At 65.7% G+C, this 55,329-nt stretch carries 54 protein-coding genes and 1 tRNA gene (1 of these 55 only partly in view); 32 read left to right on the top strand and 23 right to left on the bottom strand.

From position 1 onward, the window contains the following. Positions 1–302, bottom strand: the beginning of a protein-coding gene (locus tag AC24YW_RS10435; protein WP_487482652.1) for an enoyl-CoA hydratase. Its footprint begins 553 nt before the window's first position; 302 of the gene's 855 nt are visible here — the first part of the coding sequence; it begins with the start codon at positions 300–302; its stop codon lies beyond the left edge, outside the window. 143 nt (positions 303–445) lie between these two features. On the opposite strand from AC24YW_RS10435, the gene AC24YW_RS10430 reads away from it, so the two are divergent. The 6 genes from AC24YW_RS10430 to AC24YW_RS10405 all read left to right on the top strand — a co-directional run bounded on the left by AC24YW_RS10430 (position 446) and on the right by AC24YW_RS10405 (position 5,735). Next, positions 446–1,054, top strand: a complete 609-nt coding sequence (locus AC24YW_RS10430; protein ID WP_487482651.1) for a LemA family protein — start codon at positions 446–448, stop codon at positions 1,052–1,054. A 132-nt stretch (positions 1,055–1,186) separates the two neighbouring features. Then, positions 1,187–2,080 carry a TPM domain-containing protein gene (locus AC24YW_RS10425; RefSeq protein ID WP_487482650.1) on the top strand — a complete coding sequence of 298 codons (894 nt, stop codon included), beginning with the start codon at positions 1,187–1,189 and terminating at the stop codon, positions 2,078–2,080. Positions 2,081–2,085: 5 nt separating this feature from the next. Next, entirely contained in the window at positions 2,086–2,583 is a 498-nt protein-coding gene (locus tag AC24YW_RS10420) for a TPM domain-containing protein (RefSeq protein WP_487482649.1), read from the top strand. A gap of 328 nt (positions 2,584–2,911) precedes the next feature. Next, a complete protein-coding gene (locus AC24YW_RS10415) occupies positions 2,912–3,907 on the top strand; it encodes a hypothetical protein (RefSeq protein WP_487483291.1) in 996 nt (331 codons plus the stop codon). A gap of 93 nt (positions 3,908–4,000) precedes the next feature. After that, entirely contained in the window at positions 4,001–5,539 is a 1,539-nt protein-coding gene (locus AC24YW_RS10410; protein WP_487482648.1) for a hypothetical protein, read from the top strand. Positions 5,540–5,576: 37 nt separating this feature from the next. Next, positions 5,577–5,735, top strand: a complete 159-nt coding sequence (locus tag AC24YW_RS10405) for a hypothetical protein (protein WP_487482647.1) — start codon at positions 5,577–5,579, stop codon at positions 5,733–5,735. Positions 5,736–5,744: 9 nt separating this feature from the next. Here the strand turns inward: AC24YW_RS10405 and AC24YW_RS10400 are convergent, their stop codons facing one another. From AC24YW_RS10400 to putA, 3 genes are all read right to left on the bottom strand, one after another. After that, a complete protein-coding gene (locus AC24YW_RS10400) occupies positions 5,745–6,392 on the bottom strand; it encodes a glutathione S-transferase family protein (protein WP_487482646.1) in 648 nt (215 codons plus the stop codon). A 58-nt stretch (positions 6,393–6,450) separates the two neighbouring features. After that, positions 6,451–7,656, bottom strand: a complete 1,206-nt coding sequence (locus tag AC24YW_RS10395) for a CaiB/BaiF CoA transferase family protein (RefSeq protein WP_487482645.1) — start codon at positions 7,654–7,656, stop codon at positions 6,451–6,453. 115 nt (positions 7,657–7,771) lie between these two features. Then, positions 7,772–10,780, bottom strand: coding sequence for a bifunctional proline dehydrogenase/L-glutamate gamma-semialdehyde dehydrogenase PutA (putA, locus tag AC24YW_RS10390; protein ID WP_487482644.1), 3,009 nt, complete (start codon positions 10,778–10,780; stop codon positions 7,772–7,774). Positions 10,781–10,894: 114 nt separating this feature from the next. Between putA and AC24YW_RS10385 the strand changes: the two genes are divergently transcribed. Continuing rightward, entirely contained in the window at positions 10,895–11,356 is a 462-nt protein-coding gene (locus AC24YW_RS10385) for an Lrp/AsnC ligand binding domain-containing protein (RefSeq protein WP_036009699.1), read from the top strand. 171 nt (positions 11,357–11,527) lie between these two features. Here AC24YW_RS10385 and AC24YW_RS10380 read toward each other — a convergent pair whose 3' ends face one another. The 4 genes from AC24YW_RS10380 to AC24YW_RS10365 form a co-directional block, all read right to left on the bottom strand. After that, positions 11,528–11,728 (bottom strand): cold-shock protein, encoded by a 201-nt coding sequence (locus tag AC24YW_RS10380; RefSeq protein WP_008563500.1) that lies wholly within the window; start codon positions 11,726–11,728, stop codon positions 11,528–11,530. Positions 11,729–11,937: 209 nt separating this feature from the next. After that, positions 11,938–12,246: a SorB family sulfite dehydrogenase c-type cytochrome subunit gene (gene sorB / locus AC24YW_RS10375; RefSeq protein WP_487482643.1), complete on the bottom strand. Its 309-nt coding sequence runs from the start codon at positions 12,244–12,246 to the stop codon at positions 11,938–11,940. 12 nt (positions 12,247–12,258) lie between these two features. Continuing rightward, positions 12,259–13,458 (bottom strand): SorA family sulfite dehydrogenase catalytic subunit, encoded by a 1,200-nt coding sequence (sorA, locus tag AC24YW_RS10370; RefSeq protein WP_487482642.1) that lies wholly within the window; start codon positions 13,456–13,458, stop codon positions 12,259–12,261. A 208-nt stretch (positions 13,459–13,666) separates the two neighbouring features. Continuing rightward, the gene (locus AC24YW_RS10365; RefSeq protein WP_487482641.1) at positions 13,667–15,394 is read right to left on the bottom strand and encodes an adenylate/guanylate cyclase domain-containing protein; all 1,728 of its coding nucleotides are present in this window, start codon (positions 15,392–15,394) and stop codon (positions 13,667–13,669) included. A 332-nt stretch (positions 15,395–15,726) separates the two neighbouring features. On the opposite strand from AC24YW_RS10365, the gene AC24YW_RS10360 reads away from it, so the two are divergent. Continuing rightward, positions 15,727–17,289 carry a glycosyltransferase family 39 protein gene (locus AC24YW_RS10360; RefSeq protein WP_487483290.1) on the top strand — a complete coding sequence of 521 codons (1,563 nt, stop codon included), beginning with the start codon at positions 15,727–15,729 and terminating at the stop codon, positions 17,287–17,289. A gap of 8 nt (positions 17,290–17,297) precedes the next feature. Here the strand turns inward: AC24YW_RS10360 and AC24YW_RS10355 are convergent, their stop codons facing one another. Beyond that, positions 17,298–18,425, bottom strand: a complete 1,128-nt coding sequence (locus AC24YW_RS10355) for a threonine synthase (protein ID WP_487482640.1) — start codon at positions 18,423–18,425, stop codon at positions 17,298–17,300. Positions 18,426–18,776: 351 nt separating this feature from the next. Between AC24YW_RS10355 and AC24YW_RS10350 the strand changes: the two genes are divergently transcribed. The 4 genes from AC24YW_RS10350 to AC24YW_RS10335 all read left to right on the top strand — a co-directional run bounded on the left by AC24YW_RS10350 (position 18,777) and on the right by AC24YW_RS10335 (position 22,355). Further along, positions 18,777–20,033, top strand: a complete 1,257-nt coding sequence (locus AC24YW_RS10350; RefSeq protein ID WP_487482639.1) for a GTP cyclohydrolase II — start codon at positions 18,777–18,779, stop codon at positions 20,031–20,033. A 5-nt stretch (positions 20,034–20,038) separates the two neighbouring features. Beyond that, a complete protein-coding gene (locus tag AC24YW_RS10345) occupies positions 20,039–21,277 on the top strand; it encodes a URC4/urg3 family protein (protein ID WP_487482638.1) in 1,239 nt (412 codons plus the stop codon). Between the two features lie 167 nt (positions 21,278–21,444). Continuing rightward, the gene (gene upp, locus AC24YW_RS10340) at positions 21,445–22,074 is read left to right on the top strand and encodes a uracil phosphoribosyltransferase (RefSeq protein ID WP_166474048.1); all 630 of its coding nucleotides are present in this window, start codon (positions 21,445–21,447) and stop codon (positions 22,072–22,074) included. Between the two features lie 68 nt (positions 22,075–22,142). Further along, positions 22,143–22,355, top strand: a complete 213-nt coding sequence (locus AC24YW_RS10335; protein ID WP_487482637.1) for a hypothetical protein — start codon at positions 22,143–22,145, stop codon at positions 22,353–22,355. A gap of 18 nt (positions 22,356–22,373) precedes the next feature. On the opposite strand, the gene AC24YW_RS10330 is transcribed toward AC24YW_RS10335, so the two are convergent. Together AC24YW_RS10330 and AC24YW_RS10325 are read right to left on the bottom strand one after the other, a co-directional pair. Further along, positions 22,374–23,483, bottom strand: a complete 1,110-nt coding sequence (locus AC24YW_RS10330) for a M48 family metallopeptidase (RefSeq protein ID WP_487482636.1) — start codon at positions 23,481–23,483, stop codon at positions 22,374–22,376. A 3-nt stretch (positions 23,484–23,486) separates the two neighbouring features. Further along, entirely contained in the window at positions 23,487–24,632 is a 1,146-nt protein-coding gene (locus AC24YW_RS10325; RefSeq protein ID WP_487483289.1) for a DUF898 family protein, read from the bottom strand. Between the two features lie 309 nt (positions 24,633–24,941). Between AC24YW_RS10325 and AC24YW_RS10320 the strand changes: the two genes are divergently transcribed. Both AC24YW_RS10320 and AC24YW_RS10315 read left to right on the top strand, forming a co-directional pair. Continuing rightward, entirely contained in the window at positions 24,942–26,207 is a 1,266-nt protein-coding gene (locus AC24YW_RS10320; RefSeq protein WP_487482635.1) for a cytochrome P450, read from the top strand. 24 nt (positions 26,208–26,231) lie between these two features. Beyond that, on the top strand, positions 26,232–27,506 hold the full coding sequence (locus tag AC24YW_RS10315; RefSeq protein WP_487482634.1) for a cytochrome P450: 1,275 nt from the start codon (positions 26,232–26,234) through the stop codon (positions 27,504–27,506). A gap of 255 nt (positions 27,507–27,761) precedes the next feature. On the opposite strand, the gene AC24YW_RS10310 is transcribed toward AC24YW_RS10315, so the two are convergent. Further along, positions 27,762–28,682 (bottom strand): LysR substrate-binding domain-containing protein, encoded by a 921-nt coding sequence (locus AC24YW_RS10310; protein ID WP_197962909.1) that lies wholly within the window; start codon positions 28,680–28,682, stop codon positions 27,762–27,764. A gap of 125 nt (positions 28,683–28,807) precedes the next feature. On the opposite strand from AC24YW_RS10310, the gene AC24YW_RS10305 reads away from it, so the two are divergent. The 4 genes from AC24YW_RS10305 to mdlC all read left to right on the top strand — a co-directional run bounded on the left by AC24YW_RS10305 (position 28,808) and on the right by mdlC (position 33,726). Then, positions 28,808–29,977 (top strand): acyl-CoA dehydrogenase family protein, encoded by a 1,170-nt coding sequence (locus tag AC24YW_RS10305; RefSeq protein WP_487482633.1) that lies wholly within the window; start codon positions 28,808–28,810, stop codon positions 29,975–29,977. A gap of 10 nt (positions 29,978–29,987) precedes the next feature. Continuing rightward, complete coding sequence (locus AC24YW_RS10300; protein ID WP_487482632.1) at positions 29,988–31,088, top strand: CaiB/BaiF CoA transferase family protein; 1,101 nt, start codon at positions 29,988–29,990, stop codon at positions 31,086–31,088. 15 nt (positions 31,089–31,103) lie between these two features. Further along, on the top strand, positions 31,104–31,955 hold the full coding sequence (locus AC24YW_RS10295; RefSeq protein WP_487482631.1) for an HTD2 family dehydratase: 852 nt from the start codon (positions 31,104–31,106) through the stop codon (positions 31,953–31,955). Between the two features lie 148 nt (positions 31,956–32,103). Beyond that, complete coding sequence (gene mdlC / locus AC24YW_RS10290) at positions 32,104–33,726, top strand: benzoylformate decarboxylase (protein WP_487482630.1); 1,623 nt, start codon at positions 32,104–32,106, stop codon at positions 33,724–33,726. Positions 33,727–33,734: 8 nt separating this feature from the next. On the opposite strand, the gene AC24YW_RS10285 is transcribed toward mdlC, so the two are convergent. Continuing rightward, positions 33,735–34,511 carry an SDR family NAD(P)-dependent oxidoreductase gene (locus tag AC24YW_RS10285; RefSeq protein ID WP_487482629.1) on the bottom strand — a complete coding sequence of 259 codons (777 nt, stop codon included), beginning with the start codon at positions 34,509–34,511 and terminating at the stop codon, positions 33,735–33,737. A 75-nt stretch (positions 34,512–34,586) separates the two neighbouring features. Here AC24YW_RS10285 and AC24YW_RS10280 point away from each other — a divergent pair, with 75 nt between their 5' ends. After that, a complete protein-coding gene (locus AC24YW_RS10280) occupies positions 34,587–35,042 on the top strand; it encodes a MarR family winged helix-turn-helix transcriptional regulator (protein ID WP_487482628.1) in 456 nt (151 codons plus the stop codon). Between the two features lie 133 nt (positions 35,043–35,175). Here AC24YW_RS10280 and AC24YW_RS10275 read toward each other — a convergent pair whose 3' ends face one another. Further along, the gene (locus AC24YW_RS10275; RefSeq protein ID WP_128266575.1) at positions 35,176–35,970 is read right to left on the bottom strand and encodes an SDR family oxidoreductase; all 795 of its coding nucleotides are present in this window, start codon (positions 35,968–35,970) and stop codon (positions 35,176–35,178) included. 44 nt (positions 35,971–36,014) lie between these two features. Then, on the bottom strand, positions 36,015–36,710 hold the full coding sequence (gene trhA / locus AC24YW_RS10270; RefSeq protein WP_487482627.1) for a PAQR family membrane homeostasis protein TrhA: 696 nt from the start codon (positions 36,708–36,710) through the stop codon (positions 36,015–36,017). A gap of 183 nt (positions 36,711–36,893) precedes the next feature. On the opposite strand from trhA, the gene AC24YW_RS10265 reads away from it, so the two are divergent. Then, positions 36,894–38,363 carry a YcjX family GTP-binding protein gene (locus AC24YW_RS10265; RefSeq protein WP_487482626.1) on the top strand — a complete coding sequence of 490 codons (1,470 nt, stop codon included), beginning with the start codon at positions 36,894–36,896 and terminating at the stop codon, positions 38,361–38,363. Beyond that, positions 38,360–39,388 carry a YcjF family protein gene (locus tag AC24YW_RS10260; RefSeq protein WP_487482625.1) on the top strand — a complete coding sequence of 343 codons (1,029 nt, stop codon included), beginning with the start codon at positions 38,360–38,362 and terminating at the stop codon, positions 39,386–39,388. The genes AC24YW_RS10265 and AC24YW_RS10260 overlap by 4 nt, the downstream gene beginning before the upstream one ends. A gap of 236 nt (positions 39,389–39,624) precedes the next feature. On the opposite strand, the gene AC24YW_RS10255 is transcribed toward AC24YW_RS10260, so the two are convergent. Together AC24YW_RS10255 and AC24YW_RS10250 are read right to left on the bottom strand one after the other, a co-directional pair. Then, positions 39,625–40,440, bottom strand: coding sequence for a DUF2927 domain-containing protein (locus AC24YW_RS10255; RefSeq protein WP_487482624.1), 816 nt, complete (start codon positions 40,438–40,440; stop codon positions 39,625–39,627). 72 nt (positions 40,441–40,512) lie between these two features. Continuing rightward, positions 40,513–41,091 carry a L,D-transpeptidase gene (locus AC24YW_RS10250; protein WP_487482623.1) on the bottom strand — a complete coding sequence of 193 codons (579 nt, stop codon included), beginning with the start codon at positions 41,089–41,091 and terminating at the stop codon, positions 40,513–40,515. Between the two features lie 259 nt (positions 41,092–41,350). Here AC24YW_RS10250 and AC24YW_RS10245 point away from each other — a divergent pair, with 259 nt between their 5' ends. From AC24YW_RS10245 to AC24YW_RS10220, 6 genes are all read left to right on the top strand, one after another. Beyond that, entirely contained in the window at positions 41,351–42,898 is a 1,548-nt protein-coding gene (locus AC24YW_RS10245; protein WP_487482622.1) for an acetolactate synthase large subunit, read from the top strand. Positions 42,899–42,936: 38 nt separating this feature from the next. Next, positions 42,937–43,455 carry a hypothetical protein gene (locus AC24YW_RS10240; RefSeq protein WP_036009755.1) on the top strand — a complete coding sequence of 173 codons (519 nt, stop codon included), beginning with the start codon at positions 42,937–42,939 and terminating at the stop codon, positions 43,453–43,455. A 167-nt stretch (positions 43,456–43,622) separates the two neighbouring features. Next, positions 43,623–43,961, top strand: a complete 339-nt coding sequence (locus AC24YW_RS10235; protein WP_487482621.1) for a hypothetical protein — start codon at positions 43,623–43,625, stop codon at positions 43,959–43,961. A 193-nt stretch (positions 43,962–44,154) separates the two neighbouring features. Then, the gene (locus tag AC24YW_RS10230; RefSeq protein WP_487482620.1) at positions 44,155–44,664 is read left to right on the top strand and encodes a hypothetical protein; all 510 of its coding nucleotides are present in this window, start codon (positions 44,155–44,157) and stop codon (positions 44,662–44,664) included. A 57-nt stretch (positions 44,665–44,721) separates the two neighbouring features. Beyond that, the gene (greA, locus tag AC24YW_RS10225) at positions 44,722–45,204 is read left to right on the top strand and encodes a transcription elongation factor GreA (RefSeq protein ID WP_487482619.1); all 483 of its coding nucleotides are present in this window, start codon (positions 44,722–44,724) and stop codon (positions 45,202–45,204) included. Between the two features lie 122 nt (positions 45,205–45,326). After that, on the top strand, positions 45,327–46,004 hold the full coding sequence (locus tag AC24YW_RS10220; RefSeq protein WP_487482618.1) for a hypothetical protein: 678 nt from the start codon (positions 45,327–45,329) through the stop codon (positions 46,002–46,004). 117 nt (positions 46,005–46,121) lie between these two features. On the opposite strand, the gene AC24YW_RS10215 is transcribed toward AC24YW_RS10220, so the two are convergent. Continuing rightward, positions 46,122–46,895: an SDR family NAD(P)-dependent oxidoreductase gene (locus tag AC24YW_RS10215; RefSeq protein ID WP_487482617.1), complete on the bottom strand. Its 774-nt coding sequence runs from the start codon at positions 46,893–46,895 to the stop codon at positions 46,122–46,124. Between the two features lie 329 nt (positions 46,896–47,224). On the opposite strand from AC24YW_RS10215, the gene AC24YW_RS10210 reads away from it, so the two are divergent. Together AC24YW_RS10210 and AC24YW_RS10205 are read left to right on the top strand one after the other, a co-directional pair. Next, a complete protein-coding gene (locus AC24YW_RS10210; protein ID WP_487482616.1) occupies positions 47,225–47,998 on the top strand; it encodes an outer membrane protein in 774 nt (257 codons plus the stop codon). Positions 47,999–48,057: 59 nt separating this feature from the next. Next, positions 48,058–48,711, top strand: a complete 654-nt coding sequence (locus AC24YW_RS10205) for a 2'-5' RNA ligase family protein (protein WP_487482615.1) — start codon at positions 48,058–48,060, stop codon at positions 48,709–48,711. A gap of 29 nt (positions 48,712–48,740) precedes the next feature. On the opposite strand, the gene AC24YW_RS10200 is transcribed toward AC24YW_RS10205, so the two are convergent. The 4 genes from AC24YW_RS10200 to AC24YW_RS10185 form a co-directional block, all read right to left on the bottom strand. Further along, complete coding sequence (locus AC24YW_RS10200) at positions 48,741–49,163, bottom strand: hypothetical protein (protein WP_487482614.1); 423 nt, start codon at positions 49,161–49,163, stop codon at positions 48,741–48,743. 305 nt (positions 49,164–49,468) lie between these two features. Beyond that, positions 49,469–49,543 (bottom strand) — tRNA-Val (locus AC24YW_RS10195). A gap of 148 nt (positions 49,544–49,691) precedes the next feature. Beyond that, entirely contained in the window at positions 49,692–51,005 is a 1,314-nt protein-coding gene (locus AC24YW_RS10190; protein WP_487482613.1) for a hypothetical protein, read from the bottom strand. Positions 51,006–51,125: 120 nt separating this feature from the next. Continuing rightward, positions 51,126–51,731, bottom strand: a complete 606-nt coding sequence (locus tag AC24YW_RS10185; protein WP_157284949.1) for a DUF1134 domain-containing protein — start codon at positions 51,729–51,731, stop codon at positions 51,126–51,128. A 139-nt stretch (positions 51,732–51,870) separates the two neighbouring features. Here AC24YW_RS10185 and AC24YW_RS10180 point away from each other — a divergent pair, with 139 nt between their 5' ends. Beyond that, positions 51,871–52,356, top strand: coding sequence for a YHS domain-containing (seleno)protein (locus tag AC24YW_RS10180; RefSeq protein WP_487482612.1), 486 nt, complete (start codon positions 51,871–51,873; stop codon positions 52,354–52,356). 9 nt (positions 52,357–52,365) lie between these two features. Here the strand turns inward: AC24YW_RS10180 and AC24YW_RS10175 are convergent, their stop codons facing one another. After that, the gene (locus AC24YW_RS10175; protein ID WP_487482611.1) at positions 52,366–53,196 is read right to left on the bottom strand and encodes a 3'(2'),5'-bisphosphate nucleotidase CysQ family protein; all 831 of its coding nucleotides are present in this window, start codon (positions 53,194–53,196) and stop codon (positions 52,366–52,368) included. 198 nt (positions 53,197–53,394) lie between these two features. Between AC24YW_RS10175 and chpT the strand changes: the two genes are divergently transcribed. Together chpT and AC24YW_RS10165 are read left to right on the top strand one after the other, a co-directional pair. After that, entirely contained in the window at positions 53,395–54,048 is a 654-nt protein-coding gene (gene chpT, locus AC24YW_RS10170) for a histidine phosphotransferase ChpT (protein WP_487482610.1), read from the top strand. Between the two features lie 198 nt (positions 54,049–54,246). Then, positions 54,247–55,329 (top strand): chemotaxis protein CheA (locus AC24YW_RS10165; protein ID WP_487482609.1); only part of this gene is annotated, 1,083 nt, incomplete at its 3' end.

Genomic DNA, 55,329 nt, shown 5'->3' with positions numbered 1-55,329 from the left:
CGCGCGAAGCGTCCGTGAGCATTCGGCTCGGCAAAGCCGCCCCAATTTCCGATCGGCGGGAAATCGACCCCTGCGGTATTTTTGTCTCCGGGGCGCAGGTCATGGCCGGAGGAGAAGTGCGGGCCGTTGCCGGCGAGAATGATCACCTTGACCGCATCGTCCTGCACCGCGGCATCGAAAGCGGCGTTGAGGTCGTAGGTCATTTGCAGGTTCTGCGCGTTGCGCGCCTCGGGCCGGTTCATCACGACACGGACGATCGCCGGCTCCGGCCGTTCCACGAGGATGGTCTCGAACGAGGACATCGCGTTCCCCCTGGCGTTTCCGCTTTTGTTTCGCCGGAGTTGACTATGTCGGCCGGTGCGAGGCAAGAGGCTTGCGTCAGCCTGCTGCTTTTCTCAGGCGCGCAATCTGATAGTTTGCGCCGGATTCCACCGGGAGAAATTTGATGCGCAAGATCCTGACCGTGCTGGCGGCGCTGGCCTCGCTGAGCCTGACCAATTGCGGCTACAACGCGATCCAGAGCGAGGACGAGCAGATCAAGGCCAACTGGTCCGAGGTCGTGAACCAGTATCAGCGCCGCGCCGATCTCGTGCCCAATCTCGTCAACTCGGTGAAGGGCTTCGCGCAGCAGGAAAAGGACGTGCTGCTCGGCGTCACCAATGCACGCGCCAAGGTCGGCAGCATCCAGGCGACGCCGGAGGTGCTGAACGATCCCGCCGCGTTCCAGAAGTTCCAGGCCGCGCAGGGCGAGCTTTCCAGCGCGCTGTCGCGTCTGCTGGTCGTCACCGAGAACTATCCGCAGCTGAAGTCGGACGCCCTGTTCAAGGATCTGATGTCGCAGCTCGAGGGCACCGAGAACCGCATCACGGTGGCGCGCAACCGCTACATCAAGGCGGTGCAGGACTATAACGTCACCGTCCGCTCGTTCCCGACCAATCTCACAGCGATGATGTTCGGTTACAAGGAGAAGCCGAATTTCTCGGTCGAGAACGAGAAGGCGATCTCGACCGCGCCGAAGGTGGACTTCAATCCGGCACCGTCGCCGTCGAAGTAGTCGCGTTCGGCCCCGATGCGCGTCCCACCCACCACTGTCATTCCCCGCGAAGGCGGGGAATCCAGTACGCCGCGGCTTCACGGCGCGAGCACCGCGGCCTCTGGAATACTGGATCGCCCGCCTGCGCGAGCGATGACAGCGATGGTCGCCGCATTGGTCCTCGCCGTCGCACTCCTCCTCGCCTTTGCCTTCCCCGCCCACGCCGACGTCGCCGTCCCGGAGCTCACCGGCCGCGTCGTCGATCAGACCGGCACGCTCTCCAGCAGCGACATCGCCACGCTCACGCAAAAGCTGCGCGACTTCGAGAACCGCAAGGGCAGCCAGATCGCCGTCCTGATCGTCCCGACCACGCAGCCGGAGACGATCGAGCAATTCTCGATCCGGGTCGCGGAGGCCTGGAAGATCGGGCGCAAGAAGGTCGACGACGGCGCGATCCTGGTCGTCGCCAAGAACGACCGGCATTTGCGCATCGAGGTCGGCTACGGCCTCGAAGGCGCGCTCACCGACGTCACCTCCCGGCGCATCATCGACGAGGCTATCACTCCCAAGTTCAGGAGCGGCGATTTCGCCGCGGGCATTAGCGCAGGCGTCGACCGCATGATGCGGGTGATCGACGGCGAGCCGCTGCCGTCACCCTCGCGCACCGTCAACTTCGCCCATACCAATCTGGATGATCTGGCGCCGGTGTTTGCGGTGGCGCTGTTCGCCTCGATCGGCGTCGGCGGGTTTTTTCGCGCGATCCTGGGGCGGCTGCTCGGATCATTGGTGACCGGCGGCATCATCGCAGCCGTGACCTGGCTCATTCTCGGCTCTGCGGCGCTCGCGGCAGCTGTCGGCATCCTCGGCTTCATCGTCGGATTCATCGCCGATCTGTTTTCGGCGATCACGCCGGGCACGGGCCGTTCGCGCGGCGGCTCATGGTCGAGCGGCTCCTCCGGCGGCTGGAGCAGCGGATCGTCGAGTAGCGGCGGCTTCAGCGGCGGCGGGGGCAGTTTCGGCGGCGGCGGCGCCTCGGGGAGCTGGTAGCGATCATGAGCATCAAGCGCATCGCCCGACATCTCGTGCAGCATCATTGGCGGGCGAAGCAGATTTTCCCGCAAACCGTGCTCGACCGCATCGAGCAGGCGATCAAGCGCGCCGAAGCCACCCATTCCGGCCAGATCCGCTTCGTCGTTGAAGGGGCGCTCGACGGCGGTCCGCTGTTCCGCAACCAGCCGGCCCGCGCGCGCGCGCTCGATGTGTTCTCGCACTTGCGTATCTGGGACACCGCCCACGACAATGGCGTTCTGATCTATCTCCTGCTCGCCGACCGCGACGTCGAGATTATCGCCGATCGCGGCATCGACGCGAAGGTCGGCGCCGAGGGTTGGGAGACGATCTGCCGCGCGATGGAGGCCGAGTTCAGATCGGGCCGGTTCGAACGCGGCGTGATCCATGGCATCGAGGCCGTCTCGCGCGAGCTGGCAAAGCATTTTCCGAAGCAGGGGCCGCATGCGAACGAGCTGCCGGATGCTCCGGTCGTGATGTGAACGGAGCGCGCGCTGCGCGCTCCGTCATTGCGAGGAGCTCTTGCGACGAAGCAATCATACTATCCCCGCGGAGGGATCCTGGATTGCTTCGCTCCGCTCGCAATATCGGGGAGGGGAGTGCGTTGTGCCCCCATTCCGCCCCTGTTCATCTTCCCCCGGTTACAAACTGTTTCACGCCCGCCACACCGGTTCCATTTTCCCGGCCCAATTCGGCCCCGGATGAATTCCTAAAATTTCGGTAAGCGGGTCCCGAGGTAAGGATTTCGCAAGCAATGAAAGTTACCAAAAGGTCAACCGAGACTGGAGTATTTGAACCGTGAGCGAACCAATGCCCGAGCAGGCTGCCCAGGACGCCGCTGCCATCGACGCCGCGGCGCCGCAGGCCGTCGAGGCTGCCGCCGGTATCGAGGCCCCCTCGATCGCCCCCGACCACGAAGCGCCGCCCAAACCGGATCCGGTCAAGGCGGAAGCCCCGAAGATTGAGCCGCCGCGGATCGAAGCACCGAAGTTTGGGGCCAAGACTGAGACCAAGACTGACGCCAAGACCGAGGCGAAGCCCGAGCCGAAGCACGGCAAGCTGATCGTCATGCCGCCCGTCGACCGTGCCTGGGAGCGCGAGGAGTTCGCTCCGCATGGGAAGGCGGACGAGCCGCGCGAGGCCGGCAGCAAGCGCCGCCTGTCGGCGATGGCCGCGGTGGTGGCGATTGCCGCCAGCGTCGGCGCGATCAGCGGCGCGCTCGCGACCGCCGGCATGATGCGTTTCGCCGCACCCGCCCCGGCTCCGGTCCAGGTCGCCGACACCAGCGCGCTGGATGCGTCCGTCGCGCGGATCGATGCCGACCTTGTCGCACTGAAGGCCAATGTCGAGCAGAGCTCGAAGACCGGCCTCACCCAGTTCAACCGGGCCAACGACCGGCTGGACAAGCTCGAGAAGGCGCAGGCCGAGCCGCTGGCCAGGATCGCAAAGCTGTCCGAGACCGTCGACAAGCTCCGCGCCACGCCGCCCGCCGCGCCCGCGCAGGCCGCAGCAGCGGCGCCCAAGGAGACCACCGGCTCGATCGCTCCGACACAGGTCGCGACCGCGGCGGCCGCACCGGTCCCGGCGCCCGCAGCTCCCAAGACCGAGGTCGGGCGCCTGCCGACGATCGAAGGCTGGCGGCTGCGCAGCGCCGGCAATGGCGGCGCGCTGATCGAGGGCCGCGACGGCCTCTACGAGGTCTATCCCGGCGACCCCATCCCCGGCGTCGGCCGTGTCGATGCGATCCGCCGCCAGGATGGCCGCTGGGTGGTCGTCACCTCGAGGGGGCTGATCACCGGACGCTGAGCGTCCGATGTCCGACTTTCGAAGAGGCGCTTCACCGCGATGTGAGGCGCCTTTTTGCTTGAATAGGCGTCCCCTCGCGGTGTTACCTCAGGCATGGGCCGCGCCTTGCGAATTCTCGTTGCTGCCGCCGCGTTGCTGGGCGGTGTGGTTTCGCTCGTCGCAGCGGAGAATGCCGCGCTGACGCGCGGCACCGCGGTCACCGATCCCGCTCTCCTGCGCAAGCTCGACCAGAACAACACGCTGACGATCTCGCGTCTTGTGTCGCCGGAGCAGAATTCGGACGTTCCGCTCACCACCGAGCCGATGTTCGCCTCGCTGCCGCAGTTGAAACGGATACTGCCCGCGATCGATGCGGAATTCGACCGCTATATCGCCTGGTACAACGCGACCTATCCGGGCGAGACCATCGGCGTCGGCGAGGGTTTCGATGCGCAATTGTTCGATCGGGCCAATCTGAAATCGCGCCAGGCGCGGTTCGTGCTGGCCGGCATCGTCAATCGCATGGACCGAGCCTATGTCTCGGAAGAATCCTGCGGCGAGATCCGGCTGATCTTTCGGCTCGCGCGGTTCGACAACGGGCCGGATGGCGGCAAGACCGCAACGCGCCTGCCGATGACGTTCAACCTCGTGATGAAGGCGCGCGATGCGCGCCAGACGGATGCGAACGGCAAGTCAATCAGCTGCGCCGAGATCGCGCGGCGCTGGCTCGACAATGGCGACTGGCAGGGCTTGATCGGCAGTCGCGCCCCGCCCGACGACGCCATGCTCGACAGCATCGAGACCAATATCCAGGTCTCGGTCGCGCCGAAATCGGCGCTGCACGATTTCCGCTCCGACTATCTTCTCAAGGTGTTCAAGTACGATGCCGCCACCAGCACGTTCGAGGAATCCACGCTGGAGAACCAGATCGACCGCGACCGCATTGTTGCCGACGAAGCGCTGCGGCGCGACTTCAAGGCCTGGCTGCTCGCGCCCGAGAACTTGCGCGCGTTCGACCGCGGCACCTTGCTGATCCCGGAGAAATTCCTGGCCAGGGCCGCAATTGTGCCGACGCCCGCCGGCCTCGACGCCTCGGCGTTGCAGCCGGAGTTCGGCTTGATGCAGGGGGAGGGCAAAGGCGATCCCGTCTTCACCGACAATGACGTGGTCGGCGCGCTGAAGCAGGCGGCGGCCCGCGGCCTCGACATGCAGAATGTCCGTTCGGTCGCAGGCTTCCAACGTCGCCTCAACGACATCACCTGCGCCGGCTGTCACCAGACCCGCGGCATCGGCGGCTTCCATTTCCCGGGCGTCGATTGGCTCGCGGACAGGCCGTCGAATGCCGCCATCGTGGCGGCCTCGCCGCATTTCTTCGGCGACCAGCTCCGCCGCCGCGACATCCTGACCGCGTTCGCGGCCGGAAAAACCCCTGATTTCTCACGCGGATTTGCCAGCCGGCCACAGACCCGCGGCAGTCGCGAGCTGGCCGGCAGCGAATATCAGGACGGCTGGGGGGCGCATTGTTCCCTGCAAGATCCGGGATCGGGAACGCCGGACAGGAGTTTTACGTCATGGAGCTGTGCCAGCGGTCTGACCTGCCAGGCCGCCGCGACCTCGCGCCGCATCGGCATGTGCTTCATCAAAACGCGTTAGCGCGTGAGATAGAGCCAACAAGCGATTTGGATGATTCATGACGGATACGGGCAACAAGGCGCGCAATCGCGAGATCGCGCGCAACGAGGAAGCCAAGCAGGTGACCGGCAGCACCCGCGTCAGCATCTGGGCGGTTGCGGTGGCCGTCATCATCGGTGGCATTCTGTTCACGCTCGGCTGGCTGGGGCTGAGGTGATCGGAGTCCTCACGTCGCGTAGTTCGTCATCCGTTTGCCGGGCAGCAGCTCGTAGGCCGGCTTCCAGCCCGGCAGCGCGGCCATGCGGCCGAGCCAGGCATGGATGGCGGGATGGCTCGACGCGAAATCGAAGCCGTGCTCGTCGCTCGGATAATGCAGATAGGCCATCATCGAGATGTCCGCGACTGTCGGCCTGGCGCCGATCGCGAAATCATTGTGCTGGAGATGACCGTCGAGGATACCGAGAAAGTCCTCGAGCCGCCGGCGGAAATGCTTCAGCACCTGCGGGTCGTTCTTCTCGGTGAAAGCGCGCATGAAGCGGTAGGTCGCCATGTAGCCTGTGAGCTTGTGGTTGTCCCAGAACAGCCAGCGCAGCAGCTCGAACTTCTCGTCCTCCGTCTCGGCGCCGAAGCGGCCGTATTGCTCGGCCAGTTTCAGCAGCAGCGGCGCGGTCTGCGTCATTTTCACGCCGTCGATTTCGAGCACGGGAATCTCGCCCATCTCGTTGACGGCGTTGCGCCACTCCGCCGTGCGCGTGACGCCGCCGGCAAAATCGGTCCAGACCGGCTCGAACGTCTCGCCGCAAAGCGTCAGCATCAGCGCCAGCTTGTAGCTGTTGCCGGATTCAGGGAAGTAGTGCAGGCGGTAGCTGGGCATGGGACCTCGCGAAGCGTGATGTTGCGATGAGTATGGTTTGATCGGTTAGAGCGCGCTTCTAACCGACCGCTCCCGACCCCCGCAGCTGCTTGATCGTCGCCTCGTCGTATCCCGCCCCGCGCAAAATCTCGTCACTGTGCTCGCCGACGGCCGGCGGCTTGCGCGGCTGCACCTTCTTGGCGCCGTCGATCCAGATCGGGCTGTTGATCGTCAGCATGGTGTCGTTCTCGAACGGCACCAGCACCTCGTTGTCGAGCATCTGCTTGTCGTTTGGGATGTCGTCCAGGATGGCGACGACGCCGAACACGAGGCCGTTGCCGTCGAGGATCTTGCGCCATTCGGCGAGATCCCTGGTGGCAAAGGTCTCGTCCAAAATCCTGATCAGCTCGACCGAGCGGGCGTGACGGTCGGCCTTGGTGACGAAGCGGGGATCGTTGATCAGATCCTCACGGCCCAGGCATTTGGCCAGCGTCGGAAACTGCTTCTCTTCGTTGAGCAGCGACAGGATCAGCCAGCGGCCGTCCTTGCATTGATAGTGATTGGCGACCGCGTTCAGCGCGCGCTCGCGCGGACGCCGCTCGCCGAACTTGGCGCCGCAGAGTTTTGCCTGCGCCAGCACGCTCGCCGCCCACACCCCGTTCGCCATCAGATTGGATGCGACATGCGAGCCCTTGCCGGTCTTCTCGCGCTGATACAGCGCGGTGACGATCGCGCCGTAGAACGCCATGGCGCAGGGATGGTCACCCATGCCCGCGACCGAGCGGGCCGGCGTGGTGTCGGTGTCGGCGCGGACGAGGTCCATCAGGCCGGAGCGTGCCCAATAGGCGTTGCTGTCGAAGCCGGGTTTGTTGGCCTCCTCGCCTTTCTCGCCATAGCCGGTGAAGGAGGCGTAGATCAGCCGGTCGTTGAGATGAGCGAGATGGTCATAGGTGATGCCGAGCTTGGCGCGCACCGGCGGCGGCATGTTGGTGATGAAGACGTCGGCCTCCGCCACCAGCTTGTAGAGCACGGCTTGCGCTTCCGGCTTGGACAGGTCGAGCGCGATGCTCTTCTTGTTGCGCGCCTCCAGCAGCCAGGCGAAATTGTGCTCGCCTGAGGGATAGCCCGGCAGGTTCGGCAGGTTGCGATAGGGGTCGCCAGTGCCGGGCGGCTCGATCTTGATGACGTCGGCGCCGAAATCCGACAGCACGGTCGCGGCCGCAGGCGCTGCGATGAAGCTCGCGCAGTCCAGCACCTTCAGGCCTGCAAAAATGCCCTTCTCCATCGCGGCGTCGCTCCCTCGCTTCAGTCGTTTCCCGCGCGCTGGAATTGGCGCGGGCAGGTAGTGAGAGCATTAGACCGATGTTTTGCCGGGATGCAACGGCGCCTGGCGCAGGGCCTCACTCCTCCCCCGCAAGCAACGCGGCATTGCCGCCGGCCGCAGCCGTGTTGATCGTCACCGTCTGCTCGGTGGCAAAGCGCGCGAGGTAGTGCGGGCCGCCAGCCTTGGGCCCGGTTCCGGACAAGCCGCTGCCGCCGAACGGCTGCACGCCGACCACGGCGCCGATCATGTTGCGGTTGACGTAGATGTTGCCGACCTGGACGCGGTCGACGATGGCCTCGATGGTGTCGTCGATGCGCGAATGGATGCCGAGGGTGAGCCCGTAGCCGGTGCGCGCGATCGATTCCAACACACGTTCGAGGTTCTCCGCGCGATAGCGCACGACATGCAGGATCGGGCCGAACACCTCCTCGGTGAGCTGACCGGCCTCCTTGAGCTCGAAAATATGCGGCGCGACGAAACAGCCATCCGGCGCGGCGCCTGCAAAATGCAGCCGCGCCTCGCGCTTCATCCGCGCGATATGCGCATCGAGGCGCTGCTTGGCCTCCTCATCGATCACCGGACCGACATGGGTCGCGACATCCGCGGGATCGCCAATTTTCAGTTCGCGCGCGGCGCCCGCGATCATCTCGATCATGCGGTCGGCGACATCCTCCTGCACGAACAGGAGCCGCAAGGCCGAGCAGCGCTGGCCTGCGGAGCGGAACGCGGAGGTCACGACGTCGTCGGCGACCTGCTCGGGCAGTGCGGTGGCATCCGCGATCATGGCATTGATGCCGCCGGTTTCCGCGATCAGGGGCACGATCGGCCCGTCCTTGGCCGCCAGCGTCCGGTTGATCGCTCGTGCCACCTCGGTCGAGCCGGTGAAGACGATTCCGGCGACATCAGGGTGCGCGGTCAGTGCAGCGCCGATGCGGCCGTCGCCGGTGACGAGATGCACCGCGCTTGTGGGGATGCCAGCCTCGTGCAGCAGGGCGACCGCCTCGCGCGCGATGCGCGGCGTCTGCTCGGCGGGTTTCGCCACCACGCTGTTGCCGGCCATCAGCGCCGCCGACACCTGGCCAAGGAAGATTGCGAGCGGAAAATTCCACGGCGAGATCGCGACGAACACGCCGCGGCCGCGCATGGCGAGTGCGTTGCTCTCGCCGGTCGGGCCCGGCATGGTCGCATCATTTCCGAACAGCTTGCGGCCCTGCGCGGCATAGTAGCGGCAGAAGTCGGCGGCTTCGCGCAGCTCGGACAAAGCGTCGTCGAGCGTCTTGCCGCCCTCGGCTTGCAGCAGCGCGATCAAGCGGGCGCCGCGGCTTTCCAGGAGATGCGCGGCCTGCTCCAGCGCCGCTGCGCGCGTGCCTGCAGGCGTCCGGCTCCAGCCGGCAAAGCCGGCGCGCGCGGCCGTCACCGCCGCGTTGGCCTGATCCGGTGTGGCATCGGCGACAGGCTTGAGATCGGCCGCCACGGCCTTCACGTCCGTCAGAAGCCGGTCGAGTGCGGCACGCTCGCCGAATTCGACGCCGCGCGAATTGCGCCGCTCCGGCGCGAACAGATCTGCCGGCAACGGAATCTTGGCATGAGGTGCCTGTTGCGCGCGGCCGATGGCATCGGCAGGGCGTTGCAGCAGCGCCGAAACCGGCACGCGATAATCGGCGGCCTGCGCCACGAAGGACGAGTTGGCGCCGTTCTCCAACAGCCGCCGCACCAGATAGGCGAGCAGGTCGCGATGGCTGCCGACCGGCGCATAGGTGCGGTAGGCGATGTCAGGATGATCCTTTGCGAGTTGCTCGTAGAGCGCTTCGCCCATGCCGTGCAGACGCTGGAACTCGAAGCTGCCGCCATCTGCGAGCTCGAGCACGGTCGCGACCGTCAGCGCGTTGTGGGTGGCGAATTGCGGGAAGATGCGCGGCCGCAGGGCGAGAAGCTTCGTCGCGCAGGCGACGAAGTTCAGGTCCGTCATCGCCTTGCGCGTGAACACGGGATAGCCAATGAGCCCGCGCTCCTGGGCACGCTTGATCTCGGTGTCCCAATAAGCGCCCTTGACGAGGCGCACCATCAGCTTGCGGTCATGCGCACGGGCGAGTTCATCGACATAATCGATCACCGCGCTGGCACGCTTCTGATAGGCCTGAATTGCGAGGCCAAATCCATCCCAGCCGGAAAGCGAGGGATCGGCGAGCGTCGCCGCGATCACGTCGAGCGACAGTTCCAGCCGGTCGGCTTCCTCGGCATCGACGGTGAAGTTCAGGTCGTAGGTCTTGGCGCGCTGCGCGAGATCCAGCAGTTGTGGCACCAGCTCGGCCATCACGCGGTTGCGGCTGATCGCCTCGAAACGCGGGTGTAGCGCCGAGAGCTTGACGGAGATGCCGGGCCGGTCGGGCAGGGGATGGTTGCCCGCCGCCTTGCCGATCGTCTCGATCGCACTGGCATAGGCATCGAAATAGCGCTTGGCGTCGGCGGCCGTTCGCGCGCCTTCGCCGAGCATGTCGAAGGAATAGCGCGGCTTCTGGCCGGAGCGCGGCCGAGCCCGCTCCAGCGCCTGCTCGATGGTCTCGCCCAGCACGAAATGATTGCCCATCAGCCGCATCGCCTGGCGCGTGGCCGTGCGCACCGCCGGTGCGCCGAGCCGCTTCACCAGGCGGCCGATGGTGCCGTCGGGCGTCTCGCCCGGCTGGATCACCCGGGCCGACAGGCCGAGTGCCCAGGCCGAAGCGTTGACCAGGAACGCAGTGGACTTGGTCTCGTGATGGATGAAATCGCCCTCGCCGAGCTTGTCCTCGATGAACTGGTCGGCCGTGCGTGCATCGGGCACGCGCAGCAGCGCCTCCGCCAGCACCATCAGCGCCAGCCCCTCCTTGGTGGAGAGCGCGAACTCCCGCAGCATGTCCTCGACGCCGCCAAGATTCCCTGCAAGCCGGTCGTCGCGCTTGCGGATCGCCTCGATCAGCCGCGTCGCGGTGCGGTCGATCCGGGCCTCCTGTGCCGGGGCGAGATGCGAGGCCGGCAGAAGCTTTCCGGCGATCTCGGAATCATCGGGAGCGTAAGGCGCGGAGAAGGGGGGCGGGATGTTCGGCATGGCGTGTCCTGTGGCTGACATCCAGGATAAGGCCCGCGTGACCGTAGTTCGATAGACAATCTAGCCGATTTGCCTTAGAAAATGAAGAGGATCAGCCATTGGGCCACATAAGCTATGGAATTGGATCGAACAGACCGGAAAATCCTCTCGATCCTGCAGGAGGATGGGCGCATCGCCAATGTCGAGCTCGCCGAGCGCATCGGGCTGTCGCCGACCTCGATCGGCGAACGACTGAAGCGCCTGCAGCGCGAGGGCTTCGTCGAAGGCTATGGTGCGCGGCTCAACCCGCACCGGCTGGGCCTTGGGCTCCTGGTGTTCGTCGAGGTGCTGCTCGACAAGACCACGCCCGACAATTTCGAGCGGTTCGCCCGGGCCGTGAGGCTCGCCCCTGAAGTGCTGGAGTGTCACATGGTTGCCGGCGGCTTCGACTATCTTGTGAAGGCGCGGCTTGCAGACATGACCGCCTATCGACGCTTTCTCGGCGAGACCCTGCTGTCGATGCCGGGCGTGCGCGAGACGCGAACTTATGCGGTGATGGAGGAGATCAAGCGCGACGCACCGCTGCCGGTGGGTTAGCGAAGTGCAGTCGCGATTGTCATTGCTGTGGTTCGATGAGCGGACTTCGCAAGGAAAAAATAGCTATCCTTGTGCAATCGCAACGCCTGTCGTCGAATGCACCGGCCGTCTTCTTGAATTTTCTTGGCCCGCTCCCGGACAAATCCGGGAGGCAGCAAAGGATGCGCGGGCTTATACTTTGAGGTTCTCCGCGGAGGTCTTGCCCCGGTTTGCGATCTCTTCGTATTCCACCGTCTGTCCCTCGTTGAGGGTCGACAGACCAGCCTTCTGCACTGCCGAGATATGCACGAACACATCCTTGCCACCCGACGCAGGCTGGATAAATCCATAACCCTTCGTCGGGTTGAACCACTTGACCGTACCTTTAGCCATCACGACTTCTCCGCGGGTCTTCCTCCGAGATCTCCGAGCCGCCAGTCCCCGCCAACCGGCCGGTTCGGTCCTAACAGGATACGCGGAATGTGGCAGGCTTGGTAGCTCAAACCACATCGCCATTTCGCCGAATTCCGCTCAACTTCGCGGCGTTTTTGCCGGTTTTGCCCGTTTCGCGGTCAAATGTCCGGCACGCGTGACGGCGTCCGTCAATAAGTCGCGACCAGATAATCGACGATCTTGCCGACATCGGCATCGTCGATCGGTGCGCCATAGACCTTGATCATCTTGGTCACCTCTGCCTGCCAGAACGCCCGCTTGTCCTTCATCGGCGGCTGCGTGGCGACGTAGTCGGACGAATGGCAGGCGCTGCAATTGCCCTGCACGACCTCGAGATTGGGACCGGGCTTGAAGGCGGCGACCTCGTCGGGGGTCTTGTAATTGACGGGCGCTGCAAGCGACGAACCCGTCAATGCGGCGACGGCGAGCGTGATGGCGAGGAGAGCAATGCGCTGCATGATCGGTCTCCTTCAGGCCACGCTGACGCGGACGGTTTCGACGACGTTGCGCAAATAGCCCGCCGGGTTCCAGCGCGGCGTGTCCGGCTGGGTCTCGCCGCCATTGCCGGTGGCGCGGACCTTGAGCTCAACGCTGCCGGCCGCGAGCTTCACCGGCAGCTTCCACTCGCGGAAGGCGTATTTGCCGAGATCCTTGCCGAGCTTGGCGCCGACCCAGGTCTTGCCGCCGTCGGTGGAGACGTCGACCGCCTTGATGCCTTTGCCGCCATCGAACGCGATGCCGCGCAGGGTCACGGCTCCCCCCTTCAGCTTGGCGCCGTCGGGAATGCTGGTGATGAAGGAGCGGATGGTGAAGCGGTTGATCGGGATCGTCGCCTTCGGCGCGGTGCCCGGCTCGACCGCATTGTTTGGCGTGTCGGGGATGCGGTAGGCCGACTTCATCCAGAAGCCGTCATAGACGTCGTCGATGACGGTGATCTCGTTGAGGTGCTTGACCCAGTAGGTGCCGAAATAGCCGGGCACGATCAGGCGCAGCGGAAAGCCGTTGAGGAACGGCAGGTCCTCGCCGTTCATGCCATAGGCCAGCATCACCTCGCCGTCGCTGGCGTGATCGATGTCGAGCGCCTTGATGAAATCCGGCGTCTTGTCGTTGACCGGTCCGTCCATGCCGTTGAAGGTGACCTGCCTGGCGCCGCTCTGCACGCCGGCCATTTCGAGCACGCTCTTCAGCGGGACGCCGCGCCAGCGTGCGCAGCCCATCGCACCGTTGGCGAGCTGCCCGCCGGCGACGCGCGGCTCGAAGAAGCCGCGGCTGTTGCCGGAGCATTGTGCCACGGCGACGATCTCCGTCGCCTTCATCTTGCGGATGTCCTTCAGCGACAATTTCAGCGGCTTGTCGACCTTGCCCTTGACCTCCAGCGTGAACTTGTCGGGGTCGAGATCGTAGGGCAGGTCGGAGAGGTGATAGCGCACGAAGAACGCGTTGTTCGGCGTGATCGGGCCGTCGTTGAACACCGCAAACGGCGTCTCGAGCTGCGGCGGCCGGCTGGTCAGGCCGATCATCGGCCGCTTCTGCGGATACTTCACCAGCGGCCGTTCGCCGTTGGCGAAGGGCAAGGTCACGGTGTCGAGGGCCAGCGTCTTGGTGGAATTCAGTGTGGCCGCCATGGCGGCAAGGCCTGCTCCCTTGAGCAGGTCGCGTCGATCGAGCATTTTTTCTCCTCCCGGAGCTTCTCGTTGGATCTGTGGTCATCACCACGATCCTGCGCTCATCTGTCGCAACGATTTGGGTGAAGTCAATTCGCGCTTTCGCAGCAAGCCCATGCCGCTGCGTTGCAGCAGGCCGGTGTTACGTGGCGACGATTCTTTCTTCACCTCTCCCACTTGCGGGAGAGGGAGCGCACCGCCTCCGTCACTTGCATTACGCAGCCACCCGCTCGCTGCGATCGACCAGCGCCGCCAGCTCCCTCGCATTCGCCACCACGCGCACGGCGAGCGGCTCGTCGCGGCCGCGGATGGCGACCTCCTGCTGCGGCAAGGCGTCGTCGGCAAGGCCGGCACTGCGGTGCACCTCATCCGAGACGATCGCCTCGCAGGCCAGCGTCTTGGTCATGTCCTGCAGACGGGCGGCGACGTTGACGGCATCGCCGAGCGCGGTGAAGACGATGTGGTCGCGATAGCCGATGTCGCCGATGATGACCTCGCCGCCGTGGATGCCGATGCCGAAGCGGATCGGCTGGCGCAGATCGTGGCTCAGGAGATCGTTGAGGTCGTCGATATGCGCAGCGATTCCCGCGGCGGCCTTCATCGCCTGCCGGCAAGCCGTTTGCGGGTCGGCCGCGAGGCCGAACAGCGCCAGCATGCCGTCGCCGACGAACTGGTTCGGCTGGCCGCCGTTCTCGATCACCGCCTGCGACACCGCGCCGAGGAAGCGGTTGACGATGAAGACGGTGTCGAACGGCAGGCGCTTCTCCGCCAGCTGCGTCGAGCCGCGCATGTCCACGAACAGGCTGACGAGATAGCGCTCCTGGCCGATGCTGGCCGACGTCGAGGCTCCGTCCGTTGCATGGGTGTGAGCTGCGAAGAGCTGGAAGAAGGAGAGGTCGGAGGTCGGGCGCAGCTGACAGGCCAGTCTGATCGAGGGATCGGCGGTGCCGACACGGGTGAGCACGAAGGCCTCGCGCTGTGACGGGGTGGGCAGGGCATCGTGATCGCCGATGATGCGGATGCGGCAGGTCGAGCAGCGGGCGCGGCCGCCGCAGACGCTGGCATGCGGCACGTTGTGGCGCAGGCTCGCCTCCAGCACGGACAGGCCCTTGGGGACCCGCACCGTCTTGCCGTTGCCGTAGGACAGCGCGATCATGCCGCCGCGCCGTTCGCGCAAGGCGCGCACGCCGCGCGCCGCCAGCACCAGTCCCAGCAGACCGAAATAGCCGATGGTGAGACCGCTCGCGATACGCTCGAGCGTGTCGCCTTCCGCAACCGTGCCAACCTTGCCGCGCGTGAGATGTTGCTTGCGCCATTCGCCATCGTCACTGTCGGCGGCGACGCTGCGGCCGCCCTGGTAGATGCCGAGCAGCGAGAGGGTCGGGATCAATACGGCGGCCGCGAGCAGATAGGGCGCCGCGCGCGGGAAGAACGGCTTCAGCCGAAGCCAGAAATAGACGCCGATGCAGCCGTGCACCCAGGCAATGAGAAGCAGGATCGTCATCTGCCACAGCACGCCCGGCGCCGCGACGAAGAACAAATAGAGCTCCTGCGGATAGAGCTTCTGGTGTCCGTACAGCGTCTGCGCGAGCCGCACGCCGATGACGTGGCCCATGACGAGGACGGGGATGCTCAAGCCGAGCACGAGCTGGAGCGGCTCGATCGCTCGCCAGCGAAACTGCCGGCGCTGATACAACGCGTAGAGGCCGAGGCCCATATGGGTGAGGGCGGCCGTGTAGAACACGATCGCGACCGGGAGGAACTGCCAGAACAGCGTGTGGTAGTAGACCCCGGCCTCCATGGCATCGACCGAGATGTTGCCGAGCGCATGGTTGAGGAAATGGCTGATGACGAAGCAGAACAGGATGATGCCGCAGACGAGCCGCACCTGCCGCACCCCGGCGGCGCCGACGATGGACATCTGTCTGGGAGCGGTGGCCATGATTCGGTGTATCAGCTCATGAAGGAGATCAGCCAGCGTAACCTTTAATTCCCGATGTGGACAGTCAGGGGAACACATGCGCGGCAAGGTTACCCAACTGTAGGGGGCAAAGGCGCGCACTTGCGCGCCCTGCCCACGATTTATTCCGATATGCTCACGGTGGCACGCTTCGCCTTGGCGACCCTACGGCCTCTGTGCTTCTCCGGGACGACCCCCGTGAGAGAGCTTGCCCCACATTGACTCCCCATCTCAAGTCGGGGAAAAGCGCCGCCGTGACGATCGCTCCCGACATCTCTGCAAAGCCTGCCGGCGCCGAACGGCGTCTGATCCTCATGGCCGGAGTGATCATCGCCGCGATGACGCTGCTCCGCATCGTCTATGCCTCCGCCATCGAGCTGCGCACCGACGAAGCCTATTACTGGACCTGGTCCAAGGAGGCTGCGCTCAGCTTCCTCGATCATCCGCCCGGCATCGCCTGGCTGATCCGCTTCGGAACCGCGATCTTCGGCGACACCCATCTCGGCGTCCGCTTCGGTGGCATCGTCGCGATGCTGGTGACGCAGCTGCTGCTCGCCGACATCGTCCGCCGCCTCACCCATGATGCGCGCGCGATCGCGTTCGCGGTGCTGATGCCGGAGGCCGCGCTTTATTACGGCCTGTTGATGGCCAAGGTCGCGCCCGATGTCGCCATGATCCCGTTCGCGGTGGCGATGATGTGGTCGCTGGTGCGGCTGGCGCAAAGCGGTGACGGCCGCTGGTGGCTGGCGGCCGGCCTGTTTGCGGGCCTCGCGATGCTGTCGAAATTCACCGTGGTCATGTTCGCGCCGGCGGTCGCCGCCTTTCTGCTGGTGCCGAATTGGCGCTGGCGCTGGCTGCGCAGTCCCTACCCCTATCTCGCCGTCCTGGTCGCGCTGGCGGTGTTCTCGCCGGTTCTGATCTGGAACGCGCAGCACGACTGGGCCTCGTTCCGTTTCCAGGGGGTGCGCGCGACCGCCAATTACGGCATCTCGCTGCGCACGATCGGCGATTACATCGGCCTGCAATTCGGCCTGGTCGGTTTCGTCTTGCTACCCGTGGTGCTGATGGGCCTGGTGCTGACGGCGTGGCGCGGCTATCGCACGCGCGAGCCGGTCGCGATCCTTTTGTCGACCGCGGTGCTGGTGCCGTTCATCTACTTCTTCTTCAAGTCGCTGACGCTTCGCGTCGGCGACACCTGGCCGATGTTCATGTGGCCGGTCGGTTTTGCCGCCGCCGCGGTCAACCTCGTCGCGATGAGGAAAGAGGGATGGTCCGCCCGAATGCTGAGGTCTTCGCTGTTCTGGGCGAGGACAGCGATCGTCTCGGGCATCCCCTTCGTCATCATCGTGTTCCTCTACTACGTTGCCGCGCCCTGGAATCTGCTCGGCAAGATCGACCCGATCGGCGCCGAGGCCGGCTACGAGCAGGTCGCCGCGCGGGCGCAGGCCGCCCTCGACGCAACAGGGGCGACCTGGATCGCAACCACCGACTACCGCACCTACGCCATGATGCGCTGGCTGTTCCGGGGCCGCGTGCCCGTGATCGAGATCAACGAGCGCGGCCGCTTCCAGGACTTTCGCGATCCCGGCATGGACCGGATCAAGGGCCATGCCGGCATCTATGTCGGGCGCGAGCCTGATAACCGCGCATCGCTGTGGGAGCACATTCCGGCGCAGCGCGAGCAACTCGCCACGGTCGAACGCCGCTGGCGCGGCGTCGTGACGGACACCTATGTGATCGAAAAGCTCACCGGCTGGACCCCGCAGCTCTCGCCGCCAAAGGACTCGCCGCTGTTCCAGTGGAAGGTGCTGGCGGACGCCGGCGGGCGCTCGCGTTCTCTCTCCAGGCCCCTCCAGGAGCCTGGAGCAGAAGGGTAAGCGCGAGCCTATTGCACGAGATCGGCGACGGTGGTTGCGGCCTTGAGGCCGGTGCCGGTGAGAACCGCGACCGTGGTCTCGTTCGCATTGATGGCGCCGGTTGCGGCGAGCTTGTCGAGCGCCGCAGCTGCGCTGGCGCTGGTCGGCTCGGCGAACAGGCCCTGGCGCGCGAGGCGGCGCAGGGCGGCGACGATCTCGTCCTCGGTGAGCGCGATGGTGCCGCCGCCGCTCTCGCGCAAGGCGGCGATGATCTCACGCAGGCGCAGCGGAGTCTTGATGGCGGTGCCCTCAGCAACGGTCTTGCTCACCTCCCGCGCGACGGGCGTATCGACGCCGGCCTTGAAGCTTGCATCGATCGGCGAGCAATTGAGCGGCTGCGCCGCGAACAGGCGCGGCAGCTTCGCGATCTGCCCGGCCTTCAACAGCTCGCGGAAGCCGAAGGCGCAACCCAGCAGGCTGCTGCCGGCGCCGACGGGAACGATGACGTTGTCGGGCGCGCGGAATCCGAGATCTTCCCAGATCTCGTAGGCCAGCGACTTGGTGCCTTCGAGGAAGAACGGCTGCCAATTGTGGCTGGCGTAGAAGGTCTGGCCCGACTGGCGGATGGCCTCGGCTTCGGATTCCTCGCGCGGGCCCTCGACGAGCTGCACGCTCGCGCCGTAGGAACGCACCTGCGCGATCTTGGCCGGCGAGGTCGAGGCGGGCGCGAGAATCTTGACGCGCATGCCGCCGGCCGCACCCAGCCCCGCCATCGATGAGCCGCCGTTGCCGGAGGAATCCTCCAGAATGGCAGTGATCCCGATCTGCCGCAGGAACGACAGCATCACCGCCGAGCCGCGGTCCTTGAAGCTGCCGGTCGGGTTGAACCATTCGAGCTTGAACAGCGGGCGCAACGCGCCCCAGTCCTGCTGGACCAGCGGCGTGCAGCCCTCGCCGAGCGTGATCGGGTTCTCGATCTCGACCGGCAGCGCCCCCCGGTAGCGCCACAGCGAGCGCGTCCGGCCATCGATGTCCGCGCGGGAGATGCCCGCCCCCGGCGTCACCAGCAGCGGCGTGCGCTCGTCCGAGCACCAGCGCGGCTGGTCCAGGGGATAGAGCTTTCCGTTGCGGGGATCGATGTAGCTGGCAGCGGGCATGGCAGTCTCCAAGGGCAGGGCAGCGCGGCGGGTCGAACTCGAAGCCCGTCGCACGAAACGAAGCAACACCTTGAAAACACGAAAAATTAAACTATTTCAATCCCTTAAACTTGGCCTCGCAGGCAAGGCGGCGAGCTCGAGGAGCCGCCGGCATCGGATGCCGGCAGGCCCGAGGCCGTCTCGATGACGGGAATTTGGCCCCGAACGGCCCCTCGCGCCCTGCCACGATTAACTTGTCTGTCGTCGCCGGCCGCTACAATATGTTGGATTGAACTTGCGCCGCCGGTTCGGCGCCGCAAGTGAGCCAGGCCCGTCCGAGCGGCGGGCCGTTGGCTTTTTGGGAGCCTGGACATGAGCCGTGCCAACCGTACCGACCACATCCGCCTGACCTCCCATCCGGAGCCGGGCAGGAAGGCCGCCTTTCCCATCCATTGGGGCGCCGCTGATGCGCGCGCGCGCGGGCCGATCATCGGAACGGTGTCGCGCGCCGGGGATCGCAACGTGATCGGCAGCCATGGCGGGTCCTACGCCATGTACCGCGCGCTCGCGGTCTCCGCCGGCGCGCTCGACCCGATCAGGCGACCTGACCTCACCAACACCTTTCCAGCCGCGACCATCGGTCCGTTCGAGCAATGGACCGATCCCAGCAAGATCGTCGCGCTCGATCCCTGGGGGCATCTGGTCGCCGAGAATTTTCGCCAGGAGATCGCCGAGGGTGCGGACATCCGCCCAAGCATCGCGGTGACGCGGGCGCGGCTCGACCTGCCGGAGATCCGCGAAGCGCTCGCCGCAAAGCGGCTGCGCGCCGACGGCGAGGTCGTGCACGCCAATGGCAGCGTCTCGGTGGTGAAGATCGCGATCGATCCGGTGTGGTATCTGCCGGGCCTTGCGGCGCGCTTCGGCACCGGCGAGACCGAGCTCCGGCGCACGCTGTTCGAGCAGACCGCCGGCATGTTCCCGGAGCTGGTGACGCGGCCGGACATGAAGGTGTTCCTGCCGCCGATCGGCGGCACCACGGTCTACCTGTTCGGCGACGTGACAAAACTGCCGGACCATCGCACCAGGATCACCTGCCGCGTGCATGACGAGTGCAACGGGTCCGACGTGTTCGGCTCCGACATCTGCACCTGCCGGCCCTATCTGATCCACGGCATCGAGGAATCCGCGCGCGGCGCCCAGGAGGGCGGGCTCGGGCTCGTCGTCTACAATCGTAAGGAAGGCCGGGCGCTCGGCGAAGTGACAAAGTTCCTGGTCTACAATGCGCGCAAGCGGCAGGAGGATGGCGATGCGGCCGCCGCCTATTTCGAGCGCACCGAGTGCGTGGCCGGCGTTCAGGACGCGCGCTTTCAGCAATTGATGCCGGATACGATCCATTGGCTCGGTCTCAAGCGCATCGACCGCTTCCTGTCGATGAGCGACATGAAATACGACGCGCTGACCTCGCAAGGCATCGACATCGTCGAGCGCGTGCCGATCCCGCTGGACCTGATTCCGGCCGATGCCCATGTCGAGATCGCCGCAAAGAAGGCCGCCGGCTATTACTCCACCGACATCGCGCCGGAGCAGTCCGTGGACGGCGTGGTCGGGCGTTCGCTGGAAAAATACTGATCGCGATGGCGGACGCTTTGGAATCGCAGGCCCGCGCGCTGCTCACCGCAAACGCGGTGCGCGCGCGCGCCGGGCAGATGCTCCAGCTCGGTCTTGCCGGCCGGCTCACCCATTTCACTGTCGATCTCGATCGCATGGATGGCGTTGCCGATGCCGTGCTCGCGGTGACGCGTAAAGCCTATCCGATGCTCGACATCCCCTTTCATGCGCGCTGGCGGCACTTCGTGCTCGGCGGCGTCGACCGCTGGGCCGGGCTTGCCGATGCTGCATCCTGGCCGGATCGCGCCGCGCGGGCGCGCGCCGAGTTCGACCTGGCCATCGTCAGCGTGCTGCTCGATGCCGGCGCCGGCGCAGCGTGGCGCTATCGCGACGCCGTGACGGGAGCAGACGTAGGGCGATCGGAAGGGCTTGCGATCGCGAGCCTCGACATGTTCGCGAGCGGGCTGTTTTCGCGCGATGCGCGTGCGCCCTTTAGGGCCGATGCGGAGCTGCTCGAAAGACTGCCTCTTGCCGCACTCACCTCCGCCTTTCAGGTGACGGAGGCCAATCCGCTGCTCGGCCTGGAGGGACGGGCCGAGCTGCTGCGGCGTCTGGGCAGGCAGGTCTCGGAGCGTGGGGACGTGTTCGGCCTGCACGATACGCCGCGGCCAGGCGGGCTGTTCGATCATATCGCGGCGCAGGCGATCGGCGGCGCCGTCGCAGCGCCCGCGATCCTGTCTGCGGTGCTGAACCAGCTCGGACCGATCTGGCCGTCGCGGCTCGCGCTCGCGGGTATCCCGCTCGGCGATTGCTGGCGCTATCCTGCGATCAAGGCGGACGACGGCACGGCAGGCCTCGTGCCGCTGCACAAGCTGTCGCAATGGCTGAGCTATTCGCTGATCGAGCCGCTGCAGCGCGCCGGCTTTGAGGTGACCGATATCGACGGCCTCACCGGGCTTGCCGAATATCGCAATGGCGGCCTGTTCGTCGACCACGAGGTGCTGCGCCTGCGCGATGCCGCGGACGCCGCGCGCGCGCATGAAGTGGATTCGCTGCTCGTCGTGGAGTGGCGCGCGCTGACAGTTGCATTGCTCGACAGCTTGGCGGAGCGCATTCGCGCCAAGCTCGGCCGCACCCCCGAGACCTTGCCGCTTGCGAGCATCCTCGAAGGCGGCACCTGGGCGGCCGGCCGCGCCATCGCATTTGCACGCCGTCCCGATGGATCGCCTCCGCTCAAGGTGATCAGCGACGGCACGGTTTTCTGACCCTCTCCCCTTGTGGGAGAGGGTGGCTTCGCGACAGCGAAGCCGGGTGAGGGGTATGTCTCCGCGGGCACATCTCTCAGTTGGAGTTCGCGGAAACGACCCCTCATCCGGCGCTTCGCGCCACCTTCTCCCACAAGGGGAGAAGGCAAAAGCAAGAGCATCTCATCATGGAAGGCGTCACGATCGTCGATCATCCGCTGGTGCAGCACAAGCTGACGCTGGTGCGGGACAAGTCCATCTCGACCAAGTCGTTCCGCGAGCTGATCAAGGAGATCGGCATGCTGCTCTGCTACGAGGTGACGCGCGACCTGCCGCTCGCCGACACCGTGATCGAGACGCCGCTGGCGACGATGCACTCGGCCAAGATCGCCGGCAAGAAGCTGGTGTTCGTGCCGATGCTGCGCGCCGGGACCACCTTCGTCGACGGCATGATGGACCTGGTGCCGACCGCGCGCGTCGCCCATATCGGGCTCTACCGCGAGCCGCACAGCTTTGCCGCCGTGGAGTACTTCTTCAAATCACCGTCCGATCTCAGCGAGCGCCTCGCCATCGTGGTGACGCCGGTGGTCGCCACCGCCAACACCACTGTTGCCGCCATCGACCGGCTGAAGGAGCGCGGCGCCAGGGACATCCGCCTGGCCTGCCTGATCGCTGCTCCCGAAGGGCTCGAGCGGCTGCGCGGATTGCATCCGGACGTGCCGATCTGGACCGCGGCGGTGGATGAAGGGCTCGACGACAACGGCTTCATCCTGCCCGGTCTCGGCGACGCCGGCGACCGCGCCTACGGAACGCGGTAAGTGCCGGGCGCGTTTTAGGAACAGCTTCCGCCGTGCGAGGTTCTCCTGCACCAACAGGGAGAGCAACGATGACCTATCAGGATGATGACCGCAGGAGTGACAGTGCGCGCCGCAACAGCCCGGTCGGCTGGGCGGTCGGCGCGATCTTCGTGATCGCCGTGGTCGCGGCCGTCTTCTTCTACAATGGACGCGAGGTGGGCCCGCAGGCGACGTCGACCAATCCGAACAACGCGCCGAGCGTCACCACCGGATCGAATCCACCTGCTGCACCGGCGAAATAACGGGCCGAGAGCGGGCCGTCACACCTTCCCGCTGCCGCAAATGCCCTTCAGCGCCTGCCACTCCTTGTCGGTCAGCAGCGGCGGGCCGCTGGCGGGCCGATCCTCCTTCGTCATGCGCGCGAGACGGTCCTCGGTCAGCGGATGGCTGGCGAGGATATTTGTCAGGCCGGAGCCGCCCTCCTTGCCGGTGATGCGGTACATCAGCTCAAAAGCGGGTTTTGGCGAGCGGCCAAGCGCATGCATGATCTCGATCGCGAAAGTGTCGGCGCCGGTCTCGGCTTCGCGCGAGTGGGACGCTTCGACCAGGCTGCGCGAGGCGAAGATCACGGCGGAGGAGCCGGTGATGTCGCCGAACAAGAGGCCGATCAGGAACGAGGTGCCGCCGTTGTAGATCAGGCCGCGCATGTTGTCGTAATGCTTGAGATGGCCGAGCTCGTGGGCGAGGATGCCGGCAAGCTCATCGGGACTCTCGGCCTTGTCGAGCAGGCCCTTCAGCACGAACACCTTGCCGCCGGGCAGCGCGAAGGCATTCGGTATCGAGGTCGGCAGCACGCCGGCCGTCATGGTGTCGTCGAGGCCGGCCGCATCGCGCAGGCGGTTGACGAGCTTCGTGAACGCGGCCTTGCCCGCGGGGTCTTCGCACACGCTGCGGCCGAAGATGGTCTTCATCTGGACCTCGGCCGCGTCGCCGATGCGCCGTTCCAAGGGTTTGGGCACCAGCGGCGCAAGCCGGTCGGCGGCGAGCGGCACGCCGAACAGGACCACGCAGACGATCGAGACGGCGGCGGCCACCGACCAGCCCACGATCTTCGCGACGCCGCTGCGCGTCGTCTGGTGCTCGTCGAGATGCGTGCAGCGGGCCGCCACGTCCGCGGCGAGCGCGGCATCGCGGATCTCCAGCCGAGCCAGAGGCGGTGCGGACGTCGCAGCCAGGCGCAGGATTCCGGGGGGACTGTCGGCGCGGCGAAGGTCGGCATAGGCCCAGCGAACGGGCGCTGCGCCGTCCTCGGCGATCTCGAGCGCATCACTGAGCGTCAGCGTCACCTTGCGTCTGCGGCTCGACACGCCGTCGAAGAAGATGGTCGGCCTCTCCGACTGCGCCGGGGTCTCGGCAAACACGTCACTCACAGCTCAGAATCCCGCGACATCTAGTCCGTCGGCAAAGCCTTCGCCGAGCGCGCCGGCAAGCTGACCGCTGCCGCGCACGTCCGCCGCGGCCCCGATGTCGTGCACCTCGACGGTCTCCAGCACCTTGGCCCAGAGATCGCGTTGAAGATAGACCCGCATGACGATGTTGATGGCGAGGGCGAGCGCGAAATAGCCGATGACCATGATCACCAGCATCGGGATGCTCTTGGCGGGATCACCGGCCCCGAACAGCTGCTCGGCCGAGAGACCGCTCAGCTGGACGACAAGCGCGGTGGCGACGCCGAGATAGGCGCCGAAAATAAACGTGAGCAGCATCCACCAGCCGATCACTTTCCAGTACAGGCCGTAGAAGGCATCATGAGGCAATTCCGAGGACAGGCTGACGCCGCCGATGCGGATGCCGTCCAGCCACCAGCGCCATTCGCGCGCCTTGAACTCGGCGTAGAAGAACGGTGCGAGCGGGAAGACGAAGAGCGCGATCGGGCTGAGCAGCCACAGCCACCAGCCGCGCTTGAAGAAGGTCCAGCCGTCGGCTTCGAAATCGCCGCGGAGATCGCCGTACTGGGTGTGCCGCATCTTGTAGCGTTCGAGCGCAGCCGTGCGCCAGGGCAGCGCGAGACCGAGCGTCAGGAGCACCAGCAGGCCCCACAGCATGGCGCGCAAGGAATAGGCCCAGCCCGAGCCGTCCATCCAGAAGCGGACGCCGCGCCAGACCGTGCGCGTCAGGCGGTAGCGACGCGCGCGAAAAATCGCGAACTGGCCGAAGGCGTAGAAGGCGATGAACAGCGGCGTCGAGGCAAAGGCCTGCCAGCGCTCGAACTCGATGCCAACGAGAAAATAAGCGAGATAGATCGGCACCAGAATCGCGAGCGCGAACAGGAAACCGACCAGGAGCTCCCTGGCCCGCCCGGTGTATTCGGCCGCATCGCCGTCGATCGCGGTGTGCGTCCACAGATGACGCCGGATGTCGGTGACGAGCCAGAACCGGTAGAAGCCGAAGGTGACGAGCTCCAGCATGGCACCCTTGGTGACCATTTTGCGGAACTCGGAGCGGTTACCGGAGAAATCGACCCCCGTCGCCGGCAGCGGCGGGGGCAGGGGTTCGGACCCGATGGGGGTCCATTGCATGTCGTTCACGGCGGCAACCTCGGGCTGCGGATCTGTTCCGGCCAAACTATAGATCAGAGGTTAGTCGAATCCCAAGATGAGCGGGTTCGATTTAGCTCGATTCCAGCCGGTTTCTCGCACGATTCTCCGTCGTCCGGCGTGCGGGAGGTCACGTTCTCGTAGCGTCGTGACGGTCGTGCAACGCGCTCGTGAAGGCCGGATGTGGCAAAACTCTCCCTTGCCCCGGCGCTGACAACCGGCTGTAATTGCAAATCAAATACCGCAGCGCAGAATTCAACGACGCGCGGTTCATGTCCAGGGAGAACGTTCATGCATGGGACCATCGAAAGCGCGGCCAAGCTCGACGCCTTGCGCGAGCGCGCCATGTCGCTGCCGCTGGAGCAGTTCGATCCCGGCGACCCCGAATTGTTCAGGACCGATACGTTCTGGCCCTATTTCGACCGGCTGCGCCGCGAGGATCCCGTGCATTACTGCAAGGACTCGATGTTCGGGCCGTACTGGTCGGTGACGCGCTACAACGACATCATGGAGATCGAGACCAATCACGCGGTGTTCTCCTCGGCCTCCGCGCTCGGCGGCATCACCATCCGCGACATCGATCCGGATCTGCGCCGCGAAAGCTTCATCTCGATGGACCCGCCGCGCCATGCCGCCCAGCGCAAGACCGTGGCGCCGATGTTCACGCCGACGCACCTGGACAATCTCGCCATCAACATCCGCGAGCGCTCGGCCGAGTGCCTGGACAACCTTCCCCGCGGCGAGGTGTTCGACTGGGTCGACCGCGTCTCGATCGAGCTGACGACGCAGATGCTGGCGGTGCTGTTCGACTTTCCCTGGGAGGATCGCCGCAAGCTGACGCGCTGGTCCGACGTCGCCACCACGATCCCCGGCCCGGACGGTCTCGTCGCCACCGAGGACGAGCGGATGGCCGAACTCGCCGAATGCGCGGCCTATTTCTCGAAGCTGTGGAAGCAGCGCATCGAACAGCCGCCCAAGAGCGACCTGTTGTCGATGATGGCGCATGGCACTGCGACGCGCGACATGGATGCGAAGAACTTCCTCGGCAATCTCATCCTCCTGATCGTCGGCGGCAACGATACCACGCGCAACACCATGTCGGGCTCGCTTCTCGCGCTGAGCCAGCATCCGGAGCAATACCGCAAGCTGCGCGAGAACCCCGATCTGCTCGACAGTTTCGTGCCGGAGGTGATCCGCTGGCAGACGCCGCTGGCGCATATGCGCCGCACGGCGCTCTCCGATTTCGAGTTCCGCGGCAAGCAGATCAAGAAGGGTGACAAGGTCGTGATGTGGTACGTCTCGGGCAACCGCGACGAGGAGGCGATCGACAGGCCCTACGAGTTCATCATCGATCGCGCCCGCCCGCGCACGCATCTATCCTTCGGCTTCGGCATCCACCGTTGCGTGGGGCTGCGGCTGGCCGAGCTTCAGCTCAAGATTATTTGGGAGGAAATCCTCAAGCGATTCGACCATATTGACGTGGTCGGCGAACCCACCCGGGTCTATTCGAGTTTCGTAAAGGGTATCGAAACGCTGCCGGTGAAGATTGCTGCGTGAGTCGAACGCAACGGAGCCACGATCATGAACATCCAAGCGCCGGTTAAAGTGGACAAGGCCGAACGCATGCGGAAGGCCCGCGAGGAGGCCTATGCGACGCCGCTGTCGCAATTCCACCCCGGCGCGCCGCGGCTGTTCCAGGACGACACGCTGTGGCCCTGGTTCGAGCGGCTGCGCAACGAAGAGCCGGTGCATTACTGCACCAATGCGCCGATCGAGCCGTACTGGTCGGTGGTGAAATACAACGACATCATGCATGTCGACACCAATCACGGCATCTTCTCATCGGACTCCAAGCTCGGCGGCATCTCGATCCGCGACGTGCCGGAAGGCTACGACTATCCGAGCTTCATCGCGATGGACCAGCCCCGGCATTCGGCGCAGCGCAAGACGGTGTCGCCGATGTTCACGCCGACACACCTGGACGAGCTGGCAAAGCTGATCCGCCAGCGCTCGCAGACCGTGCTGGATAACCTGCCGCGCAACGAGACCTTCAATTTCGTCGAGCGCGTCTCCATCGAGCTGACCACGCAGATGCTGGCGACCCTGTTCGACTTCCCGTGGGAAGAGCGGCGCAAGCTGACGCGCTGGTCCGACGTCTCCACCGCGCTGCCCAAGAGCGGCATCGTCGCCAGCGCCGAAGAACGCCGCCGCGAGATGGATGAGTGCTACGCCTACATGTCGAAGCTCTGGAACGAGCGTGTCAACTCGGCGCCGCGCAACGACCTGCTGTCGCTGATGGCCCACAACGAGGCCACGCGTCACATGGACCCCGACAACCTCATGGGCAACATCATCCTGCTCATCGTCGGCGGCAACGACACCACGCGAAACACCATGACCGGGTCGGTGCTGGCGCTGAACGAGAACCCGGAGCAGTACGACAAGCTGCGCGCCAATCCGGAGCTGATCGATTCCATGGTGCCGGAGGTGATCCGCTGGCAGACGCCGCTGGCGCATATGCGTCGCACCGCATTGCAGGACACCGAGATCGGCGGCAAGCACATCAGGAAGGGCGACCGCGTCGTGATGTGGTACGTCTCGGGCAACCGCGACGAGGAGATGTTCGACAAGCCGAACGAGTTCATCATCGACCGCCCGCGGCCGCGCACGCATCTCTCCTTCGGCTTCGGCATCCACCGCTGCGTCGGCATGCGCCTCGCCGAGCTGCAGCTCAAGATCGTCTGGGAGGAGATGCTGAAGCGCTTCGACCGAATCGAGGTGGTCGGCGAGCCCAAGCGGATCTATTCCAGCTTCATCAAGGGGTACGAGACGCTGCCGGTGCGGATACCGGGGTAAGCTCTCTCCTCGTCATTGCGAGGAGCTCTTGCGACGAAGCAATCCAGACTGTCACCGCGGAGGGACTCTGGATTGCTTCGCGGAGCCTGTCATCGGGTCGCGCCTTGCGCGGACCCGTTGGCTCGCAATGACGACTTCCGGGATTCACATGCCCGTCTCATTCGCAGCGCCCCAGCCCAGCTATAAAATTCCGGCATGACAGCTCGCGCCAGATGCGAAGGCACGACCGCGCGCGACTGTTCTACCACAAGCCATCTAACTCAGCTTGATGTCCCACACGCCGTCTTTGCGGCAGGCGGCGACCTCCTCGCGCAGCAGCGCGGTGATGGCCAGCGAGGCGGTCGAGGCCGGGCGGTCGATTGGAGAGGCAAAGATGAGCTCGCGCGTCATCGGCTTGGATACCGGTGCGGTTTCCAGCCGCCCGTCCGCGACCTCGCCGTGGACCGAGGACGGCGGCAGCAGCGCGAAACCGAGGCCCTCCTCGACCAGGCTCGTCAGCACGCGGAAGGAATCCGCCTCGAGCTGGACGTCGAGCTTGATCTTGCGTTGGGCCGCCGCGTGCTCGATCAGCGCGCGGAGGCCGTGGGAATGAGAGGGCAGCACCAGGCGTTGCCGCAGCAGCCAGCCGATGTCGACGCTCTTCTTGCGCGCCAGCCCGCAGCCGCGCGGGCCGACCGCGACGATATTGTCGCGCCCCAGGCTCTGCACATTGAGATGCAGGTCGGCCGAGCGGCCGTAGAGGATGGCGAGGTCCATCTCGCCGCGATGCAGCCATTCGACCAGATGGCCGCTGTAGCTCTCGACGATGCGCAGCGAGATGCCGGGAAATCTTTCGACGCAGCGCCGGGCAAAGCGCGCCGACAGCACGCAGCTCACGGTCGGAACGAGGCCAAGCACGACCTGGCCCGACGGCGGCCCCTTGGCCGACTGGATGTCGTCGCGGATCTGGTCGATCTGCCGAACGATGCCGGAGGTGCGCGCGAGCAGCAGCCGGCCGGCCTCGGTCAGCACCATGCCGCGGCCATTGCGGGTGAAGAGTTCGGTGCGCAGCTCGTGTTCCAGGAGCTTGATCTGCCTGGAGAGCGCCGGCTGCGCCACGCGCAAGGTGTCGGAGGCCTTGGACAGGCTGCCGAGCTCCGCCACGCAACTGAAGGTCCTGAGCTGCCGGAAATCCATGCTTGCCAATCCTGGAAGGCTACTCCATACGCTATAACAAATGAGCATAGGGGGCGGGCATTGTTTTCACAACGCCCGTGGGTTGGCCGGCGTTATCTTAACTGCCGCTGAGAATTGGAAACGCCATGAGTCACGAGCACCACACCGAAGATTACGCCGACATCCGCGAGGCCGTTGCCAAGCTCTGCGCCCAGTTCCCCGGCGAATATTGGCGCAAGCTCGATCGCGAGATGGCCTACCCCAAGGCCTTCGTCGATGCGCTGACCGAGGCCGGCTACCTCTCGGTGCTGATCCCCGAGGAATATGGCGGCGCGGGCCTCAAGCTGTCGGCGGCCGCGGCGATCCTGGAAGAGATCCAGCGCGCCGGCTGCAACGGAGGTGGCTGCCATGCTCAGATGTACACGATGGGCACGGTGCTCAGGCACGGCAATGCCGAGCAGAAGGCGAAATACCTGCCGAAGATCGCGAGCGGCGAGTTGCGCCTGCAGGCGTTCGGCGTCACCGAGCCCACCAGCGGCACCGACACCTCCTCGCTGAAGACGTTCGCGCGCAAGGACGGCAACGACAGCTACGTCGTCAACGGCCAGAAGATCTGGACCAGCCGCGCCGAGCATTCCGATCTGATGGTGCTGCTGGCGCGCACCACGCCAAAGGACCAGGTCAAGAAGCGCACTGATGGCCTTTCGGTGTTTATCGTCGACATGCGCGAGGCCAAGAACAACGGCCTTGAGATCCGCCCGATCCGCACCATGATGAACCACGCCACCACCGAAGTGTTCTTCACCGACATGAGGGTGCCGGCGGAGAATCTGATCGGCGAGGAAGGCAAGGGTTTTCGCTACATCCTCTCCGGCATGAATGCCGAGCGCATCCTGATCGCGGCCGAATGCGTCGGTGACGCCAAATGGTTCATCGCCAAGGCCACGAACTACGCGAAGGAGCGCGCCGTGTTCGGCCGTCCGATCGGCCAGAACCAAGGCATCCAGTTTCCGATCGCCAAGGCCTACGCCTCGATGCGCGCGGCCGAGCTGATGGTGAAGGAAGCCACGCGCAAGTACGAGGCCGGGCTCGATTGCGGCGCCGAGGCCAACATGGCCAAGATGCTGGCGGCGGATGCGTCCTGGGAGGCGGCGAATGCCTGCATCCAGACCCATGGCGGCTTCGGCTTTGCCGAGGAATACGACGTCGAGCGCAAGTTCCGCGAGACGCGGCTCTACCAGGTGGCGCCGATCTCGACCAACCTCGTCCTGTCCTTCGTCGCCGAGCATGTGCTCGGCATGCCGCGCTCTTACTGAGGTTGCGGCCATGGGAGCACTCGACGGGATCAGGGTGATTGCGGTCGAGCAGGCGGTGGCGGCGCCGTTCTGCTCCTCGCGCCTGGCCGATGCCGGCGCAGAAGTGATCAAGATCGAGCGGCCCGAGGGCGATTTCGCTCGCGGCTATGACGCGGCGGCCAAGGGCCAGAGCAGCTATTTCGTCTGGCTCAACCGCGGCAAGCAATCGGTCGTGGTCGATCTCACCACGAAGGAAGGCCGCGCCGAGCTGGAGAAGCTGATCGCGAGTGCCGACGTGCTGATCCAGAACCTCAAACCGGGCTCGATGGACAAGCTCGGCTTCTCGCGCGAGCGGCTCTTGACGGACTATCCGAAGCTGATTTCGTGCACGATCACCGGCTATGGCGACGAGGGTCCCTACGCCCACCGCAAGGCCTATGATCTCCTGATCCAGGCCGAGAGCGGGCTGGCCTCGATCACCGGCAATCCCGATGGCGCCTCGCGTGTCGGCATGTCGATCGTCGACGTCGCGACCGGCGCCACCGCGCACGCGGCGATCCTGGAGGCGCTGATCGCGCGCGGGCGCACCGGCAAGGGCGCCGACATCCGGATCTCCATGTTCGACGTGATGGCGGACTGGTGCACCGTGCCGCTGCTCAATGCCGAAGCCGGCAATCCGCCCAAGCGCATGGGCCTGCGCCATCCATCGATCGCGCCTTACGGCGTGTTCACCTCCAGGGACGGCAAGGACATCCTGATCTCGATCCAGAGCGAGCGGGAGTGGAAGACGCTGTGCGCGAAGGTGCTGGACCAGCCGGACCTGCCGGCCGATCCCCGCGTCGCCAACATGGTCGAGCGCGTGCGCAACCGCGATTTCACCGACACGACGGTGGCCGATATCTTCGGCAAGATGACGCGCGACGAGCTGTTGAAGCGACTGTCGGATGCCGACATCGCCTTCGCCGAAGTCAACACCATGGCCGATCTCGCCAACCATCCGCATCTGCGCCGCATCGAGGTCGACACGCCGAACGGACGCGTCAGCTATCCCGCGCCGGCGCCGATCATCGTCGGCGAGACGCGCTCTTACGGCGCCGTGCCCGCCATCGGCGAGCGTCCCCAGTCCAAATAAAGAGAGCGAGGCGTCATGACCGAGAAGCTCGACATCGATCATCTCAGGCAATGGATCGGTCGCAGCCAGGAGGCCACCGACATCGTCACCGCGCAGCTGGTGAAGGGCCTGCGCGCGACGCTGTTCCAGGAGGTCGGCGAGCCCAAGGCGGGCGACGCTGCGCCGTACACGGTGCATTGGTGCCTGGCGCAGCCGGTGTTTCCGATCTCGATGCTCGGGCCCGACGGCCACCCGACCCGCGGCGGCTTCTTGCCACCGGTGCCGCTGCCACGCCGGATGTGGGCCGGCGGCGAGATCGAGTTCTTGCAGCCCTTGCGCGTCGGCGATGAATCGACCCGGACATCGCGCATCGCAGATGTGCAAGTGAAGACGGGCTCGACCGGCACGTTGTGCTTCGTCTCGGTCGAGCACAGCATCTCCTCGCCGCGAGGCACGGCGATCCGCGAGCGGCAGGACATCGTCTATCGCGAGATAACCGGCGGCGCGCCGGCCGGCGGCAAGGCGCCGCCTCCGCCGCCGCAGGCGCAGCATCGCGAAACGCATGTGTCCGATCCCGTGCTGCTGTTCCGCTACTCCGCACTGACCTTCAACGGCCACCGCATCCATTACGACCGCGCCTATGTCACTGAGGTCGAGGGCTATCCGGGCCTGATCTTCCACGGCCCGCTGCAGGCGGCGCTGATCATCGAGATGGCGGCCAAGCTGCGCGGCGGCAAGGCGCCGAAGAAGTTTTCGTATCGCGGCGTGCAGCCGCTGTTCGAGGGCACGGAGTTCTCCGTCAACGCCAATGAGATCGAGACGGGCATGGAGCTGTGGACCGCGAACGCGGAGGGGCAGCCGACGATGAAGGGCACGGCGGTGTGGTGATGCGCTGCTGTTTCCTTCCGTCATTGCGAGCGTAGCGAAGCAATCCAGCATCTTTCCGCGGCGGCAGTCTGGATTGCTTCGTCGCAAGGGCTCCTCGCAATGACGGAGTGAGGCTGCTACCTTCGATAAGCAACAGGGGACGGAAACCATGGCCAAGAACGGCAAGACCGGCAGCAAGTCCGTCACCGTCAAGCAGGCGACGCTCGACCTGCTGCGATCGTTCGGCATCGACAGGGTGTTCGGCAACCCTGGCTCGACCGAGCTGCCGTTCCTCAGCGACTGGCCCGACGATATCGACTACGTGCTGGCGCTGCAGGAAGCGTCCGCCGTCGGCATGGCCGACGGCTATGCGCAGGCGACGCGCAATGCCGGCTTCGTCAATCTGCATTCGGCCGCCGGCGTCGGCAACGCGCTCGGCAACATCTACACCGCGCATCGCAACCAGACCCCGCTCGTGATCACCGCAGGCCAGCAGGCGCGCTCGATCCTGCCCTTGCAGGCGTTCCTCTATGCCGAGCGCGCCTCCGAGTTTCCGCGGCCTTATGTCAAATACAGCGTCGAGCCGGCGCGGCCCGAGGACGTACCGGCCGCGATCGCGCGGGCCTATTACACCGCGATGCAGCCGCCGTGCGGGCCGACCTTCGTGTCGATCCCGATCGACGACTGGGCCCATGCCTGCGCACCGGTCGAGGCGCGGAAAGTGAGCCGCGAACTCGGTCCTGAGCTCGAACCGATGAAGGCGCTGGTGGCCGCGCTCGGCTCGGCAAAAAACCCTGCGCTCGTCGTCGGACCGGGTGTCGATCGCGCCGGCGCGGTCGATCTGATGGTGCGCGTCGCCGAGAAGGCCAAGGCGAGCGTCTGGGTCAGCCCGTTCTCGGCGCGCTGCTCCTTCCCCGAGCGGCATCCGCAATTCGCAGGGTTTCTGCATGCCTCGCCGGCGCAGCTGTCCGATGCGCTGCGCGCGCACGATGTCGTCGTTGTCATCGGCGCGCCGGTGTTCACCTTCCATGTCGAGGGCCATGCCGCGATCTTCGACGGCGGCGCGACCATCTTCCAGATCACGGATGATGCGGATGCCGCCGCCGTGACGCCATCAGGCACCAGCATCATCGCGACGATGAAGCCGGCGCTCAGCCTGCTGCTCGACCTCATGCCGGAGAGCAAGCGCGCGGCGCCAAAAGGTCGCACGCTGCCGCCGGCGCCGCAGGGCGCCGATCCGCTGCCCGTCGAGTTTCTGCTGCATTCGCTGTCGCAGGCGATGCCCGACGGCGCATCACTGGTCGAGGAAGTGCCCTCGCACCGGCCGGCGATGCAGAAGTTCATGCCGATGCCGGGGCAGGACAGTTTCTACACCATGTCGAGCGGCGGCCTCGGCTACTCTCTGCCCGCCGCGGTCGGCATGGCGCTCGGCAAGCCGAAGCAGCGCACGGTGTGCCTGATCGGCGACGGCTCGGCGATGTATTCGATCCAGGCACTCTGGACCGCCGCGCAGCGCAAGCTGCCGCTCACAATCGTCGTCATCAACAATTCCGGCTACGGCGCGATGCGCTCGTTCAGCCAGGTGATGCAGGTGCGCAACGTGCCGGGGCTGGAGCTGCCGGGGATCGATTTCGTCCGGCTCGCCGAGGGCATGGGCTGTCATGCGGTGCGGGTGACGAAGGCTGCGGAGCTGGGCGAAGCGCTCAAGCGCGGCATGGCGTATGCCGGCACGAGCCTCGTCGAGGTCGTCGTGGATTCCGCGGTGCCGGTGCTGTACGGGCAGAAGCATTGATGGCGTCATCACGACGCCAGAAATCCTCCGTCCGCCGCCAGCACGTGACCGACGACATACGATGAGGCATCCGACGACAGCCACACCACGGCCTCCGCCACTTCCTCCGGGCTGCCCATCCGCCGCAGCGGCAGGCCTGCGCTGACCGTCGCGACATCGCCGACGCCGGCGCGCAGCATCATGTCGGTGACGACGCGGCCGGGCGCGATGGCATTGATGCGAATGCCGCGCGGCGCGTTCTCCATCGCCACTGATCGCGTCAGCGAGATCGCGGCAGCCTTCGAGGCCGAATAGAGCGAGAAGCCGGGATTGGGATTGCGCACACCGCTGACGGAGGTGTTGACGACGATGCAGCCGCGCCCCTGCGCCAGCATCGCCGGCAATTGATGGCGCAGGCAGAGGAACAGCGCGCGGACATTGGTGTCGAACACGCTATCAAAAATCTCCGTGCCCTGCTGTTCCAGCGGCGCGCGGCGCTCCTGGAAGCCGGCATTGTTGAAGGCAACGTCGAGCCGGCCGCAGCGCCCGACCGCGGTGCCGACCAGGCGCGCGACCTCGTCTTCCTCAGTGATGTCGGTCTGAAGCGCGATCGCCTCCGTGCCGAGCTCACGGCAGGCGGCGGCGGTGGCCTCGATCTCGGCTTCGCGCCGGCCGGCGACGACGACCGCTTCCGCCCCTTCGGCAGCCATCCGCAGCGCCGTGGCGCGCCCGATGCCGCTGCCGCCGCCGGTGACCAGGCAGACCTTGCCGCTCATCCGCCTCCCTGCCGGCAAAGCTTCGCTCATGGCTCACTCCAAAACGCTTGCGCGCGCCGTTGCACCCATATAGTTGTATGATACAACTGTATGGGTGGAGTCAAGATGGACGAGCTTTCGCTGATCGACGACATCCGCGCCGCCTCGCGGTTGATGGTGCGCGAGCTCGGCTTCATGGACGCCACGGTGGCGGCCTCGGGCTATCCGCCCTCGGCGGTCCACACCATCCTGGAGATCGGCATCCGCGGCCCGATGAATTCGGGCGAGCTCGGGGATTTCCTGCGGCTGGAGAAATCCAGCGTCAGCCGCCTGGTGCGCAAGCTGGTCGATTGCGGCGAGCTCAAGGAGACGCCGGACGAGGCGGATGCGCGCAGCAAGAGGCTGTCGCTGACGGCGAAGGGCCGGCGCACGCTGGAGGCGCTGCACGCGTTCGGCCGCCAGCAGGTGCGCGGCGCGCTGGCGGCCCTGACGGAAGCCGAGCAGCGCATCGTGCGCGAGGGCATGATGCTCTATGCGCAGGCGCTGCGGGCGAGCCGGGTGGAGGAGGAGACCCTGGTGTAACGTCACTCCCGGTGTCATCGTCCGGCTTGACCGGACGATCCAGTACTCCGGGACATCAGTGGTTCAATCGATAGGCCGCGGCGTACTGGATTCCCCGCTTTCGCGGGGAATGACGGCGGTGGGCGAACCTCCTCTACTTCCCGAACTCTTCCCGCATCCTCGCCTGGATCTTGGCCATGCCGCCGATCCAGCGGTCGTAATTCTCGGTCTTCTTGCGCATGTAGCCGAGCACTTGCGGGTGCGGCAGGATCAGGAACGTCTCCTGCTCGAGGCCGGCGAGCACGTCTTTCGCCACCTGTTCGGGCGTCAGGTCGCCGTCGCCGGATTGCGGGCCCTTGGGGATCGAGCGCAGCATGTTGGTGTCGACACCCTGCGGACAGAGGATCGAGACCTTGATGTTGTGGGCTTTGTGCGAGATCGCGAGGTTCTCGGCAAAACCGACCGCAGCGTGCTTCGTCGTCGAATAGGCCGGGCTGCCGACCTGCGACAACAGGCCCGCGGCCGAGATGGTGTTGAGGAAATAGCCGCCGCCGCGCGCTCTCATGCGGGGGACGAGATGCCGCGCCGCATAGACATGCGCCATGACGTGGATCGCCCAGCTGCGCTGCCACGGCTCGTCGGACGCGCCACCGGCATTCTCCGACATCGGATCGAAGCCGCCGCCGATGCCGGCGTTGGAGCAGAACAGCGCGATCGGGCCGAACTGCCGCTCGGTCTCCTCAATGACGTGGACGATGTCCTTTTCCTGCGCGACGTCGCATTTGAAGGCGGCGCCATCGACCATGGCCGCGACCGCTCGCGCATTGGCGGCGTCCATGTCCGCGACCACGACCTTGGCCGCACCGGCATTGTGAAAGGCCTCGCACAGCGCCTTGCCGATGCCGTTTGCGCCGCCCGTGACGACCACGACCTTGCCGGTCACCTGCATGCGACGTCTCCTCCCGTCTTCTTATACCGCTTCGCGGAAACTTCTCAGCTCAACACGAGGTCGAGCACCGCGGTATAATGGCATGCCGCGCCGGCCAAGACAAAGCCGTGCCAGATCGCATTCTGAAAGCGCAGCCGCCGCCAGGCGTGGAAGATCACGCCGAAGCTGTAGAGCAGGCCGCCGGCAAGGATGAAGCCCAGCACCAGCGTGGGCAACGCCCTGACCACGGAATCGTAGAGCATCATGCCGCTCCAGCCCATCGCAAGATAGATGCCGACCGAGACGCGGTCGAACCGGCCGGGATAGAGCAGCTTCAGCACGATGCCGAGGATTGCCACGCACCAGACGCCGGCGAGCAGCACCAGAGCGAACACGCTGTCCTTCAGCTCCAGGATGAAGGGCGTGTAGGTCGCCGCGATCAGGAGATAGATCGCGGAATGGTCGAAACGGCGCAGCAGCCATTTGGCCGGCGAGACCGGCCAGAGATTATAGGTTGCCGACAGCACCAGCATCGAGAGCAGGCCGGCGACATAGACGGAGACGCCGACGATGTCGGTGGCGTCGGCATGGAGCGCCGTCAGCACCACCAGCACCGTCGCGGCAATGATCCCTGAGAGCACGCCGATCCCGTGGACGATGCCGTCGGCGATCAGCTCGGCGCGATCGTAGTCCCAGCCGATCGCGTCGGCTGCGGCGTGGACGGAAGAGGATGCAAGCTGCTTCAACTGGAAGACGGTCATGGCAATCCGCAAAGGCTCGAGGCAATGCCCTCAGAATGGGTGTTTCGGGACCGGCGCGTCGTTCAACGGCTGATTTGCCGACAAAGGCGGTGGAAGTATGAAAGCTTGAATTTCCTCAGGCAATTGCCACTTTTGTGACTAATCCGTTTTGCATATCCCTCGCCCGAGATTCCTCACGTTCATATGGCATTCAGTTTCCAGGATATGGTCGAGGAGGCGCGGCTGTCGGCGCGGGCGCTGATCGACTATGGCGAGCATTTCTTCAACCCGACGGTGCGGCTTGGCGTCACCGGCCTGTCGCGCGCCGGTAAGACCGTATTCATCACCGCGCTGATCCATGGACTGACGCGCGGCGGCCGGTTTCCGGTGTTCGAGGCCTACGCCTCGGGCCGGATCGCGCGGGCCCACCTGGCGCCGCAGCCGGACGATGCCGTGCCGCGCTTTGCCTATGAGAGCCATCTGCGCGCGCTGATCGAGGAACGGCGCTGGCCGAGCTCGACCGTTGACATCAGCGAGCTCAGGCTCGTGATCGACTACCAGCGCCCGAATGGCGCCGACCGCACGCTGACGCTCGACATCGTCGACTATCCCGGCGAATGGCTGCTGGATCTGCCGCTGCTCCACAAGAGCTACGAGCAATGGTCGGCGGAGAGCTTGGCGCTGTCGCGCGAGGCGCCGCGCGCGCATCTCGCGGCCGAGTGGCACAGTCATCTCGCGACGCTCAAGCCCGAAGCGCGCGAGGACGAGCAGGCGACGCTGACGGCCGCGAAGCTCTTCACCGATTATTTGCGGGTCTGCCGCGACGAGCGCTTTGCGATGAGCCTGCTGCCGCCCGGCCGCTTCCTGATGCCCGGCAATCTCGCCGACACGCCGGCGCTGACCTTTGCGCCGCTGGACGTGCCTGCGGGCGGGCAGGCCGGCGAGGGATCGCTGTGGGCGATGATGGTGCGGCGCTTCGAAGCCTACAAGGACGTCGTGGTGCGGCCGTTCTTCCGCGATCATTTCGCGCGGCTCGACCGTCAGATCGTGCTGGCCGATGCGCTCGCCGCGTTCAACTCCGGCCCCGAGGCGCTGCACGATCTCGAAGCCGCGCTATCAGGCATTCTCGACTGCTTCAACATCGGCCGCAGCACGATCCTCTCCAGCCTGTTCCGGCCGCGCATCGACCGCATCCTGTTCGCCGCGACCAAGGCGGATCATCTGCATCATTCCAGCCACGACCGGCTCGAGGCCGTGCTGCGCCGCGCCGTCGCGCGCGCCGCTGCGCGCGCGGAAAACACCGGCGCGGCGATCGACGTCGTGGCGCTGGCCGCCGTGCGCGCCACGCGCGAAGCGCAGGTGGCGCACGGCCGCGACAAGCTGCCGTCGATCCTGGGAACACCCGCCGCGGGCGAAAGCGCCGGCGGCGAGTTCTTCGACGGCAATACCGAGGTTGCGACTTTTCCGGGCGATCTGCCGCTCGATCCCGAACCGCTGTTCAACGGCACGGATGCGTTCCGCGGGCTCGCGACGGAGGCGGCCGGGAACAGCGATTTCCGCTTCCTGCGCTTCCGCCCGCCGAAGCTCGAACGCGAGGGGGCCGACGAGCCGACGCTGCCACACATCCGCCTCGACCGTGCCTTGCAGTTCCTGATCGGAGACAAGCTCGCATGAACGACCGATCGAAACCCCGGCGGCCGGCGACGTTCCGGCTCGACGATCCCGGCGTCGTCGTCGCCGAGGCCGACGAGACCGGCCGTCTCGGTCGCGCCACCATCCAGATCACGCCGGAGCCCGATCCGGCGCTGCTGCCGGTGCCGGTGCAAGCCGTAGTCCCGGCGCGGCGCGGCTTTCCCTGGGGCACGCTGTTCTGGTCCGGGCTCGCCGGATTGACGCTGCTCGGCACCGGGCTCGGCGTGGTCCATCTGATCGAGGATCTGTTCGCGCGCAACGAGACGCTCGGCTTCGTCGGACTTGCCTTCGCCGCCGTCACCGCGCTGGCGCTCGCCGTCGTGATCGGACGCGAGGCGTTCGGCCTCGCGCGTCTTGCGATGATCGAGAAGCTGCATCAGCGTGCAGCTTCCGTGCTGGCCAGCGACGATCGCAAGGAGAGCCGTGTCATCGTCCAGGACCTGCTCAAGATCGCGCACCAGAACCCGCAGCTGGCGCGCGCCCGCGCGACGCTCGAGAGCCACGCCGGCGAGATCATCGACGGCGCCGACATGATCCGCCTCGCCGAGCGCGAGCTGATGTCGCCGCTGGATGCCGAGGCGCGGCGGCTGGTGTCGTCGGCGGCGCAAAAGGTCTCGATCGTGACGGCGGTGAGCCCGCGCGCCGCCATCGACGTGCTGTTCGTGTTCGTCGCCGCGCTGCGCCTGATCCGCCAGCTCGCTTATCTCTATGGCAGCCGTCCCGGCGCGCTCGGCATGATCCGCCTGCTTCGCCACGTCATCGCCCATCTCGCCATCACCGGCGGCATGGCCGCGAGCGACAGCCTGGTGCAGCAGATGCTCGGCCACGGCATCGCGGCAAAGCTGTCGCAGCGCCTGGGTGAAGGCGTGCTGAACGGGCTCTTGACGGCGCGGCTGGGATTGGCCGCGATCGACGTAACGCGGCCGCTGCCGTTCGCGGCCCTGCCGCCGCCGAAGCTGTCGGATCTGGCGACGGATCTGCTGCGCAAGAAGAACGGCGACGAGTAGATCGCCGCGTTACCCTTCCGAGGGCTGTCGCATTTGAGAGCTCGTCCCTGCAGCCATCCTTCGAGACGCCCGCTTGAGGCGGGCTCCTCAGGATGAGGGCGGAGTGCGCGGCAGCATTTTCAACGAGCACTGATGCCGATGAGCCTCATCCTGAGGAGGCGCGTCAGCGCCGTCTCGAAGGACGAGGCGTGCGCGCCGGCCGTGCTACAAGCCATACGCGATAGGGCAGGACCGCCTCACTCCTTCAGATTATTCGCCTGCTTCACCCAGGCGCGCACGTCCTTGAGGACGGCGGGAAGCACGGCCTTGACCTCCGCCACGGTCATGCCCGCCTTGATGCGAGGATCGTACAGCAGGTTGAGGATGTACTGGTCGTAGACGTCGAAATAGCCCATCGAGACGTTGTCGTTGAACATGGTCCAGGGCACGCTCGTGGTGTCGTTGATCGGCCCGAGCGATTGCAGCAGCTCCTCATAGGCGCAGTCGAGGAAGGTGAAATCGCCGTTGTCGACGGTGAGGATGACGTCGGAATGCTCGATCTCGAAATTGTCGTTCTTGCGAAAGCCGGACAGGCATTGCGGATCGAGCGAGGAGCGGATCTCGCGCGCCTTCTCGGCGCCGTAGAAGCTCGAGATGGTGCGGAAGAGATCGCGGTCGCGCACCAGCTTCACGCGCACATTCGCCGCTTCGTTAGTATCGATCATGGCGATGTCGAGATGCTGCACGCGCCTTCCGATGTCGGCCACGACCTTGGCGAGCTGCGTCTTGCGATCCTCGCGGTCGCTCTCGGCGTAGACGCGCACCGGCCCGTCGAACTTGCGGATGCGGTCGACGCGGCCGGCAAGATGGTATTCGGCGCCGAATGCCGTCTTCAGGAAGCCTTCGATGATCTCACCGTCGGTGAAGCTCTTTTTCTCGGCGCGCTGGCGCGAGGACACCGCGGGCAGCTCGCCGGCGGCAGCCATGGGTGCGATGTCAGGCGCGCAGGCGAGCGTCGCGATTGTCAGCAGGGCGACGCGAAGGCGGGGCGAAGGCGGGACGAATGCGCTCATCGTGCTGTGACGCTGCCGCATTCGCCCCGCGTGCACAAGAGTGCAAATTCACGCGCCTTGCGGGTTCCTGGCTCAGTTGTTGAGCACCACCACCGTGGTGCCGATCGAGACGCGGCTATAGAGGTCGGTGACGTCGTCGTTGGTCATGCGGAAGCAGCCCGAGGAGACCGCCTGACCGATCGTCTCCGGCTCGTTGGAGCCGTGGATGCGGTACAGGGTCGAGCCCAGATACATGGCGCGGGCGCCGAGCGGGTTGTCGACGCCGCCCTTCATGTGGCGCGGCAGGTCCGGGCGGCGCGCCAGCATCTGAGAGGGCGGCGTCCAGTCCGGCCATTCCTTCTTGGCGGTGATCCTGTGCACCCCGCCCCAGCGGAAGCCGTCGCGGCCGACGCCGATGCCGTAGCGCAGCGCCTGCCCGTTCCCGAGCACCAAATAGAGCCGCCGCTCGGAGGTGTTCACCACGATCGTGCCGGGGGCGTAATTGCCGCTGTACATGACCGTGGTGCGGGGGATCGGGCTCGCGCCGCCGCGGCCGATATAGCCGGTGGAACTGGTGCCCGTGAAGTCGAACATTCCCGTCGCGGATGCGTCGGGCGCGCCAGCCAGCAGCAGCGCCATTGCGGCCATCGGTGCGGCAAAAAACCGGATCATTGTCTCCCCCAGAAAAAATCGATTCAACCCGAGCCAGAGGCCATATTTGCGCGCGTTTCGCAAGCCACGGGCCCGTGAGGGTGGCATCGTTAACGACTGACGTTACCAAATCGCAACTCTCGCCAATTTGCCGGAAATCGTTAGCCAAATCCGCGCGTCCTCACGCGGGGCAGGGCCGCGATGCCCGCTATTGCTTTGACGGGCCGTGCGAACAATGATTGACCGAACGGATCACTGGCCGGTTGCGGGAGCAGACAGAATGAACGGTGCGGAAAGCCTGGTGCGGACGATGGTCAAGGGCGGGGTGGACGTCTGCTTCACCAACCCCGGCACCTCCGAGATGCATTTCGTCGCGGCGCTCGACCGCGTCCCCGGCATGCGCTGCGTGCTCGGCCTGTTCGAAGGCGTGGTGACGGGCGCGGCCGACGGCTACTTCCGCATGAAGGGCACGCCGGCCTCGACCCTGCTGCATCTCGGTCCCGGCCTCGCCAACGGCCTTGCCAATCTGCACAATGCCAAGAAGGCCAATTCCGGCATCGTCAACATCGTCGGCCAGCACGCCGTCTACCACATCGGCTACAACGCCCCGCTGACCTCCGACATCGAAGGCCTGGCCCGGCCGATGTCGTCCTGGGTCCGCACCTCGCCGGATGCCAAATCGGTCGCCGCCGACGGCGCGGCGGCGATTGCCGCCGCCAAAAGCGCGCCGCCGCAGATCGCGACGCTGATCCTGCCCGCCGACACCGCCTGGAACGAGGCCGACGGCATCGCCGAGGTGCCGGCCGAGCAGCAGCGCGCCAGCTATTCGCCGCAGGCGGTCGAGCAGGCCGCGAAGATCCTGCATGGCGACGGCGAGGGCACGCTGCTCCTGATGACCGGCAGCGCGCTGAGCGAGCAGGGGCTGGCGCTGGCCGAGCGCATCGCCGGCAAGACCGGCTGCACCGTGATGGGCCCGACCTTCCGTCCGAAGATGGCGCGCGGCCGCGGCCGTTTCTCGATCGACCGCATCCATTACGTCATTGATCAGGCCCTGCCGATGCTGGCGAAATTCCGTCACATCGTGCTGGTCGAGTCCGACGACCCCGTGGCGTTCTTCGCCTATCCGAACAAGCCGAGCATGCTCAAGCCGCAGGGCTGCGAGGTGCATCGCATGACCTCCTGGGGCGAGAATTCGGTCGCCGCGCTCGAGGCGCTCGCCGGCGCCGTGAAAGCCAGCACCAGGGACGTCAAGCCGCAGGCTCTGCAGGAACTGGTCAAGCCGACCGGCGCGCTCACCTTCGCCTCGATCGCGCAGGCCATTGCCTGTGCGATCCCCGAGAACGCGATCATGGTCGACGAATCCCTGACCACCGGCCGCGGCTTCTTCCCGCCGACGGCGGCGGCGGCTCCGCACGATTGGCTGCAGAACATGGGCGGCTCGATCGGCTTCTCGACGCCGCTGTCGATTGGTGCCGCGATCGCCTGCCCCGACCGCAAGGTGATCACCATGGTCGGCGACGGCAGCGCGATGTACACGATCCAGTCGCTGTGGACCCAGGCGCGCGAGAACCTCGACATCGTCACCATCGTGTTCGCCAACCGCATCTACCAGATCCTGCGCGGCGAGTTCGACAATGTCGGCGCAGGCGAGCCCGGCCAGCGCGCCAACGACATGCTCCGCCTCGACCGCCCGACCCTGGACTTCGTGGCGCTGGCCAAGGGCATGGGCGTGCCCGGCCGCGCCGTCACCAACGCCGACGAGTTCAACAAGGCGCTGGCAGAGGCCGTCGCCGAGCCCGGCCCGCGCCTGATCGAAGTTCAGATGTAGGACGGCAGCAGACAGAGCGCCGTGAGCCCGGAGGCACGATGCAGACCGAGCTGAACAAGGTGATCGCGGCTGTCCGGGACTTCTACGCCCACGAGGGTTTCCTGTTCGAGAAGGACGTCGGCGAGCGGGCGGTCACGCACCGTTTCGCCGTGCATCTGGAAAAGCAGTTTTCGGGCTGGTCGGTCGACTGTAATTACGACCGGCTCGGAGAGCGCACGCTGCATCTGCCGCACGGCACCATCATCTCGACCGACGACCATCTCGGCAAGTCGATCTACCCCGATGTCGTCGTGCATCAGCGCGAGATCCCGAACAATCTGCTCGCCGTGGAGATCCGCAAGGCAAGCAACCACACGCCGCTCGATCACGACCAGCACAAGCTGCGGGCGCTGACCGACGTCCATGTCTGGTTTCCCTATTGGATCGGCCTGCTCCTGGTGCTGGACAGGCAACATGTGACGATGTCGGAGGTCTATGTCAGCGGTGCCGTCGACGAGCCGCTGTCACGCTGGTTCGCCTCGCGGCTGGAGGAGACCGGCCGCGCAGCTCGCGCATAGCCGAGCGCGCAGTGCGCAGCTGCGATGTCTTGAGGCAGGGCCATGCCGGGAGTGTGATCCCCACCACAGTTCCGGCGTGCGATCGGACCTATCGTCGACGGACTTGCACGCGTCGATGCCGGAGGCCTAGGTTAGGCCCATTCGGATCAGGCATTTTGGAGGTTCTGATGCAGAAATCATATTTGCTGGCTGCGACGGCAGCGCTGGTGCTCATGATGCAATCCCCGCTCGTGCTGGCGCAGGGCACGCCGGCCGCCGGCGGAACCGCTGCGCCTGCCGCGACAAGCACTGCGCCGGCTGCGACGACCACAGCGCCGAGCGCGACCACCGACACGTCCAGCCAGCCCACTGACGGCAAGAAGAGCGCGTCGAAGAAGCCGGCGAAGAAGAAGATGACCCGCCAGCAGGAGATCGATCGTTCGGTCGACACCGGCACCGTGCCGGCGCGGTACCGCAGCTCCGTGCCCAAGCAGTACCACCAATACATTCCGTTCGATAAACAATAACCCATCGCGCGGCGACGTCCGGCCCCACATCGCCCACGCCATCGCATACGGCTTGTAGCGCGGCCGGTGCGCACGCCTCGTCCAAAGCGGGCGTCTCGAAGGATGTCTGCAGGGAACGGTTCTCAAAATGCGATACCACGCCGGTGGCGGTCTGCGCGAGCGGTGCTAGAGTAGCCCGAAGCCAGGGGGAATGATGAGCGACGAGGTGAAGGATGCCGGCCTTGTGGCCATGATCAGCAGCATCCTGGGAGGCAACAAGCGCGCAGATCCTGTTGCACCGCCGCCGCTCGCCGAGGTCCCGCCGATCGTTCCGGCGGATCCCGTGGAGCCGGCCGCGACGTCCAAGTCCGAGTCCAAGTCCGAGTCCGAGTCCAGATCCGATGCGGCCAAAGCCGAGAGCGCACCCGATGCCGCAGCGGCGGCCGCCGGGCCGGCCGAGCCGCCCGCGCAAATCGCAACCACGCGGGACGGCAAGCGCCTGCTGCCGGCGGAGGCGATCGCCGATCTCGTGCTCAGCGAGCTGCGCAAGCTGGACAACTTCCCGAGTTCCGGCGTCTCGGTCACGGTCTATGGTTACCGGCACTGGAACGCGATGCTCACCTTCGCGCCGTTCTCGACGAGCTTCCAGAACGCAACCCGGTTCCGCCAGGCCGTACCGGACCTCGTCTTCAAGCTCCGCCGTTTCGTCGAACTTGAGATATAACCTCGGTCGCGGGCGCCGTGCGGCGTCGCAAGCGAAATAGTTCGACAGGATCTTCAATTGAGCGTCGCCTTCACCAAGGAAGAGAGCGCCGAAACCGCGTCCGAGACGCTGTTGCCGGACCGCCCGATCTCGCCGCATCCGAACCTCGTGACGGAAGCAGGCTTCAAGGCATTGCAGACGCAGCTCGCCGAAGCGCGCGCGGCCTATGACGCCGCGCAAGCCATCGAGGACGTCAACGAGAAGCGCCGGCAGTCGGCCGTGCCCCTGCGCGATCTCCGCTATCTCACCGAACGCTTGCGCACGGCGCAGGTGATGCCCGATCCTGTCGCGACAGAAATCGTCGCCTTCGGCAGCACCGTGAGCTTCAGCCGAGCGGACGGCCGCGTCCAGACCTACCGCATCGTCGGCGAGGATGAAGCCGACCCCAAGGCCGGCTCGATCTCGTTCGTCGCGCCGGTTGCGCGGTCGCTGATGGGCAAGGCGGTCGGCGACGTCGTCGGCTCTGGCGCGCAGGAGATCGAGATTCTGTCGATTGCGTAGGGCACGCCAGCCGAAAGCTTGCGTGGCAAAGAGCGCCATCGACAGCAGCAATCCCATTCGCCTAAAGCATGATCCGGAACAGCGCGAGGCCGTCGTCTCCGCCAAACGAAGTTGATGATCGGATGAGACGGTTTTTGTCTGGAGCCTTGCCGTTCTATGCGCTGGCGGGCCTCGCCATGTGCATGTACCTCGTTCTCTACAGGACGAGCGTGTTCGACCTGAACGCCGTCGTCCACGGCGCGGCCGGGTCGGCATGGTTTCCAGCCTTCATGTTCGTCTGCGTGCTGGTGGAAGCGGTCTTCCCGTATTTCGGCTATTTTCCCGGAACCGCCCTGATCCTGATGTCCATAGCGCTGAACCCGAAGGCCGCGGACGGCTCCGTCTTCTTCGTAGCGTGGCTCGCCATCATCCTGGGCGCCATCCTCAGCTATGGACAGGCTCGTTTCTTCAGACCGTTTCTGCAGCGGGTGGCCTCGAAGGCGGCTCTGCGCCGATGCGAGTCGCTGTTCGACGCCTATGGTCGCTATGCGCGCATTGCCCTGTTCGTTCATCCCAACGCCTGCTCGATGTATTTCACGGCGCTCGGACTGCTCGGCCGCAGCCTGACGCGCGAGCTCGCCTATCTCTGCGTCGGTGCAGCGGCCGCCGTGGGCATTCTGTTCGTCATCGTGACCAGGCTGGTATCGTCCATCGGCCCCACCGACGATGGACAATTGCAGGTGCTGCTGGCGGCCGGACTGGTCGCCATGGGGACACTGATCGGTTTCTATACGGCCTGGCGGACCAGGCGCGCGGCGTGAAACGCTGCTCTCCGCCGTCATTGCGAGGAGCTCTTGCGACGAAGCAATCCAGAGTCTTTCTGCAGAGGGATTCGTGATTGCTTCGCTGCACTCGCAATGACGAGGATACATCGAACATTACACCCGCTGTAGCTCGACTCCCGTCAGTTCGGTCAATTTGCCGATGAGCTGGTCCTGAAATCTCGGATCGGTCGCCTCACGGGCCGGCTCTTGCTGCTCGAGGTGATGCCAGTAGCGCCCGCTCACCCGCGCCGCGGGCTCCTCGCTGACTGCCAGCCAGGTCTGGGTCCGTTGCCCGGTGTCGATATCGACCGGGGCGCCGGCGCCGCCCATCTTCGTGCGTACCCAACCGGGATCGACGGCGTTGCAGAGCACGTCGGGCCAGCGTCGCGCCAGTGCGAAGGCGAGCGCGACGACGTGCAGCTTGCTCTCGGCATAGGCCGTGGCTGCATTCCACGCCCGCCCGGTCCAGTCGAGGTCGTCGAGCGAGCCCTCTCCACCGCGGTGCAATCCGCTGCTGAGATAGACCAATCGGGCCGGCCGCGCGATCAGGGCCGTCAGCATGAACGGCGCAAGCGTGTTGATGGCCAGCGTCTCGGCATGGCCTTCCGGCGTCGAGCCGCGGCTCGGCCGTGTGTAGACGCCGGCATTGTGGATGACTGCATCCATGCGCCCGATGGCGTTGACCTGGTCGGCGATGCTTCGCGTCTCTCCGGCGCTTCTGAGATCGCCAATCACCAATCCCTCAGCACGCGAAGCGAGACCGTCGAGGGCCGCGGCACGATCGGCCGAACGCGCGTGCAGCACCACGCGGTGCCCCCGATCGAGCAGCGATTGCGCCGCCGCCCGGCCGAGGCCATCGCTGCTCCCGGTGATGAAGATGGTGGCCATAGTGCTTCCTCGAATGTTGCAGACGAGTATACCGCGCATCATTTCCGATATCGTTCGACGCTGACTTTCCCGGATCGCCCGCCTGCTTCGCCGATCGCCAGCGGCCGAAGACGCCGCAGGATCTGACCCGCCACGATTGTCTCAACCTGCGCCTGCCAACGGGTGTCGGCAGCCTCAAGCCTAAGGGGCGTTATCGCGGAAATGAACGGAGCGGCTCGCGCGCCGCCGCAAAGTGGCTTTAAGGTGTTGCATGTGGATCACATCCAAGCCCACGAAGCTAGATAAGCTCAGGCTCATTGCTCGACGTATGAGATTCGTGGGGGACGCGGATGAAGAAGTTACTGCTTGCCGTCGCAGCATTCGGAATGGCCTGCACGAGCGCCGACGCCGCCGATCTTGCGGCGCGTCCCCATACCAAGGCGCCGCCGATGGTCGCTGCTGTCTATGATTGGAGCGGCTTCTACATCGGTGTCAACGGCGGCGGCGGCTCGAGCCGCAAGTGTTGGGATCTGATTTCCCCCGGACTCGGCGTCATCGTCCCCCAAGGATGCCACGATGCCACGGGCGGCACGGCGGGCGGGCAGGTCGGATATCGCTGGCAGTCTGTCAACTGGGTGTTCGGCGTGGAAGGCCAGGGGAACTGGGCGGACTTCACGGGCGATAACATCAGCACGGTGCTTTTCCCGCCCACCGGCCTTCGCAATCGTTCTCAGGTCGAAGCGTTCGGCCTGCTCACCGGGCAGGTTGGCTATGCCTGGAACAATGTCTTGCTCTACGTGAAAGGCGGCGGCGCGGTCGTGGCCGACAAATATCAAACCAACGACGTCGTCACCGGCTTGGCATTCGACCGGGCGAGCGAAACGCGGTGGGGCGGCGTCATCGGCGCAGGCCTTGAGTTCGGCTTCGCTCCGAACTGGTCGCTGGGTGTGGAATACGACCACATCTTTCTCGGCCATCGCGATGTCGCGTTCACCGGTGCTGGCGGTTTTGGCGGCGTGGCTGCCGGCGCCTTCACGCGCAGGGAGCGTATCGGTCAGGACATCGACATCGGTCTCGTGCGATTGAACTATCGCTTCGGCGGTCCCGTCATCGCCAAATACTGAAGCCGTGCCGGTGACGCCGGTGGGCCGTGCACGGAGCCTCTCCTTGCTGCAACGAGCGAATGCGGCCTGGCCGTATTCTCTCTGTTCCGGAGTCTGCGCCAGGCGCAAATCTGAACTTCGACAAGTTCGCCGCCGAAGGCGAATCCATTGCCGCATGGAGCAACCGGCGCATGGCCTTGGCTATCAACATCCGGTCCGACCATTCCTCCGCAGCGCGGATCGAAGCCTTGTGGGATGAAGTTGCCGCGTTTGAGAGCCAGCCGTCCATGAGGCTTCTCGGCTATCGGCCGCATTTTACATTCGCGATCTATGATACGCCCGAGATGACCGCGAAGACCGCGTGGGAGGTCATGCTCCGCGCAGTAGGAGACGAAGGGCAATTGCCGGTCGCGTTCAAGCGAATTCGCTGGTTCGCAGGCCCGCCGCTCGTGCTCTGGGCGGAGCCGGAATTCGATGAAACGCTCGTCCGATGGCACGCTTCGATCAGCACTGCGATCGATCCGGCCTTCTGTCGGCTGCACTATCGGCCCGAAAACTGGCGACCTCATTGCACGCTCGGCACTCAAATCGCCGACGCAAAGCGTGGTGACGCCATCGCCTTCGCGCAGTCATTCAGCGGCAGCATCAGCGTGCTGTTCGACGTCGTCGATTGCGCCTCTTTTCCGCCCGTGCGGGTGCTTGCGGAAAAGAGATTGCCGGTTTGCACTCCGTGAGGTGTGCGATCATTCACCGAGCCTGCAGATCATTTGTAATCGATCCGGATCGAGCCGACCTTCTCGTCGTGCCGGATGAAACCGCCTTCGATCCCCGGCATCATCGCAATTTCGACGACGTTGCTCCCGCGCCAGCTGGGTAGTATCTCTGCGTGACCGGCGAAACCGAGGAATGCGTGGTTGCGATCGGGTGAAAAGGTCCGGTCCATCGGTGCGATGCTCGCATATGTGGAATCCGGTACCGTTGCGCTGCATTCCTGCCTGAAGACAAGCACCGCTTTGCTGCCGTCGGGCGACCGCGTCGAGCTCAGGACCACGTTGCGGCAGCTGGCGAACCCTTCGAGTGCGAACCAGATGAGACCAACCATGGCCGCGATTCCGATGCCGACCGCCGCAAGCGCCGCGATCGCAATTCGCATCCAGAGTTTCGCAGGACGGCGAGAGAGCGTCATCCAGCTCATCCCTGATCTCTAAGCCGCGATCCGGCACGGGGCCGTCAGGCGCAGCATGCTCATCAAGCGTGCGTCCCTCCCGATCATGCCATCATGCCCCTGTTTTGCCCGACGGAGCAAGAAAAATTCGGAAAATTCGTAAGTCATTGATCCGACTGAGGTCGGCTACTGTGCATGGGGTTGTTTTCGAATTTTTGACAGAGCGGACCCAAGACCCCCAGACCGTCTACGCTCTTTGAGCGACGCCGGACACGCTTCGCCACCATTGGACGTGGTTGCGCCACGCGAAGCCTTTTGGCGAAGCGTGGTGGGCGCACAAGGGATCGAACCTTGGACCTCTCCCGTGTGAAGGGAACGCTCTCCCGCTGAGCTATGCGCCCGGGACCACATGCAGGCGGCCGCAACCTTGGGCCGGCCGGTACATCGGAGCCCGCGATTTAGAAGTGCCGGCCCAACGTGTCAAGTTTTGAGGGCACGCGGGGGGCCGGAAAAGCTTCGACAGGTCGCAGGAAGCCGGATTTCGGCCGGTTACGCGCCCTGCTGGCGGGCGCGGGAGGCGTGGGCCTGGAGCGCGCGGATGCGCTCGGCGAGCGTTCCGCCGCCTTCGGGCAGGCGGGGCGCAGAACCGCTGCTGGTCGCGGTGCCGCCCGTCGCGGCATCGTTGGCCGGGCGCGGTGCCGGCTTCGGCGGCTGGCCGGCCTCGGCCGCGAGCAGGGCCTCGATCGGCGAATTCGGGCCTTCGAGCTGCATCGCGAGTTTTGCCACCTCGGCCGCGATGTCGTTGATGCGCTCGCGCAGCAGCGCGTTCTCCATCCGCTCGGTCGCCCAGGAACTCTCGGCCTGCTGCTGGATCGCGTTGACGTCGCGCTGGAGTTTGGCGCGCTCGTCGCGCGCACTGCGCAGCTGCTCTTCCAGCGCGGCCTTTTCCGCGCGCAGCTGCTCCATCGCAGCCGACGATCTGCCGCCGCTGAGGCCCGCAATCTCGACGCGCAGCTCCTTGATGGTGCGCTCGCTCGCCTCGTTGGCCTGGCGCAGCTGGTTGTTCTCGTAGTCGCGCTCGGCGAGCAGCTTGCCCTGCGTGGCGAGGCGTCCTTCGAGATCGGCGACGCGGCCCGACAGCATCTCGGCCTCCTTGACCTGCACGATGAGCTGGCGGTCGAGCTCGGTGACGCGCTGGCTCAGGTTCTCGACGCGGCCGCGGGCCTCGGCGAGCTCGCGCGAGGCGGTCTCGGATTCGGTGCGCTCCTGTGCGAGGCGCGCTTGCGTGGCGGCAAATTCCTTCTCGGCATCGCCGACGCGGTGCTTCAGTTCCTCGATCTGCGCGCGCACCGCGACCAGCTCGACCTGGCGGGTCTCCGCCATCATCGAGCGGTCGGACAGTTCGGAGTTGATCTTGGCGAGCTCGGCCTGCTTGTCCGTCAACGCGATCTCGGCTTCGCGCAAGGACGCCGTCTTGGCGGCGAATTCCTCCTCAGTGGCGCGGAGCTGCTCCTTCACCGCCTTCTCGCGCGCCTCCAGCGCGAAGATCGTGGCGTTCTTCTCGCCGAGCTCGATCTTCATGCGGTTGATGGCGTCGCTCTTCTTGCCGAGCTCGGCGAGCTGGCTCGTGGTCTTGTTCTTGAGCTGCTCGACGCTCATCTCGAGCCGCCGCGCGGACATGGCGAATTCGGCGCGGAGCTGGTCCTTGTCGGCCTGGATCTCGGCCATCGACAGCGGGGTGGCGGCTTCCAGCCGGCGCGTGGTCAGGCGCACCGCGCGGTTATGCACCAGCGGCACGATCGCAAGCCCGCACAGCATCGAGAGCAGGAAACCGATCGCCAGGTACATGATCGGTTCGACCATGGGCCAGAACTCCCAAGCTTAAGGAAAAATTCACCAACGACAATGCCATGGCGGGCCGGCAAAAAGCCAGCCCCGCTCTGTCGTTAACCTTGATCGGTGGGCAGTGGGGAGGGCGCGCGCCTAGAACGGGTTCCAGGTCGCCCGCGGGGTGTATTTGAGATAGCCGATATTGGCGCCGAGGCGCAGGCCGAGCCCGGAGCGGATCGGCACCAGCACGATGTTGTTGGCGGTGAGCGCCGTCATGCCGAAGCCGCCGATGATGTAGGCCGAGCCGTCGATGCCGCCGAAGCGCTGGTAGATCGCGTTGGTGGCGGGCAGGTTGTAGACCAGCGTCATGGTGCGGGCGCCGTCGCCGCCCCAGTCGAAGCCGAGCGAGGGGCCCTGCCAATAGACGCGCAGGTCGCCGGCGTTCTTGGTGTAGAGCGTGCCTTCGCCGTAGCGCAGGCCCGCGACGAAGGCGCCGGAGCCTTCCTCGCCCAGGATGTAGCCGTTCGGCAGGCCCCATTGGCTGACCGCCTTCTCGATGATCGAGGCGAGCCCGCGCGAGACGTTGCCGAAGAAGCGGTGGCCGGCCGTGACGAGCTCGTCCGGCCCATAGGTATTGGGCGTCGGGGTCCGCTGCGGCGGCGGCAGGTCGGGCGGCGGCGCCTGCTGGGCGGAGGCCGGCACGATCCAGCCGATCATCGCGGCAAGCGCGAGCGCAGCAAGGCGTGATGCGAAAGTCATAAAAGAACCCCTGGTATCGAATCCGGTCGCTTCCTTAACCTGACGCCAACAGGCACGGCTCTAGGTTGCGCCGGATGTCCCCTCGACTCGGATGTTATCCGCAGCAACTATGACGGCACAACGGCAGGAAGATAGCCCTTTGCGCCCCGGAATTGCCTTGATCGCCCGCCGCCTCTGCCTGCTGGCGGGCATTTGGATCCTCGGCGCGGGCGGGCCGGCAGGAGCCGCCACCACCGAGCGGGTCGTCGTCAACCGCTTCAGCGGCGTCGCCATCGAGGGCTTCGACCCCGTCGCCTATTTCGTCGCCGGCAGCGCCGTGCAGGGCACGGCCAAGTTCGAGGCGAACCTCTGGGGGGCCGTCTGGCGCTTCCGGAACGAGGGCAACCGTGCCTCCTTCCTCGCCCACCCCGAGATCTACGGACCGCAATTCGGCGGTTATGATCCGGTCGACATCGCCCGCGGCGTCACCGTTGCCGCCAATCCGCATTTCTTCGCGATCGTGGCGCAGCGGCTTTATTTGTTCAGCCGGGAAGACAATCGCGACGCTTTCGTCGCCGATCCCGAGCGCTTCCTCTACGAGGTGGGCAAGCGCTGGCCGGCCCTGCAGGAGAAGCTCGGGCAGTAACGAGCCCGGTCAGTAGCAGCCTACCGCCTGCTTGTCGCCCCAGGCGATGAACTCCGGGATGATGAAGCCGGTGTCGCTGCGCTGGCCGAATCGGAGCTCGCCGCCCTTGCCGTCGGTCACCTTGCCACCGGCCGCCGTCACGACCGCGCAGCCGGCCCCGACGTCCCATTCCGAGGTCGGCCCGAAACGGGGATAGATGTCCGCGCTGCCTTCCGCGATCCGGCCGAATTTCACGGCCGAGCCGCACGTCATCCTGACGGCATTCGGCCTGTCGGCGATGAACGCCTCGCTTCTGGCATCGCCATGCGAACGGCTCACCGCGGCGATCCAGGGCTCCCCGCGCGACGGCAGCTTGCGGGTACGGATCGGCTCGGCCGCGGCGATCGTCGCGCCGTTGAACCTCACGCGCTCGGCGCCGTGGCCGACGATGCCGCGCCAGAGCAGGCCTAGCGCGGGCGCGGAAACGATGCCGAGCAACGGCACGCCGTCGGTCACCAATGCGAGGTTGACGGTGAACTCGTCGCGGCCGGCGACGAACTCCTTGGTGCCGTCGAGCGGATCGATCAGGAAGAAGCTGCCCTGGAACGGGGGGGAGGCGAGCCCCGTCCGCTCCTCCGACAGCGTCGGAAGGTCGCCCGCGAGCTGCGCGAGACCGTCCGCAATGATGCGGTCGGCGGCAAGGTCGGCCTCGGTCACCGGCGAGCCATCCTGCTTACCGTCGATCCGCATGGCCGCGCGGTTGACGGCGAGGATCGCTTCGCCCGCCCTCACCACCAGCGTGGTCAGCGGCTCCATCAGGCCAGAAGCGGCCGCTCCGTCAATGATCCGCTTCACCTGCATGCCTCATCTGTCGGCAATATCGTTCCTCGTCCACTGATTCGTCCCGATCGATTCGCTTGGGCTTATGGCCGCCTCGAACCGATCGCAAGCTAGCTGCCGCGGGGTTGCGAATGTTAGAACCCGCAGCATCCGTCAAGCATGCGTGATTCGCGGCGTCCAGCGCCGTGCAATTCCAGGAACCCTCCAGGACCCCATTATATGTCTGACGCCTCGTCGCCTGCGACCACTGCCGCTCCCGACATGCTCGAACTCGCCGCGCTGCTGTGCTCGCGGGTCTGTCACGATCTCATCAGCCCCGTCGGCGCCATCGTCAACGGGCTCGAAGTGCTCGACGACGATCCCAAGCCCGAGGACCGCGAGTTCGCGCTCGACCTGATTCGCAAGAGCGCCAAGACGGCCTCCGCCCGGCTCCAGTTCTGCCGCCTTGCCTTCGGCGCGGCCGGCTCCTCCGGCGCGCAGATCGATCTCGGCGATGCCCACACCATGGCGAAGGGCCATATCGAGGATGGCAAGTGCTCGATCACGTGGAATCTGCCGCGGCTGCTGTTGCCGAAGAACCGCGTCAAGCTGCTGCTCAACATGCTCGTCGTTGCCCAGCACACGATCCCGCGCGGTGGCATGCTGACGGTCGATCCGGTCGGCGAGGGCGAGACGATGAGCTTTCGCATCACCGCGACCGGACACAACGCACGCCTGCCGCAGAACATCTCCGAGCTCCTGAGCGGCGAGCGCGGGCCTGCTGCGGATGCGCATGCGATCCAGCCTTATTATACGCGGCTGCTCGCACAGGCCTGCGGGCTCACCGTGACGCTCAAGCCGGAAGGCGAAGCCATCATCGTTACCGCTTCGTAAACGCGAAGCGTCGCTTCCGAAACGTTAATGCAATCTTTACGAGGCGCTTCGGCTTGTCCGGAGCGCCTTATCTCTTTGTTGGTGCCGTTCTTTTGCACATACTCAACCAATATTAAACGCTTTGCGGTGAAGCTGGCCTCATTCCGAAGTGGCGCATCACGCCTCGTGCGCGCCCTTCCTGTATGAAGGCCTGTTTTCATGGATGATCTGTTGCGGGAGTTTCTGACGGAGACCAGCGAGAGCCTGGACACCGTGGACAATCAGCTGGTGAAGTTCGAGCAGGAGCCGAACAACGCCAAGATCCTGGATAACATCTTCCGCCTGGTCCACACCATCAAGGGCACCTGCGGCTTCCTCGGCCTGCCGCGGCTGGAAGCGCTGGCGCATGCCGGCGAGACGCTGATGGGCAAATTCCGCGACGGCATGCCTGTGACCGCCGAGGCGGTGACGGTGATCCTGTCCTCGATCGACCGCATCAAGGAGATTTTGGCAGGCCTTGAGGCGACCGAGGCCGAGCCTGAAGGGAACGATCGCGATCTCATCGGCAAGCTGGAGGCGATGGTCGAGCAGGGCATGGCCGCCATGGCTGCCGGTAGCGCGGCTCCCGTTGCCGATGCACCGCCGCTCGTTCCCGAAGCCCCGGCCGCTGCGCCTGCGCCCGCCAAGGAGATGACCATGGGCACGCTGGTCGATCAGACCCTGGAGCGTCCGCTGCGTCCGGGCGAGGTTTCGCTCGACGAGCTCGAGCGCGCCTTCCGCGAGACCGCGATCGAAGCGCCGGTCCCCGCGGCCGTTGTCAAGGCTGAGGTCAAGGCCGAAGCTGCACCTGCGCCCGCCGCCGAGGCCCCTGCCGCCAAGGAAGCCGCAAAGCCCAAGGAGAAGGCCGCGCCGAAGAAGTCGATGGCCGACGAGATGGCGGGCGAGGGCGACCGCATCGCCAACCAGTCGATCCGCGTCAACGTGGATACGCTGGAGCACCTGATGACCATGGTCTCCGAGCTGGTCCTGACCCGCAACCAGCTCTTGGAGATCTCCCGCCGCAACGAGGACACCGAGTTCAAGGTGCCGCTGCAGCGCCTCTCCAACGTCACCGCCGAGCTGCAGGAAGGCGTCATGAAGACGCGCATGCAGCCGATCGGCAATGCCTGGCAGAAGTTGCCCCGCATCGTCCGCGATCTCTCATCCGAACTCGGCAAGCAGATCGAGCTCGAGATGCACGGCGCCGACACCGAGCTCGACCGCCAGGTGCTCGACCTGATCAAGGACCCGCTCACCCACATG

It is taken from the genome of Bradyrhizobium sp. USDA3516 (genome assembly GCF_057651995.1).
This window is presented reverse-complemented; position numbering and strand designations above follow the sequence as displayed.

Bases quoted from the DNA above. Each gene is read 5' to 3' on its own strand.
- AC24YW_RS10275 (WP_128266575.1), bottom strand. From the start codon at position 35,970: ATGCAGGTGACCGGCAAGGTCGTGGTCGTCACGGGCGGCGCAAACGGC.
- AC24YW_RS10395 (WP_487482645.1), bottom strand. From the start codon at position 7,656: ATGGAGAAGGGCATTTTTGCAGGCCTGAAGGTGCTGGACTGCGCGAGC.
- AC24YW_RS10325 (WP_487483289.1), bottom strand. From the start codon at position 24,632: ATGCAATGGACCCCCATCGGGTCCGAACCCCTGCCCCCGCCGCTGCCG.
- AC24YW_RS10185 (WP_157284949.1), bottom strand. From the start codon at position 51,731: ATGACTTTCGCATCACGCCTTGCTGCGCTCGCGCTTGCCGCGATGATC.
- AC24YW_RS10295 (WP_487482631.1), top strand. From the start codon at position 31,104: ATGACCGAGAAGCTCGACATCGATCATCTCAGGCAATGGATCGGTCGC.
- putA (WP_487482644.1), bottom strand. From the start codon at position 10,780: ATGCCGAACATCCCGCCCCCCTTCTCCGCGCCTTACGCTCCCGATGAT.
- AC24YW_RS10260 (WP_487482625.1), top strand. From the start codon at position 38,360: ATGAACGACCGATCGAAACCCCGGCGGCCGGCGACGTTCCGGCTCGAC.
- mdlC (WP_487482630.1), top strand. From the start codon at position 32,104: ATGGCCAAGAACGGCAAGACCGGCAGCAAGTCCGTCACCGTCAAGCAG.
- sorB (WP_487482643.1), bottom strand. From the start codon at position 12,246: ATGCAGCGCATTGCTCTCCTCGCCATCACGCTCGCCGTCGCCGCATTG.
- AC24YW_RS10360 (WP_487483290.1), top strand. From the start codon at position 15,727: ATGGCCGGAGTGATCATCGCCGCGATGACGCTGCTCCGCATCGTCTAT.
- AC24YW_RS10355 (WP_487482640.1), bottom strand. From the start codon at position 18,425: ATGCCCGCTGCCAGCTACATCGATCCCCGCAACGGAAAGCTCTATCCC.
- AC24YW_RS10430 (WP_487482651.1), top strand. From the start codon at position 446: ATGCGCAAGATCCTGACCGTGCTGGCGGCGCTGGCCTCGCTGAGCCTG.
- AC24YW_RS10280 (WP_487482628.1), top strand. From the start codon at position 34,587: ATGGACGAGCTTTCGCTGATCGACGACATCCGCGCCGCCTCGCGGTTG.
- AC24YW_RS10425 (WP_487482650.1), top strand. From the start codon at position 1,187: ATGACAGCGATGGTCGCCGCATTGGTCCTCGCCGTCGCACTCCTCCTC.
- AC24YW_RS10245 (WP_487482622.1), top strand. From the start codon at position 41,351: ATGAACGGTGCGGAAAGCCTGGTGCGGACGATGGTCAAGGGCGGGGTG.
- AC24YW_RS10310 (WP_197962909.1), bottom strand. From the start codon at position 28,682: ATGGATTTCCGGCAGCTCAGGACCTTCAGTTGCGTGGCGGAGCTCGGC.
- AC24YW_RS10365 (WP_487482641.1), bottom strand. From the start codon at position 15,394: ATGGCCACCGCTCCCAGACAGATGTCCATCGTCGGCGCCGCCGGGGTG.
- AC24YW_RS10215 (WP_487482617.1), bottom strand. From the start codon at position 46,895: ATGGCCACCATCTTCATCACCGGGAGCAGCGATGGCCTCGGCCGGGCG.
- chpT (WP_487482610.1), top strand. From the start codon at position 53,395: ATGTCTGACGCCTCGTCGCCTGCGACCACTGCCGCTCCCGACATGCTC.
- AC24YW_RS10305 (WP_487482633.1), top strand. From the start codon at position 28,808: ATGAGTCACGAGCACCACACCGAAGATTACGCCGACATCCGCGAGGCC.
- upp (WP_166474048.1), top strand. From the start codon at position 21,445: ATGGAAGGCGTCACGATCGTCGATCATCCGCTGGTGCAGCACAAGCTG.
- AC24YW_RS10265 (WP_487482626.1), top strand. From the start codon at position 36,894: ATGGCATTCAGTTTCCAGGATATGGTCGAGGAGGCGCGGCTGTCGGCG.
- AC24YW_RS10255 (WP_487482624.1), bottom strand. From the start codon at position 40,440: ATGAGCGCATTCGTCCCGCCTTCGCCCCGCCTTCGCGTCGCCCTGCTG.
- AC24YW_RS10350 (WP_487482639.1), top strand. From the start codon at position 18,777: ATGAGCCGTGCCAACCGTACCGACCACATCCGCCTGACCTCCCATCCG.
- AC24YW_RS10415 (WP_487483291.1), top strand. From the start codon at position 2,912: ATGCCCGAGCAGGCTGCCCAGGACGCCGCTGCCATCGACGCCGCGGCG.
- AC24YW_RS10175 (WP_487482611.1), bottom strand. From the start codon at position 53,196: ATGCAGGTGAAGCGGATCATTGACGGAGCGGCCGCTTCTGGCCTGATG.
- AC24YW_RS10205 (WP_487482615.1), top strand. From the start codon at position 48,058: ATGCGGCCTGGCCGTATTCTCTCTGTTCCGGAGTCTGCGCCAGGCGCA.
- AC24YW_RS10285 (WP_487482629.1), bottom strand. From the start codon at position 34,511: ATGAGCGAAGCTTTGCCGGCAGGGAGGCGGATGAGCGGCAAGGTCTGC.
- AC24YW_RS10210 (WP_487482616.1), top strand. From the start codon at position 47,225: ATGAAGAAGTTACTGCTTGCCGTCGCAGCATTCGGAATGGCCTGCACG.
- AC24YW_RS10235 (WP_487482621.1), top strand. From the start codon at position 43,623: ATGCAGAAATCATATTTGCTGGCTGCGACGGCAGCGCTGGTGCTCATG.
- AC24YW_RS10335 (WP_487482637.1), top strand. From the start codon at position 22,143: ATGACCTATCAGGATGATGACCGCAGGAGTGACAGTGCGCGCCGCAAC.
- AC24YW_RS10410 (WP_487482648.1), top strand. From the start codon at position 4,001: ATGGGCCGCGCCTTGCGAATTCTCGTTGCTGCCGCCGCGTTGCTGGGC.
- AC24YW_RS10240 (WP_036009755.1), top strand. From the start codon at position 42,937: ATGCAGACCGAGCTGAACAAGGTGATCGCGGCTGTCCGGGACTTCTAC.
- AC24YW_RS10315 (WP_487482634.1), top strand. From the start codon at position 26,232: ATGAACATCCAAGCGCCGGTTAAAGTGGACAAGGCCGAACGCATGCGG.
- AC24YW_RS10420 (WP_487482649.1), top strand. From the start codon at position 2,086: ATGAGCATCAAGCGCATCGCCCGACATCTCGTGCAGCATCATTGGCGG.
- AC24YW_RS10345 (WP_487482638.1), top strand. From the start codon at position 20,039: ATGGCGGACGCTTTGGAATCGCAGGCCCGCGCGCTGCTCACCGCAAAC.
- AC24YW_RS10385 (WP_036009699.1), top strand. From the start codon at position 10,895: ATGGAATTGGATCGAACAGACCGGAAAATCCTCTCGATCCTGCAGGAG.
- AC24YW_RS10320 (WP_487482635.1), top strand. From the start codon at position 24,942: ATGCATGGGACCATCGAAAGCGCGGCCAAGCTCGACGCCTTGCGCGAG.
- AC24YW_RS10400 (WP_487482646.1), bottom strand. From the start codon at position 6,392: ATGCCCAGCTACCGCCTGCACTACTTCCCTGAATCCGGCAACAGCTAC.
- sorA (WP_487482642.1), bottom strand. From the start codon at position 13,458: ATGCTCGATCGACGCGACCTGCTCAAGGGAGCAGGCCTTGCCGCCATG.
- AC24YW_RS10200 (WP_487482614.1), bottom strand. From the start codon at position 49,163: ATGACGCTCTCTCGCCGTCCTGCGAAACTCTGGATGCGAATTGCGATC.
- trhA (WP_487482627.1), bottom strand. From the start codon at position 36,710: ATGACCGTCTTCCAGTTGAAGCAGCTTGCATCCTCTTCCGTCCACGCC.
- AC24YW_RS10405 (WP_487482647.1), top strand. From the start codon at position 5,577: ATGACGGATACGGGCAACAAGGCGCGCAATCGCGAGATCGCGCGCAAC.
- AC24YW_RS10380 (WP_008563500.1), bottom strand. From the start codon at position 11,728: ATGGCTAAAGGTACGGTCAAGTGGTTCAACCCGACGAAGGGTTATGGA.
- AC24YW_RS10300 (WP_487482632.1), top strand. From the start codon at position 29,988: ATGGGAGCACTCGACGGGATCAGGGTGATTGCGGTCGAGCAGGCGGTG.
- AC24YW_RS10250 (WP_487482623.1), bottom strand. From the start codon at position 41,091: ATGATCCGGTTTTTTGCCGCACCGATGGCCGCAATGGCGCTGCTGCTG.
- AC24YW_RS10220 (WP_487482618.1), top strand. From the start codon at position 45,327: ATGAGACGGTTTTTGTCTGGAGCCTTGCCGTTCTATGCGCTGGCGGGC.
- AC24YW_RS10230 (WP_487482620.1), top strand. From the start codon at position 44,155: ATGAGCGACGAGGTGAAGGATGCCGGCCTTGTGGCCATGATCAGCAGC.
- AC24YW_RS10190 (WP_487482613.1), bottom strand. From the start codon at position 51,005: ATGGTCGAACCGATCATGTACCTGGCGATCGGTTTCCTGCTCTCGATG.